This window comes from Pseudomonas sp. BN411 (assembly GCF_029871235.1).
Lineage (GTDB): Bacteria > Pseudomonadota > Gammaproteobacteria > Pseudomonadales > Pseudomonadaceae > Metapseudomonas.
On sequence record NZ_SSOM01000083.1, the window covers coordinates 1 to 57671 of the forward strand.

A 57671-nucleotide genomic window follows, 5' to 3' on the forward strand; every position below is an offset into this window, starting at 1 on the left:
CGTTCACGCAGTTGCCGGGCTTCGGCTTTTCCGTCGATCAGGAATGCGGACATTGTTTCTCCGGGTCTTACAGATGAAGCAGGCCCTGAGACCCAGGGCCTTGCCGACTCAGCTGCGGCGGTTGTCGGTTTTGTACGGTGCGGGCTGGACAGTGGCGCGGATGGGCAGTTGCGGCTCGCCCGGATTGCCCCAGATAACCGTGACTTCAGTACCTACTTCTGCCTGGGCGATGTCCAGGGTGCACAGCGAGAGCATCTCGCGGAAGAAGTAGCTGTAGCCACGAGAGGTGGAAACGCCGACCTCACGGCCGTTCACCAGCACCTTGTCGGCATACATGAAACCGCGCTGATCCCGGGGCATCTCCATGAAGGCGTAGTGCTCGCCCTTCTGGAACAGGGATGCGAATACCTTGAGCACATCATCGGGATTCCACACCAGGGTGCGAATCACCCGGCGTGGGTTGGCCACTTCCTTTTCCAGGGCCTCGCGGCCGATGAAGTCGTGATCGAACTTGATGTTGCGCCCCCAACCGAGCTCGACAGGGCTGCGGTACCAGGCGCTGACATCATCAGCCTCGAAGCTGCCGGCAACGTTGAAGGTCGAGGCGAACGCCGGCAGAGACGCTTCGAATTCGGCGCGATACTCAGCCATGTCCTCGCTGAAGATCGCCGGCAGGTAGTCGGTCACGATAGTGGGGAAACAGGCTTCCAGGTGGTTGATGAAGGCAGCTCGACCACCCAGCTTGCGAATCCCGAACGCTTCGCCGGCTCGCACCACTGCCTCATACACCTCGGCAGCATGTTCGGCAGGACCTTGCAGCTCCACACCAGGCTCCCCGGACATGCCCTGTCGCAGCGCGTAGACCTCATGCCCGGCAATCTTCACCACTTGCGAGTGCATGAACTTGATGTCCGCCAGGGCCACGCCTGTCAGCTTCTCGATCAATGCGGCAGCCTTGGGCCCAGCAACCTGGAATTTGAACCCTTCGACAACCTCCGAGCTGACGTTGTAATCACCCTTGCGTAGGTGGAAGTCCATGAGGAAGCCGCCGCGACCGAAGAGCATGAAGTCATCCTCCCCCCAGCGGCTGAGGATACCCTCATGGATCACCTTGCCATCACGATTGCAGTGGGTGACATGCTTGGACTGCATGATGTCGAACTTGGCGAAGCTGTTGATGGAGGTATCGGAGAAAAGCTTCAACACGTCCGGTCCACGGTAACGCCGCTGCCAAAGGAACGACCAATCACCGATGTAGCAGTGGTCCTTCCAGGACATGCTCTCGTCGAGCCAGTCCGTGTACTCAGGCTGCCCCCAACGGGACGTGAAATAGCCCTCTGGAGTCTTTCTGAAATTCTTGGGGAGCATGTCTTTACCTCGGTTACTTCAACGAATTGTTGTTATGCGTGGCCAGGCGTCAGCCTTCGAACACGATGGTTTTGCGACCGTTCGGAATGACGCGGTCTTCCAGATAGGCGCGCACTGCCCTGGCCAGGACGCGTCGTTCGATGTCACGCCCCTTACGTACGAGATCTTCCGCGCTATCGCGGTGGGAAATGCGCTCGACGTCTTGCTCGATGATCGGGCCCTCGTCCAGGTCGGCGGTGACGAAGTGCGAGGTCGCGCCAATCAGCTTCACGCCACGCTCATGGGCCTGGTGATAGGGACGCGCGCCCTTGAATCCCGGCAGGAAGCTGTGATGGATGTTGATGCAGCGCCCATCCAGCTTGCGCGAGAGGTCATCGGAGAGGATCTGCATGTAGCGAGCGAGCACAACTAGGTCGGTCCTGGTGGACTCGATCAAGGCAAGCAGTTTCTCTTCCTGCTGGGACTTGTTATCCCGGGTCACTGGCAGGTAGTGAAACGCTATGCCCTGCAGATCAACCGCGGCGTATCGCTCCTGGGGATGGTTGGCGACAACGGCCGATATCTCCATCGGCAGCTCGCCGATTCGGCTGCGGTAAAGCAGGTCGCGCAGGCAATGGTCATAGCCGGACACGAGCAGCATTACGCGCTTGCGCTGGTCCTGCGGACGCAGCGACCACTCCATGCCGTACCGATGGGCAACATCGGCGAATCCAGCCTTGATGTCCTCGAGTACCAGTTGCGTCGCGCTGTCTATCGCGTCGAACACCACCCGCATGAAGAACTGCTGAGTATCCAGATCATCGAATTGCTGCGCATCGAGGATGTTGCATCCCTGCTCAAAGAGGTAGCTGGAAACATCCTTCACGATTCCGGCGGTATTGCGGCACGACAACAGCAGAATGAATTTGGGGTTGGACACGGCGGTCTCCAATCATCGTTTTTATTGAAGTGGGCTTCAGCGCCGTGGCGCTGAAGTGCGGGCCACTATAAAAACGCGACAAAATGAAAGCCACGAATGGCATCGATTAATCGCATGCGCCATATGCATAACTATGAAGTGACCGACTCAGCGTCCCCTCTCATCTGCGGAGAGCGCAGCGCACGTAGCAGAATCGCCGCCAGCAGCACAGGCAGGGCCAACACGAGGAAGTACTGTTCGCGGCTCCATCCCATGTCGATCAGGACGCCCGCCAGGTAGGGGCCAAACACTGCCCCCAAGCGCCCTACTCCCATGGCGATACCCGTGCCACTACCGCGCAGGGTTGCCGGGAATGCCACCGGTACCACCACGTAGAGAGTGGTGACCGCCGAGTAGAGGAAGAAGCCGAGAGTCACAGCGACCACCACCAACAGAGTCGGGTGGTAACCCATGTTGCTGAACAGCAGCATCATGGCGAACAGGGCGACCATGGTGATGGCAGTGAGTCGATGAGCCCCGACTTTCGCCGCTAGCAGGCCGAAGCTCATGCAGCCGAGCATGCCGCCGAAGCTGAGCAGCATTGCACCGGAGATCCCCCCTGTAACGCTCAACCCCGCGTCGGTGAGGATCTTCGGTGTCCAGCTGGAAACGAAGTAGAACGTCATCATGATGCAGAAGTACATGATGCAACTGGCAACGAACGGTCCCTTCAGCGACGCGCTCAGCAAGTCCTTGAGGCGACCATCAGTGATGTTCGGATCACGTGCAGCAGGCAGTGCTGACAGTTCCTGCAGACCAAGGCGCGGCAGTATTCGATTGACCCGATCCAGCGCGCGGGTAGGACGTTTCTCGATGAGAAAGTCCAGAGACTCAGGGAACAGCCACCAGGCGAAAGGCAGCAGGACGATAGCCGCCACACCGCCAAACACGAAGGGCGCCTGCCAACCGTAATGGTTGATCAGCAGCACCGACACCAGGCCACCCAGGGTCGCCCCGAGCGGAACGCCTACCGACATCCCTGCATTGCACAGACTGCGACGACGATCATTGGCGTATTCGGTTATCACGATGTTGATGGTTGCCAACATGGCACCGACACCAATTCCGGTGAACAGCCGGGCGGCAAACATCTCGCTGAAATTGCGCGTGGCAGCCGACATCAGCATCGACACTGCCAGAAGCATGAGACATCCCAATGCGATAGGGCGCCGTCCGATCCGATCGCCCAGGGGCGCCAGGAAGAACGCGCCAATCGCGGTTCCAATCATCCCGGCACTGAACAGCGCGCCTAGCATCGATCCGTTCAGCCCCCAACTCGCCGATAGCGTGGGAGCCACGAAGGCCATGACCAGAACGTCGAAACCGTCGAGAGCCGCCAGGACGACGCAGAAGATGACAAGGCTGATTCTGAATCCGCTCATGTGACCATGCTTGATATGGTCACGTGGGTCTTTGACCGACATATTTGTTACCTTTGTAGTTGTTGTTGGAGGGCTCACCACAGCTTCCAGCTGTAATCGATGTTCAGCCGGAGGTGGTTCTCATCACGCATCGAAGCGGCATCCGCAAAATCATTGCGGTACACGGAATACCTCGCCCTCAGGTACAGGCCGGCAAGCAGACCGGACTGGACGACGTAGGAGAGCTCAGCGTGCTTCTCGCTTTCTGTGAGCCCATTGCCGCCAAGGCGCTCGGGCAAGTTGATGTCATGGCCACGCATGTAGCGCAGGGTGGTCTTCAGGCCGGGAATGCCGGATGCGGCGAAGTCGTAGACATACTTGGCCTGCCAGGCCTTCTCGTTGGCGCCGACGAAATCGGAGCTCATCAGGAACTCGCTCAGCACAAGAATCTCGGTGCCTGAGAGATAAGGCATGGCGGTGTCGCCAGTGGCGTGCTGATAGCCGAGGTTGAACAGGTGGGCGCCAGTCTGGTAGCTGAAAGTCGCCGTCATGTTCTTGTAGTCGACCTCTCCCGCCCGGGCGCTGCCATCTTCGGTGCCATAAAATCCCCGCAAGTCGGCGGTGAAGGTGTCGTTGCCGATGGGCCAACTGCGTTTGAAGTCCAGGTACTCCATGCGATAGAGATCCTTGACGTCACCGTGATAGGCCCGTGCCAGATAACGGTTCTGCGGGTGATATTCGGCTGCTAGGAAGGTGGCCTGGTTACTCTGCGCACCACCGTTGAAACGCTGGTTTGGCGCCGCCAGGGATAGCGATTCGAAATCAGTGGAGTTGCGCTTGGTGGTCTGATCGAACCAGGTACCTCGCAGCGTCAGGTCGTCGAACTCGTTCGAGACCACCGACGCCCCCCTGAAGGTCTGTGGGAACAACCTCGATTGGCTGGCATAGACGAAGGGGATGAACACGTCATCCAGACTGCCTGCCTTCAGTTCGGTGCGGGAGTACTTGGCCTTCGCCGTCAATCCGAGCTTGGAGTACTCATCAGCAGCACGACGGTCACTGGTCGATACCGGTAGCAAGTCGGTACCGGTCCTGGAAGGTGAGGAGTCGAGTTTGAAACCGGCCATACCCAACGCGTCCAGGCCCAGTCCCTGGTCACCGTGGGTGAGTCCCGACTTGAATCTGAGAATGAATCCCTGCGCCCACTCCTCAGCCTTGTCTGGATCCCGGGAGCCTTGGTAGTCACGTTCGAGGTAATAGTTTCGGGCAGTTAATGTGGCCTGGCTGTCATCGATCAGGCCGGCGGCGAGGAGGCTTTGGCTGCACAGAGCTGATAGCGCGAATGCGCTGCACGTTTTGGGGTTCATAGGATGACTCTTGTTCTTGTTATCTACTGCGGGAATCGGCGCCGCCGATTCCCATGCGGTGTTTCAAGAATCGATCCTATTGAAATATCCTACTGCACCATAATCACGACAACGATCACCTCTATGCACAGCATTCATAATGAAAAGAAGCTCGACCTCAATCTGCTGACTGTTTTCGATGCCCTGCTTCGCGAAGGCAGTGTCACTCGGGCCGCCGATAGCCTGGATCTCTCGCAGAGTGCGGTCAGTCATGCGCTCAAGCGATTGCGGGACTTCTTTAGCGATCCGTTGTTCGTGAAAGTCGGCGACGGCATGAAGCCGACGCCCAAAGCCGAACAGCTGGCTGTGTCGATCCTCGGGATCATCAGCACAGTGCAAGATTCGCTGCTCACCCAGACACGCTTCGATCCAAGCACAGCAGTCCGCACGTTCAAGTTCTGCATGACCGATATGGGCGAACTGGTGTTTCTGCCCAGGATGATCCAGGAGTTCAAGCGCAGGGCCCCCCACTGCACCATCCAGACCCTGCAAGTCCGCCCCGAAGACATTGCTGCCACCTTGGAGTCAGGCGAGGCCGACCTGGCGATGGGCTCGCAGCTCGCGGTCAACGATGAGTTGTTTCAGCAAAATCTGTTCGTCCACAAGTTCGTGACGATTGTCAGCAGAGAGAACAGCCAGGTCGGGGACTCGATCAGCCTTGAGCAGTTCACGCGCATGAAGCACATCGTGATCAATCTGGGCGGCAAGACCACTCACTACGATAGGGCGTTAGACGAACACGGAATCAAACGTGAGGTGTTCCTGCTGACTCCCCACTATCTGGTCATTCCCATGCTGATCAGAAATGATCCGGAGCTGATTGCAACCGTACCTGGAGAGATCGGCCGCATCTTCGATGAGTACGGTTGGGTTAGACGATTGAAACCACCGGTTGATCTAGCACCATTCCCCATCTGCCAGTACTGGCACCCGCGCTTTCATCACGACGAAGCGAATCGCTGGCTCAGGCAGTTGATGAAGGAAATCTACAATGATTTCCTCCCGGAGTCAGGGAATGACTGGTGAGTGAACTGCCGGACGGACTCAACCGACGAAGGCCAACTTACTGACAAAAAAATGTGCCACCTAAGGCGAGCCAGGCATGGGCCAGGTTCAGCGGTAAAAGCGGGGATAGTCCCAAAGAGTTACTGGCTAATGCACTAAATCTCTGAAATGGTCGTTTCAGCCTGAGTGGACACTGACTAAAGATGGATTAGCCGGCCCTATCGCCGCCTAGGAATGTATCGCACCGGGTTTCGTATAAGAGGCGTGTGCCCTGACGTGATGGCATTTACTTTTCTATTTTCCAAACTGAAGACACCAACCAATCCTTGAACTCATCAATAGGCATCGGCGCACTTACAAAGTAGCCTTGAATCACATCACACCCCAGCATCGTCAAGTAGTCTTTTTCCGCCTCATTTTCCACCCCCTCCGCGACCACTTCTAGGTTCAGGTGATGAGCCATCTCAATCGTAGACCCAACAATAGCCGCGACCTCAGGCTCACTCAAGATGCTCCTGACAAAAGACTGATCAATCTTGATTTCATCAACCGGAAGATTCCTCAGGTAACTCAGGCTAGAATAACCAACCCCAAAATCATCAATAGAAAAACCAACACCCATCGACTTAACTTTATTAATAGCCTCGAGCGCCAACAGCGGGTCTTTCATCATCCCACTTTCAGTTACTTCAAACTTAATCCAACTCCCCTCCCCTCCCCACGTAGCCATCAGGCCCTCAATTTTTCCGACCAAATGTGGATCACATAGATCCTGAGCGGACAAATTAACGGAAAGTGGAAGGTCTATACCTACTTCGCGCCAAGCAAAGCGCTGTCTAAATGCAGTTTCAAGCACCCAATGTGTAAGCGGAGTGATTAAACCAGAAAATTCCGCAAGCGGCACGAATTCACTTGGGGGAATCATTTCCCCTTCTTGACATCGCCACCGAACAAGAGCCTCTGCCCCGCAAAGCGTTGAGTTTTTCAGCCTAAGCTTGGGTTGACAATAAAGCAACAACTGCCCCTTGTTAATAGAATCTCTGAGCTTCGCTGTCAGCCCTAGCCGGCGACTGCATCCTTCATCAAGTTTGCTCGAGAAAACTGCATAATCTCGCCCAGTGCGTCTAGCTTCACTCATAGCAGAGCGGGCGCGCCTGATCAGCAATTCTGGATCAGAACCATGCCCTGGATATACCGCGATACCTATAGAAAAACTAGCATACTGTTCATGCTCCGGAATTCCGCCTTGATCCTTAAACAAGGAAACCACTCGCTGAGATTGCCGAGTGGCAACTTCTAAATCCGCAGAAGGCAAAATAACAGCAAACTCGGCGTCTCCCGCCTTAAACACATCACCAGACATTCCTAACGTTTCACATAAATGCCGCGCCGCCCCCACAAGCACCTTATCACCCTGCTGAAACCCAAACGTTTCATTGACCTCATTAAGTTGAATCACCTTTATAATTAGCAAAACAAAAGATTGATACCTCCCCTCAAGGCCATCAATTAGCGCCCGCGCCCTTTTAAACAAAAGTTGCCGATTGGGTAGTTCTGTCAGAGGGTCGTAGAATGCCATGCGCTGAATTATCTCTTCAGCTTCACGTCTACGAGCCCTCTCGCGGATATGCTCTACGCCGTAAGCAAGGTCCTCCGCCAACTCCCCCAGCAGAGCCACTTCGGAATCGTTGAACGCATCAGGCTCAGTAGCAGCGATGCTCAAGGCCCCAATCACTGTTGAATCGACACGAATGGGAAAAGAAGTGAGCGAACCATATCCAAGCCGAATCGCGTCCTCCCTCCATGCCCTATGGTCAGGATCGCTCAACAGATTGCGACCAATGCAAGGAGTGCCAGTCAGCACAGCGATCGCTGTGGCCCCTCCTTGCTCAGGGAAAGCCCATGACAACCGTAGCGATTCAAAGAACTCTACTTCGTTTTTCTCGTGTGGGAGACCAAGGGAGTAAGCCTGGTTAACGAGCGGCTGGCCTTCGTCATTGCTGGCGTACCAGACACTGGCGTAGCGATATCCGCCTTGCGTTACCACTACGTCACACATTCCTTTCAGAAGCTGCAGCTCATCACTCGAGCGCAAAAGCATACGGTTACCAGCGCTGAGGGTCCTCAGAACGCGATATAGGCGCTCCAATTCAGTCAGCTTATCGCCCGTTATCTTCAAGGCGGAGCGCTTCACAGCGTGTCGGTGTTTCGATGTCTGCGTCATCGCCTTCGCCCGGAGTGGTAGCTCTGTAAGCGTAGTCCCAAGGCTGGATTTATCTGACAGTCGTACTCGATCTCTACCCGGGGCCGTCATCGCTTGGGCGATTCAACGCCGCCTCCAGCCACCGGTCCAGGCGATGCCGTTATGGTCCTTGCGCGCCGGCTGCGAGCGCCCCCAACGGGCGAACAGGCACAGCGAAGGTTCTCGCCCGGCGTCGCAAAGCCTCCCCAGGTACCATCACGCACTAGACTGGGAAGGGTATCTACCAACTATGTAGAGTAATCAGCGGCAGGGTACGTACCTTGGCCATTCCGCCATTTACCGCTGGTGCTCGCCGAATAGAACGATAACGATCAAGCGAGAACAGTCTAATGAACGCCAAGGCAGCTCTTCGTTTTGCACAATGCCTGCCAATGATCGCCATATTCCATACAGCAAATGCAACTGATGTGATGCGCCTTGAGGGCTTCGGACCCATTTCCCGATCCATGGGAGGGACAGCCATGGCGTTTGATATCGGAACAGCAGGCATGATGAGCAACCCAGCCACTCTCTCCTTGGGCGAGGAAGGCAGCCGATTGAGCATTGGCGTCGACCTGCTTCAACCGGATATCAGCACTCGCAATCTCGATTCTGGTGAAACTGCCGAAAGCAAAAATAAGTCAAAGAATCGTGGACCTTATTATGCGCCGCAGATTGCATACACCTATCGCGGAGAACGCTGGGCGCTTGGTATCGGTACCTTTGCTCAAGGCGGAGTCGGTACCGAGTATGGCAATGATAGTTTCCTTTCAGACGATGGAAATAGTCAGCCCACAGGGCTAGATAGTAGTAGTCGACTGCTCGTCCTCAATATTCCATTCGCTTTCAGCTTCGATGTAACCGATGAGTTGACTGTAGGCGCCAGTCTGGATGCCATGTGGATGGGCATGAACTTGAACATGATGTTTGCGAGGAACCAAGTTGGCGCCCTCATCGGAGACGGTCGCGTTAGCGGTTCATTATTACCAGTTTTAGGTGCATTGCCAGCGCTTGATGGTGCTCATATTAGCTTCAGCCGAGCGGAACCCATTGCCAGCGGCGCCGACGCGTGGGGATACGGTGGGCGTATTGGCGTGCTGTGGAGAGCTACCACGTCCACTAATGTCGGACTTGCTTATAACTTCGCCAGCGAAATGGGCGACTTGGAAGGCGACGCGACGGTCACTGCGATCGATAGTGTCGTAGGGAAAATTTCTCTCCCTGGAAAGATCAAGATTAAAGACTTCCAGATGCCGGCATCATTGAGCCTAGGAGTCGCACACGAAGTGAACGACAGGTGGTTAATCGCCGTCGACGTTTCTCGCGTGTTCTGGAAAGACGTAATGAAAGACATTAACGTCGCCTTCAACAGCGATAGTGGTGGTGACCTCAATCTGAAATTTCCGCAGAACTATCATAATCAGACCATTGTCGGGCTGGGAACTAGCTATCGAATCAACAACTGGACCCTACGATTAGGGTATAGGCAGGCAACAGAAGCTGCCCCTAGCAACCTACTATTTGCAAGCTTACCGGTAACACCTACCCGACATGCATCGGCAGGTATTTCGTATGACCTGGGATACGGCTCCATCGACCTCGCGTACTCTCATGCATTCACAGCAACCACTACCAATCGTTCCCTACCCAATGCCCCAGTGCCGATTCGCAATAGCCATGGCCAAGATAATTTAGTTTTTTCGTATACCCATCGTTTCTGAAGCATACGTTGTTCGGCTTCTTTTTTGCGTAGCGCCGCCACCACAAACCGACAGCTCGCTGAAGCATATCGTGATCAATCTGGGCGGCAAGAACACCCACTACGCTAGAACGCAGGGCGAACACTGAATTAAGCGTGACGGGCGAATGCACCAAGCTCCGAAGAGGTTCGGCTATGTGGGCAGAACGTCAAAATCGGAGGACACGCGGCCAATCGACTTGATCCTGTCCACGAGTGCCTCTGCAGAATGGACTGCCGAGCTCACCATGATCTCTTCGTCTGCGAAACCGACGGGCAAAGTATTCCCCCCCTCACTGCTTGAAACACCAAAAGTAATCAGGTTTCCTTCGAAATATGGGCCACTGATCAGACGGTACCCCGGCACATATCGCCGCACCTTTCCAATCATGCGTTGTACCGATTCAACAATATCGTCTCGCCTCGGTTCGCTTTCGACGATGCAGCTGATGACAGCGCTAGATCCCAGATTGGGTTTGACTATCGCGTGCACCTTCCCGTGTTTGGCCCCCCCGACACGAATCAAGGCCCCGACGGTTGCGTTAGCAAGTGTCTCAGTGCTTTCGCATGTCATGGATGCTGGAGTGACGTTTATAACGACCTCCGCGTAATCCACATCCTGTACCAGGGAGATCGCATTGACGATGGGAACAGCTGCCTGGCTGGTGGCGGTGGCCAATTGAAGGTGCTGCAGACCGTTCGCGATCAACTTCGGAAGATTCAATGCAGGAATACAATGCACCCCATCGCCGGTGGATGCCAAACCAACTGTGGTCACTCCCAAGGCATTGAGGCTACGAGAGGCCTCATCATGCCCAGCACCTTGGGCAGCGTTGAATGCGATCTGCACACCATCTTCGACGACGTGAGGCAGAAAACCACGCACGCCTTGATGGGTGACCTTGAGCCCCAAGCCTTTAGCTTCAGAAAGGTACTGGGATTGAGGATCCGTCCCTATCAACCAGACGGGGTCCAGCAGGGGGCTAAGCCGCAACCTGTGGACCAGGTCCATTCCAATGCTGCTGGAGCCGATCACCGCGCATTTCACTTTCTCATTCATGATCCAAGTCCCACTTGAGTAGCCACCTGGCCATTTGCCTGGCTATAGCTTTGGTGCCGGCAAGCCTGCGAAGGGTCAGAAGCTGGTAGAGAATCGATAAATTCGCTCGACCTGCTTCGCGCGCTCAACGTCGTTTGTGATCCCTTCGTTTGTGGTCCCGTAGGCTCACCCCGTAGTCCGTGCTCCGGTAACAGTTGGAAAAGTGGTCTCTCGCTCACGCACGCGAACCACTGCTTTTCTGATTTTCCCCACGACGGTGAGGCGTAGATCGCTCTCCGCCACGATGCAACACGCCAGGGCAACTCCATCGAGCTGTTCCTCCGCGCTGACATGTTGTCGGCTCATCTGTCGAGCCTGGTACTGACCTTGAATGACTCGGACCTTACACACCCCGCAGCCACCACCACGACAACCCGCGGGAATCCCCTTGCGTCCCAGGCGCGTCATTCCACTAAGAACGCTTTCCCGATCGGTGCAGGAGAAGCGGTCTCCCGTATCCACGATCAAAACCTCATGGCCCATGAGCAGGCTCTCCGGCCGCGCGAACTGCCAATTCATCAGCCCTCTGCAGACTTGCCGGAACACCTGCAATCGACCAATCCTCGGGGGCAATACGTTGGCATCGACCCCGCACAACATCGCGTCGTACCGCCAGATGCTTGACCAACAACTCAGTGAAGCCTTCCGCCAACTGATGGCGCTGCTCGACGGAGCGGCCATCGAGAACGAAGAAGTCAAAGAATGGTGCGTGCATACCAGTTGCCGCGCATAAAGACCCCGCCGCGGCGAAATGGCGCGAGTCGTGCCATGTGATGAATGCACGTACACGTTCGATGGGAGATTGCAGAACCTTCGCGTAGAGCTGCGAGGCTTCAACGAGCAAGAGCTCGCATTGTTCGCCGGTACTTTCGCCGGCTAGTAGATGGAAATTCACGATGGGCATGACTGTTCTCCTTGTTGTTATCGATGCCAGGCGGCGCAACCGATGTGGAGAAGGAAACTAGGGCAGTCCTCGTCGGCGACCGGAGTCAAGCATCACGGCAGATCCCGACATTGCAGTAGCTTCAGGAGCCAGCAGCATGCTGATAGCCCAGGCCACCTGCTCGGGCGTGGTCAAAGCACCAAGGGACGATTCCGCACGTATTTCCTCCAGCACAGCATCAACACTCACGCCTCGCTGCGCCGCACGGTCTGCCGCGACACGATGCAGTCGCTCGGTATCCGCGGGACCCGGGGCAACCAGATGGGAGGTAATGCCACGCGGGCCGTAAGCCAGACTGAGCTGCCGGTTGAGATTGGCAAGGGCTGCATTGGCGACTCCTGCCGCCGCCGCATAGGCACTAGGCTCGAAGCCATAGTGCCCACCAATGGCGACCAGGCGTGAACCTGGTTGCAGAAAGTCGTCTACTGCTCGCACCAGGCGCAACATGCCGCCAACCTTGATGTTAACTGCGGAGTTCAACGCGCTTACCGAGGCATCCAGCACCCCTCCAGCAACTGCTACGCCAGGTCCATGGACGACCATGCGGACGGGGCAGTTCAGGGAAGTTCGAATGACTTCGATTGCACTGTCGTCTCCGATATCAGCTTCACAAGGTCTGACCTGTGAATATCGATCCGCTAGCGAATTGAGGCTTTCGCTGCTGCGAGCCACGGCGATGATATCGAGGCCACTGGCACATAGCCTTGAGACGATGGCTTGTCCGAAAGCACCTGTGGCGCCGACGATTACCGCGACTTCATTGGTCGAATTCATGAGCACTCCGCTACTCGAGAAAACGCCGAGCAGATACTTCTGCTCGGCGGACGCATCAGGCGCTCTTGAGCAAGCCACGCTCCTTGGCCATCGTCATCGCAGTATCGAGGATCATGTCTTCCTGACCACCGATCATCTTCTTGCGGCCAAGCTCAACCAGAATGTCGCGCGCCGAAACGCCGAAGCGTTCTGCCGCTCGTTTCGCATGCAGCAGGAAGGTCGAATACACGCCGGCGTAACCCAGCGTCAGAGACTCGCGATCAACACGCACCAGGTGATCCATCATGGGAACGATGATGTCCTCGGCCACATCCATCAGCTTGAACAGGTCCACGCCGGTGTCGATGCCCATGCGCTCGCAAACAGCGGCGAATACCTCAAGAGGAGTGTTGCCAGCCCCCGCTCCCAGCCCAGCTACCGAACCGTCGATCCGGGTGGCGCCAGCTTCAATGGCTGCAATGGAATTCGCGACGCCCATGCCCAGGTTGTGGTGCCCGTGGAACCCGATCTCGGTTTCGGGATTGAGCACATCACGAAGAGCCTCGACCCGTGCCTTGACGTCCTCCGGCAGCATGTATCCGGCCGAGTCAGTGACGTAAACGGTCTGCGCCCCATAGGACTCCATCAATTTCCCCTGCTGGGCGATGCCTGCAGGATCGTTGAGGTGGGCCATCATCAGGAATCCGGTAGTGTCCATTCCCAGCTTTCGAGCGAAGGCGATGTGTTGCGGAGAGGTGTCTGCCTCGGTGCAATGAGTGGCCACGTGAACGCTGCGTGCGCCGCAATCGTAGGCGGACTCGAGTTCCTTCATCGTGCCGAGACCTGGGATCAGCAGTACCGAGACTTTCGCCTGGGTCATCCGAGATGCGACAGCGCTGATGTATTCCTCATTGCTGTGCAGGGCGAAGCCATGCTGCAGCGAGTTCCCACCGAGACCGCCGCCGTGGGTCACCTGGATGTACGGAATGCCGGAGTCATCCATTGCAGTGGCAACCTTGATCATCTGATCGACGCTGATCTGCTCGCGCTTGGCGTGCATGCCGTCACGCAGGCACATGTCGTGGAGAATGACCTTGCGGCCTTTGAGGCTGATGGGCTGACTCATTATGCGACCTCCACAGTGGGCAACTGGAGCTTTCCGGCAAGGATTTCTTCGGCGAACATTTCCGCTGTGCGCGTCGCGGCCGCGGTCATGATGTCGAGGTTTCCAGCGTAAGTCGGCAGGTAGTCACCAAGCCCTGCAACCTCGAGGAACACTGAGACCTTGTTGCCATCGAAGAGCGGGCCATTGACCAGCCGGTAGCCCGGAACATACTTCTGCACCTCGCCGATCATCTGCAGAATCGACGCGGTCACGCGCTCTTGGTCAGGCTCATCGTCGGTCAGGCAGTAGATCGTGTTGCGCATGATCAACGGCGGCTCAGCCGGGTTGATGATGGCCAGGGCCTTACCCTTGCGCGCACCACCGACTGCCTCGATAGCGCTGGAGGTCGTGTAGGTGAACTCATCCAGATTCGCGCGGGTACCTGGCCCTACGGACTTGGACGACAGGCTAGCGACGATCTCCGCATAACCCACGCTTTGGATACGTGAAACGGCATTGACGATGGGAATGGTTGCCTGGCCGGCACACGAAATCATGTTGACGTTCGCTACCTGTTTCTGGGTGTGCTCGCTCAGGTTCACCGGGGGCACGCACAGCGGACCGATAGCAGCCGGCGTCAGGTCGATCATCAGAACACCCAGCGCATTGAGCTTGCGGCTGTTCTCGGCGTGCACATAGGCACTGGTAGCGTCGAAGGCGATCTGGATATTGTCCTCCAGAACGTGGGGCAGCAGACCGTCGACACCTTCCGAGGTCGTCTTCAAGCCCATGTCTCGAGCTCGTTTAAGACCTTCTGACTCCGGGTCGATACCTACCATCCAGACCGGCTCAAGCACCGGGCTGCGCATGATCTTGTAGATCAAATCGGTACCGATGTTGCCCGAGCCGATCAACGCACAACGGATCTTCTTCATTTCGCCTGCCCCTGCAGCGCATCGCGCTGCATCTTGTTCAAACCAGCGACATAGAACTCGTCGTGGCGGTGTTCGGTAATCAGGATCCGGACCGTGTCCGGGTTGCATGGAAGGCTCTCGCTAACAGCCTTGGTCACAGCTGCAGCGACGCGGCTTTTCTGCTCGGCGGTGCGCCCCTCGACGAGGTGCATTTCGATAATGGGCATGACTTCTCCTGGAGGCCTTACTCGATAAAACGCATGGAAACGCTGCCCAGTTCCTGGAAGCGTGCAATGACGTTGTCGCCGGGTTTCACTGCGACGGCTTCGGTGATTCCACCACTCATCACAAAGCTGCCGGCTGGCAGCGTCTCTCCCAGTTCGGAAAGAATGTTGACCAGCATCGCCACAGCCTCTGCCGGATGCCCGAGCACTGCTGCACTCGCTCCCATGCCGACGATTTCGCCGTTCTTCTCCATCACCACGCCCAGTGTGCGCAGGTCCAGTTCATCGACCTTGCGGGCACGACCGCCGCCGACAAATCGGGCGGAGGAACCGTTGTCAGCGATCACGCTGGGAAGATCGAATTTGAAGCCGGAGAAGCGTGAATCAATGATTTCCACTGCAGGCAACACATAGTCGGTGGCGGCCAGCACATCGGCGACAGTGCAATTCGGGCCTTCAAGTCCTTCCTTGAGGACAAAGGCAACCTCGCACTCCACACGGGGATGGACCAAGTCGGAGGTCTTGATCTGCGAGTTCTCCGGACGCGCCATGCGGTCGGTCAGAAAACCGATGGAGGGCACGTTAACGCCCATCTGCTGCATCTTGGCCCTGGAGGTCAGTCCTGCCTTCCAGCCGACGAGACGATGCCCCTTCGCCTTGAAGCGGCGCAGCAACTCCAACTGCACGGCGTAGCCGTCAGCAATCGACATCTGGGGGTATTCATCGGTCAATTTGCGAATCGAATAGGCGTGCGTCTGAGCCCCCTCGACACGCTCACAAAGACGCACGATGTCCTCGCGGGACAGTGTCAGTTGTGCGCTCATACTGCACTCCTCCCGGTAAACTTCGCCCTGCAGCTGCCAAGACCACCCACGGTACATACCAGTTCGTCACCGTCGGCGATGGGTACCAGGGCAGATTGCGAGCCCGAAAGAATCACCTCTCCCGCTTTGAACGGAATCCCCAGCTCTCCCAAGGTGTTGGCCAACCAGGCGACCGCATTGGCTGGAGACCCTTGCACGGCAGCACCAACGCCGGTGGAGAACAGCTCGCCGTTCTTCTCCAGCACCATGCCGGCCAATGTCAGGTCGAGCTCTCGCGGATCACCTCTGTCATTCCCCAGCACATACACGCCACAGGAAGCGTTGTCCGCGACGGTGTCCTGGATCTTGATCTGCCAATCCGTGATGCGCGAATCGACAATCTCGAAGCACGGCACTACGTAATCAGTTGCCCGGATCACATCCATTGCGGTGATCCCCGGCCCAACCAGGTCATGCTTAAGAACGAAAGCGAGTTCGGCCTCGGCCTTCGGTTGGATGAGGGTACCAAGGTCAATCTCATCACCCTCCTGGTACACCATGCCGGAGGTGAGAATGCCGAAGTCCGGTTGAAAAACCCCGAGGAAGTCCTGAACAGGCTTGCTGGTGACGCCGATTTTCTTACCCACCACGGTCTCGCCGGCGGCAAGTCGACGCGCAACGTAACGCTGCTGAATGCGGTAAGCATCCTCGATGGTTATCTCGGGCTCACGCTGCAGTAACGGGGGAACTGTGCGACGAGAGACGAACGCTTCGTAGAGCTCGTCGCCGTATTGCTCGATCTTGTTGTCGTTCATGGTTTTCTCACAGGACGGCGGAAGTCGGACGCCGCATGAAGCGGCGCCCTAAAAGGCGATTTACAGCTTCACGCACACGTTGCGTGTCTCGGTGTAAAACTCCAGGGAGTGAACGCCACCTTCGCGACCGATTCCCGACTGCTTGGAACCGCCGAACGCAGTGCGCAGATCGCGGAGGAACCAGCTATTGATCCAGGTAATCCCTACATCGATACGCGCAGCCATGCGATGGGCGCGGGATAGGTCGCTCGTCCAGATGGTGGTAGACAGGCCGTATTCATTGTCATTGGCCAGCGACACCACCTCGTTCTCACTGTCGAACGGGCGAATGTGGCAGCAGGGGCCGAAGATCTCCTCGCGCACTACCGCAGCGTTGTCCGGCAGCCCCGTCCAGATAGTGGGCTGAACCCACGAGCCCTCGGCCAACTCACCGGGCATATCAGGCACACCACCGCCAGTTACCACCGTGGCCCCCTCCTCCACCGCCTTGCGGTAGTAGGAAAGCACCTTGCTGCGGTGCTCCTGGCTGATCAACGGACCATAGGTCGTGGCGTGATCTTCAGGCCGACCGTATTTCACGCCCTCTGCCTTAACCTTCAGTGCCTGAACGAAGCGCTCAAAAATCGGACGTTCGACGTAAACGCGCTCGGTACCCAGGCAGACCTGTCCGGAATTGAGGAAGGACGAACGGAAAATCCCATCCACTGCCGCATCGAAATCGGCATCGGCGAATACGATTCCTGCGTTCTTCCCACCCAACTCGAATGACACATCTCGCATGCCTTCGGCAGCGGCCTTCATGATTGCTGTGCCTGTGCGCGTTTCACCGGTAAAGGTGATGGCGTCGATGCCAGGATGCTGAGTAATGAACTCGCCCGCGGAATCCGGACCGAAACCGTGCAATACGTTGTACACCCCCTTGGGGATGCCTACGGTGTTCATCACTTCACCGAGAAGAGTTGCTGTGAGCGGAGATTCTTCGGAAGGCTTGACCAGTACGGTATTACCGCATGCCAGCGCCGGGCCGACCTTCCAGGTCATCAGCAGGAAGGGCGCGTTCCATGGGCAAATCACTCCAATTACGCCCTTCGGCACACGCATGGAGTAGTTGAGCGCGCCGCGACCATCCGGGGTATCCATCCGGAAAGACTCACTGGCGACATTCTTGATTACATCGGCGAAAACCTTGAAGTTGGCCGCGCCACGAGGAATGAAGGCATGCCGCATGACATGTGCCGGCTGCCCGGTGTCGGCCATTTCAGCTTCGACAAAGTCATCGAAGCGGCGGGTGATCTCGTTAGCCACGGCATGCAGCATGTCGACACGCTGCTCGGTGGTCAGGCCACCCCATTCGCCATGCAAGGCACTGCGTGCAGACTTTACGGCGCTATCCACTTCCGCACGGCCCGCTTCGGAAATCGAAGCGATCACACGGTTGTCTACCGGCGAACGCTTGTCGAAGCGTTTGCCGCTGGCAGCGGCGACGAATTCGCCCGCGATGAAGTTATCGATATTGCGCATGATCGCTCCGCACTCTTGTCCTTAGGTGGTCCGCCGGAAGGGCGAACCAGACTGTTTACTGAGTCTAGGGAGCGGATTCGATACCGACTAATACTTTATTCGTTCCTCGCCAATACCAATCGGGTATCTCTTTGGACAGCGAACAACCTTGCGGCAAGGCGCCTTAAAGCAGCAATAGAAATGGGTCAGAGTTGCTGCGCGTATATCGCGAAAAGGACCGCAGCGGAGTCGATTGTCCTGGGCTCCTCGCCACGCGACTCCCGAAGACATCGCGGAGCGCAGTTCTCCGCGACGGTTCACACTTAGTTGAGTACTGGCCGCCCTTCACTCCAAGAAACTTCTCTCAAAGCTCGAACAGCGGAGAATCTAGACGGCCAATAATGAGGAGAAACGCTGCGTCAGGTATCGAGCGGTATCGCCCCCCTGCCCGATACCCGAGAGGTCAGACGCGCTCGAAAATCACCGCGATGCCCTGACCTCCCCCGATACACATGGTCGCCAAGCCATAGCGCCCCTGAGTACGGTGCAATTCATGAATCAACTTCGTGGCGATAATCGCCCCGGTCGCCCCTATGGGATGACCAAGAGCGATTCCAGAACCGTTGGGATTTACCTTGGCGGGGTCCATCTGCAGCTCCTTCATCACCGCACAGGCCTGCGCCGCAAAGGCCACGTTGGCTTCGATCACATCCAGATCATCGATAGCGAGGCCAGCACGCTTGAGCGCTAGGCGTGTTGCCGGAACAGGCCCGAGCCCCATAAGTTCGGGCTCCACACCGGCGTGAGCGTACGCAACGATGCGAGCCAGCGGCTTAAGCCCCTGATCGCCGACAGCTTGAGCACTAGCCAACAGCAATGCCGCAGCGCCGTCATTGAGCCCCGACGCATTACCGGCGGTGACGGTGCCGTCAGACTTGAACGCGGCTTTCATTTTCGCCAGTTGCTCCGCAGTGGATTCACGCGGGTGTTCATCCACGCTGAAAAGCTCCACACCTTTGCGAGTGCGCAGTTCAACCGGGATGATCTGGCTTACAAATCGCCCCTCCATGATGGCCAGCGAAGCACGGCGCTGTTCTTCCACCGCGAACTCATCCTGAGTCTCGCGACTGATACCGCTGTGTGCAGCAACGTTCTCCGCAGTGATGCCCATATGAACACTGTGGAAGGGGTCATGCAGAACACCGAGCACGTAGTCCAGGGCCTGCATATTGCCCATTCGACCGCCCCATCTGGCCGCCGGCATCATGTATGGCCCCCGGCTCATGGCTTCTGCGCCAGCGCCAATGGCCAACTGCACATCCCCCAGCATCACGGCCTGTGCGGCAGAGACAATGGCCTGCAGGCCCGAGCCACACAGACGGTTGACGTTGAAGGCCGAAGCGTCCTTAGGAATTCCTGCATTCATCGCAGCAACTCGGGACAGGTAGGCGTCGCGCGGCACCGTAGGGATGACGTTTCCCATAACGACATGACCAATAGCTGCCGGATCAATCCCGGAACGCTCGATCACTCCTTTGATGGGTGTGGTAGCCAAGTCGGCCAGCTCCACATCCTTGAGGGCGCCACCGAAGGTACCAATAGCTGTACGTGCCGCTTCGATGACGAAGACATCCTGGGAACTCATGGGAACTCCTGCTGAGCAAATAGTAGGGAGGGTTTCGGGCTCGCTCGCGCTAGCGAACACGCCGTTCAAAATTCGTGTCGTATTCGTCGGTGAAGGGCATCGGCATCACCGGTCGCTGATCGATTTCAGCCAGAAGCTCGCACCACTGGGAGAGAATTTCTCCGCGCGCGGCGTCATCCAGATAGGGCACGTGATAGGCAAAGAATGGATCGAACACTTCGAAGCCGGTATAGCCCAGTGTCCCTTTCAGCAGAGGCCGAAACAGAGCATGCAGGTCGTCGTGTATGCCTTCAGCGGAGAACATGCCCTCGCGCCCTCCGAGGGTCGCGCAAACCAACGCACGCTTTCCGCGCATACCCCCTAGGTCGAAGATGCGTCGACCACCGTAGAACACCCCGGAGACAAACACCCTGTCGATCCAACCTTTGAGGATGGCTGGCATCGCATACCAATAGACGGGGAAGCAGAGAACCAACAAGTCGCAATGCTTGATCTTGTCGATTTCCCTCTGGATATCATCACGAAGGGTTTCGCTCTTGACTCCGTTGCGTTGCTCCAGGGCGTACACCAGGTAGTCCGGATTGGCGCGCTCGTTAAAGTCCGCACCGCTGGCAACAGGATCGAACCCCATCGCGTAAAGGTCAGAAACCTCGACCGCTGCTCCGAGGTTGCGGAAATGCTCGACTGCGGCCTGGAAGAGCGCTGAGGTAAAGGAGGCAGGCTCCGGATGGGCATGCACGATCAAGACATTCATGGAGGCACCTCACTTGGCAGGGCGCCAGAGTAAGGGCGTGCATATTGCTCGCACAGTGGCAAAAATGACTCCAACTATGCGAGTTCCGACAAGCGAGCAATTTAACCGCCCAGCCTGAATTTCCGCCGATAGGCTGCCGGGGTGAGTCCAATGCGCTCGCGAAACAGCCTGACGAACGAGCTGCTGTCCAGATACCCGACTGCCTGCGCAATGCTCTCGATGCGCTGATTACCGGTCTCCAACATGGTTCGCGCTGCCTCGATGCGCAAGCTCTGTAGGTAGGCCAGAGGAGTCTGCTCAAGCGCCAGATGGAATCTACGAATCAGCGTGCGCTCGCTTACCGCCAGACGCTTCGCAAGATCTGTCAGGCGAATGGGGTCGGCGAGGTGGCGCTCGAGATAATCCTGCGCCTGCTGCACCACGGCATCGCTGTGCGAACGATGCGCCAACAACGGAAGGTATGGCGTTTGAAGCGTCTGGCTGACATCGATCAGCAAGCTCTTGGCGCACTGCGCTGCCAGTGCTGCACCTGAATGGCGCTCAATGGTCTGGATCGACTGCAAGTGATAGGAGGACAGTGCTCCGGCGCAGAACAGTCGGTCCGACTGAGTCAGTATCGGCGCCATCTGGAGATCCACGGCGGGAAACCAGGCGCGGAACTGCTCCTCCAGCCACCAGGTGGTTGTTGCGACGCGACCATCAAGCAGTCCGGTATTGGCCAGGACGAATGTTCCAGTGCAGGTGGCAATGAGCTCAGCCCCCACCTCCCACTGCCGGCAGAGCCATTCGCAATGCAGCGACTGTTGATCAAGGAATTGCCTGAAGGAGTGATAGCCCAGATAGTGACAGGCAGGAATGTAGACAATATCGAAGTGTTCACCCGGCTCAGGCTGCCGAGCCTGGAGCGGTAATCCGTTACTCGTCGTGATACCACCAGCCTTCGGCGCGAGGAATGACCAGGTGTAACGCTGCGCTGAGTTCTGAGCGGCAAGATGCGCGTTGGCGACTTGCAACACATCGGCAAAGCCGCCCACGCTGGAGGCGTAGCAGTTGTCGTATAGGAAAATCGCCGCGACAGGCATACCGTCTGTTTCCGCATATAAAGTGGCTTTTTTTACACTACTGCCATTCAGTCGAGCTTCATAGACTGCGCCTTTGTCCGACAAAACGGATCCACAACCAGAGGTGCGCACCATGCAACACGTCCCCCTTACCGACCTCAAGTCCCTGCTGACAGGTCAGCTCGGCTGCATCGAGCATGAGGCAGGGTTGCAGCCAGTTCGCTTCGATCCGGCTACTGGCTTCATGCTCGACCCGCTCAACGGCTTTACCGCAGCGATGACATCGGGCGTGCGCCTTCGCCTTAACACCAATAGCCGCAACGTGCGACTGAGGACCTTGCAGACCCAGGCTTACTTGAGCGAACCGGAACAGTGGAAACGCAACTTCGAGGTTCGCGTTAACAACGAGGTGTTTGCGCAAGCGGCAGCTGCAGGTGGTGCGTTTCTCACTCCAGGCCAGGCCCCGCAGGGTGATCCGCACGCCGTGCTGAGTGTTGAGCATCTGCCCGCAGGCGAGAAAACCGTGGAAATCTGGTTCCCACAATCCACCGTGCAAATCATCCAATCGCTTGAGGTGGATGCCGGCGCAAGCTGGAGCGCAGCGCCTGACGTCCGCCCACAGGTACTGTTCCATGGCAGCTCAATTACCCATGGCATGGAAGCTGATAGCGGCACCGGCAGTTGGCCGGCAGTCGCCTCGGCCCTCGCCGATGTCAGCATGCTCAACATGGGCTGGGCGGGCTCCTGCCTGATCAGCAGCCTGGCAGCTCGGACCATCGCCAAGCAGGACATCAATGCCCTGGTCTTGGAACTAGGTATCAATATCTGGGACGGCGGCGCCATGAATCCGCGCACCCTGGCAGACTCCACCCATTCCATGCTGGTCTTGATTCGGGACGCGAAGCCCGAACTCCCAATCGTTCTCGTATCTCCCATCGCATCGCCGTCCCGCGAAGCAGCTGGCGAGAACGGAGGCATGACTCTGGAGGAGATTCGCCAGGTCCTGGAAGGCGTAGTCGAATCTCATCGCAGCCAGAACGACCAGCAACTGCACTACATCAATGGATTGGACCTGTTCGGCACTGCCGATAACGCGCTACTGGTAGACGGCCTGCACCCGAATGCAGATGGCTACCGCCTGATTGGCGAACGCTTCAATCGTTTGGCAATGGGCTTTCTGCTCTAACGCTGAATCGTGTAAACCGGCCTGAGGTAACGCCTCGGGCTGGTTACTGCCCCCCGCATGCTGCCCCACTCCCCACGCCACGATGCCTCGCCCCACCATCCCAAAAGGTTGGTGCGTCACCATTCCCACGCTCGCTACCTTGGCCACAGGTGCTCTTACGACACCACAAGCCAGACCAAACAAAAACAACGCTGCTCTACAGCGCCCTGGTAGGAGATAGCCATGTTTCTCAAAAACTGCTGGTACTGCGCAGGCTGGGATTACCAGATATCGCAAGGGAAGACTTCCATCGTCGCCCGGAAAATCGCCGGAGAGCGCGTCGTTCTGTACCGCAAGCTAAATGGCGATGTCGTTGCTCTCGAAGACCGCTGCCCACATCGCCAGGCGGCCCTTTCGATGGGCGCCAAAGAAGGTGACGACCTGCGGTGCATGTACCACGGCATCAAGTTCGGCGCCGATGGCAAGTGCAACGAAATCCCCGGCCAGGACAACATCCCCGAACGCGCCTGCGTGCGAGCCTTCCCTGTAGTGGAGAAGGACAACTGGATCTGGGTATGGATGGGTGACCCGGAAAAGGCTGATCCCGCATTGATCTGCAGTTCCGTCGGCCCAGGCAACCCGGACTACATAGTACGCCCGAGCTACATCCAGGTTGATGCGGACTATCGCATGGAGAACGCCAACCTGGCGGACCTGTCGCATAGCTCATTCACGCACGACAACACCATTGCCATGGGTTGGGCACAGGCTCTTGCCAGACCCGAGCACAAGATCCTGCCTCGCGGGATCAAGACCGACTACTGGGTACGTAACGTACCGGTTCCAAAGTTCGTCGCTCACCTGTTCCCGCCGGGATTCACATGCGATGCGCACTTCGACATCACTCAGACCGTCCCCTGCAACTGGATCCTGCACTTCCGCGTATTTACTGCAGGCACCGCCACTGAAGGCGAGTCCGATGGCGAGTTGGTACTGGACTCCTGGAGCTGCCAAGCCATTACGCCTCGTGACGCAGACTCGGTGGATTACTACTTCTCCTGGGGTGTGAGCAAGGCTACCGAACGCCCGGGGCTAGCCGATCTACTCAAGGAAGGCATCGACGCCGCCTTCTTTGAAGACAAGGTGATGCTCGAAGGCCAGCGCATTCGCATGCAGGAAAAGCCTGACTTCAAGACCTTCGACATCGCAGCCGATGCTGGCCCCGGCAAAATGCTCTGGGTGCTGGACAAGCTGATCAGAGAAGAACGCATGCAAGAAGAAGCACTTATTGCATCGTCCCTCTGACGTCCGTGGCCGCGAGCGCTGTGCCCGCGACGACACCTTATGGAAAGGCTGCCGAAATGAGCGAAAAAATCTCCCTGAAAGTCACCGACGTACGCTGCGAAGCACGTGACGTCATGCTCCTGGAACTACGTAATCCCGCTGGCAAGGATCTGCCCCCCTTCGAGGCTGGTTCGCACCTTGAGGTCTATCTGCCGGGCAACCTGATTCGCCACTACTCACTCTGCAATGATCCAACTGAGCGGGATCGCTACTGCATTGGCGTAGGTTTGGCCAAAGACAGCCGCGGCGGCTCCCGCCTGATCCACCAGTCGATCCGCGTTGGTGTAACGCTGCAGACCAGCGCGCCTCGAAACAACTTCCCCTTCAAGGAAGAGGCAGACGAGTTTGTCTTCATTGCTGGCGGTATTGGTATTACGCCAATCATGGCGATGATCCATACCTGTATTCGCCTGGGCAAGAAATGGCAGCTGTTCTACTGCGCGAGGAATCGCCAGCGCATGGCGTTCTATGAAGACCTCATGTCGCTGGCACCGGAGCGCTGCCACCTGCATTTTGATGACGAACAGCAAGACTTCTTCAATCCATCACAGGCGCTGGTCGGCATCAGCCCAACAGCCCACATCTACTGCTGCGGCCCTGACCCACTTATGAAATCGGTCGAGGCCTCGGCGACCGGACGCGACCCAGCAACCCTGCACTTCGAGTGGTTTACGGCAACGGAGATCGATACCACCGGGGACAAGCCATTCACCGTTGTATTGCGCTCGGGGAAATCTCTCGAAGTACCAGCCGGACGCAGCATTCTCGAAGAGCTCGAGGCATGTGGTGAAGGCGTGCCTTATTCGTGCCGCGAGGGCCTGTGCGCCACATGCAAGACGGGCCTGCTGGATGGTATTCCCGAGCACCGTGACAACGTGCTCTCAGCTGCCGAACGCGCGGCGAACAAGCACATCATCATCTGTGTATCCCGCGCAATGTCAGACACGTTGTATCTCGATCTTTGAACACGCTGTGCCGCATGCGGACAAGGCCACGGCACAAGGAAAACCGCCAAGAGCAGCCCCTTGGGGCGACTAAAGAGGGCGAGCCATAGACATACCAAATAGGTATGAGGCAGACGAAAACAAGGTATTAGACGGTATTTACAACGGTAGTTAGGGTATCTACTGACTGCCAAATGGAGCTAGCCGACATACAGACTGGAGCAGCATCGCCGCGCTCCATGACCTCTGTAAGTGGTACCTCCGGTACATGACCCAGACGTGTTTAGCCACCGTCGGGTCGAACAGCTAGGCCAGAAGACGGGCCCACGCCCGGGGGCAACAGCCAGCCCTCTCTAGAACAAACACAATCAGGAGCGAAACATGGCAATGACAGGCGTTCTGCGCCCCGGGCACGTTCAACTACGTGTCATGGACCTTGAGGCGGGCGTACACCACTACCGCGATGTTCTCGGCATGCTAGAGACCGGGCGGGATTCCCAGGGTCGCATCTATCTCAAATGCCGCGACGAGTTTGATCATCACAGCGTGATACTGCGTGAGGCCGATCGCGCAGGTATGGATTTCGTCGGCTTCAAGGTGCTGAATGTCGCTACCCTGAATGACCTTGAAGGCAAGCTGCAGGCCTACGGGGTAGACACGCATCGCATCGCCGCCGGCGACCTGCTAGAGACCGGTGAACGCGTACGCTTCACCACCCCCAGTGGTCACGAAGTCGAGTTGTATGCCGAGAAGACTTTCGTCGGCAACGGGTGCGGTGAGGTCAATCCGACTCCGTGGGACCCTACGGCTACTCACGGCATCTCACCACTGCGGATGGACCATCTGCTGCTGTACGGACCGAACGTACCAGAGACGCTCAAGCTGTTCATCGATGTGCTCGGGTTCACGCTGGTCGAGCGCGTACTTGGCCCAGATGGCGAGACCAACATCATTGGGTTCCTCAGCTGCTCGATCAAATCCCATGACATCGCCTTCGGTCATTACGAGGAGCCAGGGAAGCTCCACCATGTGTCTTTCCTGATGGAAAGCTGGGAACAGGTATTGCGCGCCGGCGACATCATGGCGATGAACAACGTGCCTGTGGACATCGGACCAACCCGACATGGCGTGACTCGTGGCAGGACCATTTATGCATGGGATCCGTCCGGCAATCGCTTCGAGACTTTCAAGGAAGATCGCCAGCCCTATCCGGACCATCCACCGCTGACTTGGACTTTCGACGGTATCGGTGATGGCGGCGGTCTCGACTACGTGCAGCGCAAGCTTCACGAAACTTTTCTCACTGTGGTGACCTGATTGTTGCCTCTCCGCAACCGCCAACAAGGTCTCGGAGAGAAAACCAGCAGTGCTCCTTTCACGGGCGTCTACCTTATCGAGCGTGAAAAACCGAGACGCCCTTTTTTTTCAGTGTGGCCGGTGGGCGGAGTGCCGATCAGCCAGTTTCATCAATGCCCAGGGGAATTGAGCCTTGCATGTTTACAGGCACCGAGCCCCTGGCTAGCTCCGCTGGCGCACATCGCCCCGAGCGCAACAAAAGCAGGACCGAATTCGTTCGGTCTCGGAGTCAACGATGGTCGTCAATCCGAAGTCCACTGATCCCCTGTACATCTCTCACCCCCTCATCACCCATCGAGCTGCGCTACAGGCCATAGAGGCCGCGATCCACCACGCGGAACTACTGGCGATAAAGGTAGTGGTCGCCGTTGTCGACTCCCAAGGCGCGCTTACCGGCTTCGCCAGGATGCCAGGGGCGTTTCTGATTTCCCATGAAATGGCCATCAAAAAAGCGCGCAGCGTAGCAGGCTGCGGCATCACAGCAGCTGAGCTCGAACAAGTCCTGGAAGCCTCCGGCCAACGCGTACGTGATGGTCTGCTATCGCACCGCGACCTGACCTTGGTGAGAGGTGGTCTGCCGATACGTATCGACGGTCAATTGATAGGTGCTGTCGCTGTTTCCGGTGGTAGTGAATCCGAAGACGAAGCCTGCGCCCGGGCTGCGCTCATCGCCCTGGGTGCGTGTTGAGTGTGTTCAGGCCCGACCAGGGCGGATATCCGGACAAAGTGCACCTCCCATCCCGACCAACACGAGAATTGCCAGAAATGACAATGACAAACGAGATTCATCCACCTCGCCAGGAACCACGTCTGTACCACGACCTGATGAGCCCAGAGGAGGTACTTGCGATTCGGGCAGAAGTGCGTGCGTTCTGCGAAAAGCATGTGGCACCTGTTGCCTGGCAAATCGGCCACCGTGAAGAAGCTGTCGAGGCTTTCCCTTTCGACCTCTTCGAGACAATGGCAGATGCCGGCCTTTTTCGAATTCCCTTCTCCGCTGAAGTCGGTGGGCGCGGCCTGGCATGTCCAGCAGCAGCAACCGCGGTCGTTATCGAGGAGCTGAGCTATTTCAGCAATAGCGTCGCGGCGATCTACGATGTGCACTGCATCCTCGCCGGCCACGCTCTCGAATGGGCCAACCCCGCACTCCAAAAGCGTTACCTGACGCCGCTACTGGAAGGTCGAAAGATCGGCAGCTTTGCCACCAGCGAACCGGAGGCTAGCACTGACCTGTCGGTAGAGGCCCTGGTGACCCATGCGACCTTCCACGACGACCACATTGAGATCAATGGGCACAAGCGCTGGATCACGAACTCGCCAGTAGCTAGCTTCGTCGTGCTGCTGTGCCGCGATGGTGAGCGAATGACCGAAGTGGTTGTCGACCTCGACCTACCAGGCGTCACTGTCGGTGCGCCTGACAAAAAACTCGGAAACCATGGGCAACTGACCGCCGATATACGGTTCGACAAGGTCCGAGTCCCGCTAGACAACGTTGTGGGCAAGCGTGGCGACGGACTGAAGATCGCGCTGCAAGTACTGACTTACGGACGCATTGGCATCGCCGCCAGTGGTGTAGGCATGGCGCAGAGCGTTTTCGACCATAGCGTTGCCCGCCTGCAGAAAAGACGAGCCTTCGGCAAGGCTTTGGCCCAGTTCCAGCACTGGCAATTCCGCCTGGCCGAACGAGCTACCGAAATCGAAAACGCACGCAACCTGTACCTCAAAGCCGCATTGCGAATGGATGGGGGGGAGCAGTTCCCCGAGCCTGAAGCAGCCATGGCCAAATGGTACGGGACCAACCTGGCCAGCGAATTCGCCCGCGAAGGTGTTCAGATTTTCGGCGGCTACGGTTTCACCAAGGAGCTGGCCTTCGATGGGTCGCACTATCATGTTGAAGAGGTGTATCGCGACAGCAAGATCGCGGAGATCTACGAAGGCACCAACGAGGTACAGAAGTGGGTGATCGCTCGGAACATCTTCGGCAAAGACTTCACCGGTTGATACCTGACTCGAATAGCTAAGGGACTACCGGCTGGGCACTCCACTGTGCATTGGCCGGTATTCTCATCCCAGCAGCAACGCCCCCACCCTCCCTTTCGGGCATTGCCATCGTTCGTCCTTCCGGGGCCGCACGCTCAAGGGCCTTGAGCATCACAGACGGCTATGTGATAAACGACGCACTCGCTGCCGATTTCGGCAGTTTCTAACAACAAGGGTTTCCGTGATGGGTATTCCACTCAACGCTGGAGCCTGAGCAGCGTTCAGTTTGATCATGCCCGGTGAACAGTCGATGAACGGCCCAGCCTCATGGCCGATTCTGCCAACAAAATTCGCACCGCCAACGCAGGCCGGCGGGCTGATTGAGCGAGAGGACTTGCTGGATCGGATTGAACGAAGTCTCGACAAGTCGCTGCTACTGATCTGCGCGCCGGCAGGATATGGCAAAAGCAGTCTTATGGCCGCGCTGCTCCGTCGCCTGCAGCAACGGCACCTGCAAGCCACCTGGCTGGGCCTCGACAGCTACGATAACGACGTAGTGCGCTTCTCGTCCCTGCTCCTATCAGCGCTTGATGGCCACAGTGCAATCAATGCCTCCGGCTCGCACCATGGCCTAGGATCCGGCCCCAGCACTCCCTACCTGGCAGCAGAGATTCTCGAACGTGTCATGCAGTTGCCAGACCGCGTGTATCTGTTCCTGGATGACTTCCATCTGATCACCGACACTCGAGTGCTGGAGTTGATCAGCCTGCTTCTTACCAGCCCAGTGCATAACCTGCATCTGGTGATTTCCTCGCGCGAGTTACCGCGGCTGCCTCTTTCCCGGCTACGCGCCCTCGGTCAATTGCATGAGATCGATAGCGCAGCGATTTCATTTTCCGAGAAAGAAGCCCGCCAGTTCATGGCCGGATTCCATATACCGGAATTGTCCGAAACGCAGCTGATTACCTTACTGGGGAAAACAGAAGGCTGGCCGGCAAGCCTACGCATGGCCTCGATTGCCTTGGAGTCTGGAGTAGATGTCGATACTTTTCTCCAGCGGTTCTCCGGCGCAGATAGAGACATTGCCGCCTTCCTGGTGGAAGAGGTACTTGCCAAGCAATCTCAAGAGATCGAGCAATTTCTCCTTGCGACCTCGCTACTCAAATCGTTCAACGCCGAGCTCGCAAACGAGGTACTCGGAGTGAGCAACGCAAGGGACTTGATCGATCAGATAGAGGTGAAGCACCTATTCCTTCTCGGGCTGGATCGGGAGCGCAACTGGTACCGTTATCACCATCTGTTCGCCGACCTGCTGCGCCGTATTCTGATGGACCGATCTCCGCGCTCGGCGCAGCAGTACCATCGTCGTGCCGGTCAATGGCTGGCTGGACACGGGCGGGAGCTTGAAGCCATCGAGCATGCGTTCATCCTGGACGAACAGGAATGGGCCGGCACGTTACTGGACCGTATAAGCCCAGCGCTCTTCAGCAGCGGACAAACCACCACGCTACAGGCGCTGGCCGATCAGCTCGATGCCAACGTGATGCAACGCCTTCCTCGGCTACAGCTTGAGCTGGTATGGGACAACATCATTCGCTGGCGATTTTTCGAGGCTCGCCGCCTGCTCTTCGAGACCCAACAACTTCTTGACCCAGATGTTGTTGAGGGCAGCAGCGCCGCCAGGGAGCAGGAGCTGCTCCGTGTAACCCTGGAGCATCGCGACTGCATGCTGCAAACCTTTACCGACCAGTTACGCCCAGCCGAACGCGCCATCACAAATTGGCTGCAGGCCTATCAGCACAGCGATAGTTTCATGCTCGCCTCGGCAAAAGTTGCCTTGATAATGTGCCGGCGTGATAGCTATCAGAGTCTCGTTTCCGAGCTGGAGGTGGACGAGCTACGTCGGCTATTCCTCAACGTAGGGGCCGGCTATGGAACAGTCTTCCTGGACGTTGTCGCCGGCTGCGTCTTTGCATCGCGCGGCCAGGTTGCCACCGCGGAGCGTCTGCTCCTGTCCGCTCACGCAACGGCAATCCGTATCCAGGGACGGGACTCTTCACTCGCGTCCATGGCTGCAGCTCCATTGGTTCAGCTTTGGTATGAAACGGATCGCCTAGACGAAGCCCGCAGGCTGTTGACCGAGATTTCCATCAGTAGCTTGGACTTCGGCATCGTCGACTCCATCATTTCCCGAGTGATTACCGGCGCGCTTCTGACAAGGCTAGATGCGGGTTACACCGTGGCGCACGAGCAACTCGACGCAGCCCATCAATTTGCCATGCGATTCCAGCTGCCGCGTTTGCGCGCCCGGGTGCTGGCGGCCCAAGTGCAACTTTACGTTGAACAGGGTCAGTTGGTGCAGGCCGAGCGATTGCTTGAACGCAGCCCGGATTTCACTGCTCTCAAATCCTTATCCCCTGAGAAAGGGGCAGACAGCAGCCGAGAGAGTTTCGCAATGGCATTCGCCCGCGTTAGCCTTGAGAACGGCCAATATGCCAATGCCATACGCGTACTACGACGCTGGGCAAATCTGTTGCAGGAGCGCCAGTACAATCGGTCCTTTGTACGCGTGTCCGTATTGCTGACACGTCTGCTGTCTCGCTCTGGCGACAACCTAGCTGCGCGCCGCACATTGATCGAAGCTTTAAGCCGCTCCGAAGGACTATTTGTGCGCATCTTTGTCGACGAGGGCGAAGAGCTGTGTGGGCTACTGCTTCAGCTGAAACAATCAACAGCAGCTGATATCCCTCTGGCATGGACCAGCTATCTAGACAAACTGCTTGCGGCCTTCGGCCAACGCCCTGAAGTACCCCGAGTAACTGAGCTGGTATCCACCGATGCCAGCGCCGAGCTCCTGTCCGAACGCGAATTGGCGATCATTCGTCTAACGGCCCAAAACCTCGCCGCCAAGGAAGTAGCTCAAGCGTTGGGGCTGACGGAGAACACTGTTAAATGGTACTGGCAGCGCATCTTTGAAAAGCTTGGAGTACGAAAGCGAAAACTGGCGGTACGTGCCGCCAGAGAGCGTGGATTGATTCATTAATAAGCGAGGGGCTGGGTTATGCAGCAGCCGATACCGAATGGCAGATAACAGCCAAGTTGAGGTCGTCTACTAATCGAAGCTCCAGCAGCGCCCTCTTCCCTGCCCTCCGTTCAGTTTCATTACTGAACGATGGCACATCACTTGCTGACACCAGCACTCCGAACTCCCTCCAACGGCGGAGACAGTTCATAGACGATGGCGTCGTACCCGGTCACCAATCCCATGGCGACTGGGACGGCGCCTTTTTCGTTCAGTGGTGGGACAAACAACATGACCGACAAGAGTTGCACCCGTAACGACAACCTCGCCTGGGTCGCGGGCAGCGATGCCCCGGAAAAGCGCACAGTGAACCTGGGCTTCATGGCCCTTTCCGACTCCGCCTCGCTGATCGTCGCGGCCACCCAGGGTTTCGCCCAGCCCTACGGGCTGACCCTGGAGCTGAAGCGGCAGACCTCCTGGGCTGGCTTACGTGACAGATTATTGAGCAGCGAGCTGGACGCCGCGCACTCGCTCTATGGCCAGGTCTACGGCACCCACCTGGGACTGGGTGGCTCGCCCACCGAAATGGCGATCCTCATGGGGCTGTGTCAGAACGGCCAGGCGATCAATCTCTCCGAACCACTGCGTCAGGCAGGTGTGACCCGAGCCGACACTCTCGCCGCCCGGGTGCGTCAGCACGGTGCGAAACTGACCTTCGCCCAGACCTTTCCCACCGGCACCCATGCCATGTGGCTGCACTACTGGTTGGCGGCCCAGGGTATCCACCCGCTGGAAGATGTGAACACAGTCGTGCTTCCGCCCGCGCAGATGGTCCAGCACCTCAAGACCGGGCACATCGACGGTTTCTGTGCTGGCGGCCCCTGGGGCGCATTAGCGGTGGATGAGAAACAGGGCTTCACCCTGGCCACCAGCCAGATGATCTGGCCCGACCACCCGGAAAAGGTGCTCGCCTGCACGCGCGCCTTCGTGGAGCAGTACCCCAACACCGCCCGCGCCCTAACCATGGCGGTGCTCGAGGCCAGCCGCTTCATCGACGCCAGCGACGAGAACAAGCGCAGCACTGCCCGGCTAATCAGCGGTGTCGAGTACCTCGATGCACCACTGTCGGCCATCGAACCGCGTTTTCTCGGCGACTACGAGGACGGCCTCGGCTACGCCTGGCGCGATGCTCACCCACTGCGCTTCTTTGCCGGCGGAGAGGCGTCTATGCCCTGGCTGTCCGATGGCATGTGGTTCATGACCCAGTTCCGTCGCTGGGGGCTGCTCAGGGACGACCCGGATTACCTCGGCGTGGCCCGTCGAGTCCACCAGCTAGCACTCTACCGCGAAGCGGCCGAAGCGCTGGGCATAGCGGTCCCCGCGCACCCCATGCGCAGCTCCAGGCTGTTCGACGGCCAGATCTGGGACGGCACCGACCCGGCCGGCTACGCCCGCAGCTTCGCTATTCACGCCCACAGCGCCGCCACTGCGGCCGCTGCCCTCTGACGCCTAGAGTTGACCACTGCATGCTCCGCATTCTCCTGATCGATGACACCCCGAAGAAAGTCGGCCGTCTGCGTAATGCCCTGGTGGAGGCCGGTTTCGAGGTCATGGACGAAACCAGCCTGAGCATCAACCTGCCCGAGCGCATCGAAGCGGCGCGCCCCGATGTCGTACTGATCGACACCGAGTCCGCCGGCCGCGACATGATGGAACAGGTGGTGATGGTCAGCCGCGACCGGCCCCACCCCATCGTCATGTTCACCGACGATCACGATCCCGAGCTGATGCGCCAGGCGATCCGGGCCGGTGTCAGCGCCTACGTGATCGAAGGCATTCACACTGAGCGATTGAGACCAATCCTGGACGTGGCCATGGCGCGCTTCGAGAGTGATCAGGCCCTGCGCGCCCAACTGCTGGAGCGAGACAGCCAATTGGCCGAACGCAAACGCATCGAGTTGGCCAAGGGCCTGCTGATGAAGATGAAAAGCTGTGACGAAGAGGCCGCCTACACCTTGATGCGTCGCCAGGCCATGGGACGCCAACAACGATTGATCCAGGTAGCCGAGCAGATCATCGCCACGCACGAGATGCTTGGCGTCTGAGCGTCAACCAGAAATCGGTCAAGTCCATGAGGAGGCGAACTTGTTCGCTCCCCATGGACAGGGCCAACGCTCGCAACAATCTCTAGCCACACACAGTACGCAGGCGCACTGTGGTGCTGTCCTCCGTTGCCCCGAATACTGCACCCCGTTCCTGGCATCCGCCCCTCGCTGCCCTCTCCTGCTCCAAGCGAACCAAAACCGTTCAGGCCGCATCGGCGCCGCACGAACATGGCTCATTGCCGCCAGCTAGCCCGAAGCATTACCGCAATAGCCAAGCTACTGATTTAAAAGACAATAACGACCGAAAGTAACCTGCCAAGACCATGGCTTCGGGCTGCAGGCCAAGCTGGCAAGGCGTTTGCAATCTCACCTGCAGATTCTTGCGTAGCGCGCCAACGGCGGTGGGCCGCGGATCACGGACAACGGCGTCCGTCAGAGTTCCTTCCCCTATTAGGAGCTCTGGCGTACGCCGTTTTTGTTTTGCCCTCCATTCAGGACAACACCATGAGCGAACGTGATTCCAAAGACCCGGTGAACAGCAGTCGCCGTAACTTCCTCAAGCAATCGATCGCCATTGCCGGCACGGTCGGTGGCGTGACCGCCCTCGGCCTCTCCGCCCCCGGTTTCTTGCGCAGCGCGGCCTGGGCCGCCGGCTCGGATGCACCGGAAAAGGCCGCTCTGAAGGTCGGCTTCATTCCCCTCACCGATTGCGCCTCGGTGGTCGTGGCCGCCACCCAGGGCTTCGCTGCCAAGTACGGCCTGTCCATCACACCCAGCAAGGAAGCTTCCTGGGCGGGCGTGCGCGACAAGCTGAACACCGGCGAGCTGGATGCCTCCCACGTGCTCTACGGCATGATGTACAGCTCCCAGCTCGGCGTGGCCGGTCCGCAGAAGAACATGGCCGTACTCATGGGGCTGAACCAGAACGGCCAAGCCATCACCCTCTCTCGCCAGCTGAAGGAAGCCGGCGTGACCAATGGCGAGCAGCTCGCCGCCCATATCAAGAAAGGCGGCAACCCGCTGACCTTCGCCCAGACCTTCCCCACCGGAACCCACGCCATGTGGCTCTACTACTGGCTGGCCAGCCACGGCATCAACCCGCTGACCGATGTGAAAACCATCACCGTGCCGCCGCCGCAGATGGTCGCCAACATGCGCGTCGGCAACATGGACGGCTTCTGCGTCGGCGAGCCCTGGGGCGCGCGGGCGATCTTCGACAAGATCGGCTTCACCGCCACCACCACCCAGCAGATCTGGGCGGACCATCCGGAGAAGGTGCTGGGCTGCTCGCGCGACTTCGTCGAGCAGAACCCCAATACCGCACGCGCCCTGGTGATGGCCCTGCTCGACGCCAGCCGCTTCATCGAGGCCAGCGACGAGAACAAGAAGGCCACCGCCAAACTCATCGCCGGCAAGGCCTACGTCAACGCCCCGGTGGACGTCATCGAACAGCGCTTCCTCGGCCACTACGAGGACGGTCTGGGCAACAAATGGGAAGACAAGCACGCCATGGCCTTCTGCAAGGACTGCAACGTGAACTTCCCCTGGCTCTCCGACGGCATGTGGTTCATGACCCAGTTCAAGCGCTGGGGCCTGATCAAACAGGATCCGGACTACGCCGCCGTCGCCGCCCAGGTCAACCAGACCAAGCTGTTCAGTGAGGCGGCCAGCGCCCTCGGCCTGCCGGTTCCGGCCAGCCAGATGCGCGGCAGCACCCTGATGGACGGCAAGTTGTGGGACGGCTCGAACCCTGCCGCCTACGCCCAGTCCTTCGCCATCAAAGCCTGACCCGGGAGGTAACGATGAACGCTCCGGTAAATCCTCCGCTGCCACTGCCGGCCAAGGCCGCACCCAGCTCGCATCCACGCTTGGCCAGACCAGGCGCGGAGCTATTCAGCAACCTGGCGAGGGCGCTGGTCCCACCACTGCTCGGCCTGCTGCTGTTCATTGGCCTCTGGGCCCTGGTGGCGGCGCGCAGCGAAGGGTTGCCGGGGCCACTGTCGACCTGGCATTCGGCGCTGGAACTCTTTGCCGATCCCTTCTACGACAACGGCCCCAACGACATGGGCATCGGCTGGAACATCCTGCACTCGCTGGGCCGCGTCGGCCTGGGCTTCGGTATGGCGGCGCTGGTGGGCATACCCCTGGGCTTCGCCATCGGCCGCTTCACCTTCCTGGCCGGGATGCTCTCTCCCATCATCAGCTTGCTGCGCCCGGTGTCGCCGTTGGCCTGGCTGCCCATCGGCCTGCTGGTGTTCGAGGCCGCTGGCCCCGCGTCGATCTGGGTGATCTTCATCAGCTCGATCTGGCCGATCATCCTCAACACCGCCGCCGGGGTGGCCAGCGTGCCGCAGGACTACCTCAACGTGGCGAGGGTGCTGAAGCTCTCCGAGTTCAAGGTCCTCACCCGCATCCTGTTCCCGGCCGTATTGCCTCACCTGATGACTGGCATCCGTCTGGCCATCGGTGTCGCCTGGCTGGTGATCGTGGCGGCGGAAATGCTCACCGGCGGCACCGGCCTGGGCTTCTGGGTGTGGGACGAATGGAACAACCTCAACGTCGAGCACATCCTCATCGCCATCATCATCGTCGGCCTGGTGGGCCTGGCCCTGGAACAGAGCCTGCTGTGGCTGGCCAAGCGCTTCGATTACAACAACTGACCATTCCTGTAGGAGCGAGCTCTGCTCGCGAACCGCATTCGCGAGCAAGCTCGCTCCTACCAAGAGCAGGAGAACCCTGATGGACAAGTTCGTCGAGCTGACCGGCGTCAGCAAACACTTCGATACGCGCAAGGGTCGTTTCCAGGCCCTCAGCGACGTCAACCTCTGCATCGCCCGTGGCGAGTTCGTCTCGCTGATCGGCCACTCCGGCTGCGGCAAGTCCACCGTCCTCAACCTGATCGCTGGCCTGCTGGATGCCAGCGACGGCGGGCTGATCTGCAATGGCCGGGAAATCGACGGCCCTGGCCCTGAGCGCGCCGTGGTGTTCCAGAACCACAGCCTGCTGCCCTGGATGACCTGCTTCGGCAACGTCCATCTCGCCGTAGAGCGGGTCTTCGGCGCCCGTGAAAGCAAGGCCCGCCTCAAGGAACGTACCGCCGCGGCGTTGCAGATGGTCGGCCTGGATCATGCGGCGCACAAGCACCCCAATGAAATCTCCGGCGGCATGAAGCAGCGCGTGGGCATCGCCCGTGCGCTGGCGATGGAACCCAAGGTGTTGCTGATGGACGAGCCCTTCGGCGCCCTGGACGCCCTCACCCGCGCGCACCTGCAGGACGAGTTGCTGCGCATCGTCGGCGAGACCCACAGTACCGTGGTGATGGTCACCCATGACGTGGACGAGGCCGTATTGCTCTCCGACCGCATCATGATGATGACCAACGGCCCGGCGGCCACCGTCGGCGATATCGTCCAGGTCGAGCTGGCGCGCCCACGCGACCGCCTGGCCCTGGCCAACGATGCCCGCTACCACGAGTACCGCACCGCAGTGCTGGAGTTCCTCTACCAACGTCAGCAGCGCCCCGCCGCCTAGGTATCCGCCCTGCCCTTCGCGAAAGCCCGGCCCCGTGCCGGGCTTTCGCGTTTTGACTTGCCCGCATGCCCCATGCAGGGGCCCCCGTACCCGGCTTCGCACCCCGCCAATGCAACCTTGCCCGCGCAGGTGCATGACGTAATCGCCAAATGTTCTTGTCGCTAAACAAACATCATGTAAATCAAGTAGTTGAACAAACTGGCACAGTGCCTGCTAAGACCTTCCCCGGTCAGCACAACGGCGTGTCTGCCACTCAACCGACAACGACGTCGCGGAATCCCCTCTCCACCCGGAGCGCGGACACCGTGACGTTTTTTTTGCGCTTTTCAGACCTAGGAAGTCCGCTATGCACATGCTGAAACCCGCTCTGCTGTCGCTGGCCGTTGCCGGCACCAGTCACGCCGCCCTGGCCACAGAGGACGTTAGCAACCTGTTCACTGGGGGCAAAGCCATCCTCGATGCCCGCTACCGCTTTGAGAACGTCGACCAGAACAACAACTTGCGCGACGCCAATGCCCAGACCCTGCGCACCCGCGTCGGCTTCCAGACCGGCAAGTGGTACGGCCTCTCGGGCCTAGTGGAAGTGGACAACGTCAGCCGCCTCGGCGATGCCGCCTACAACAGCACCCGCAACGGCCAGACCAACTACGCCATGGTGGTCGACCCCGACGGCACCGAAGTCAACCAGGCCCTGCTGCGCTATGACCAGGCCTTCGGCAGCGCCGTGCTGGGCCGCCAACGCATCAACCTGGACAACCAACGCTTTGTCGGCGGCTCGGCCTGGCGGCAGAACGAGCAGACCTACGACGCTGCACTGGCCCAGCTCAAGCCCCTTGATGGCCTGACCCTGACCTACAGCTACCTGGACAACATCAACACCATTTTCGGCCCGGAAAACGGCCGCTTCGATAACCGTACCAACCCCGCCAACATCGAAGGCCACAGTCACCTGTTCAATGCCCAGTACCTGGTGCGGCCGGAACTCGCAGTGACCGCCTACAGCTACCTGCTCGGCCTGGACAACATTGCGACCACTGCGACCTCCCCACTGGGCAGCCTGTCCAGCCGGACCAGCGGCCTGCGCCTGAACGGTGCGCTGGCCGGTTTCAGCTATGCGCTGGAGTACGCACGCCAGCAGGACTACGCCGACAACCCGCTGGACCTGGACAGTGAGTACTACCTGGCGGAGCTGGGGTATGTCTTCAACGGCGTACAGCTCAAGGGCGGCTACGAGGTACTGGGCGGCGACAGCGGCCCCGGCAACCGAGCGTTCCAGACGCCGCTGGCAACCAAGCACATCTTCCAGGGCTGGGCCGACCAGTTCCTCACCACGCCGGCTGACGGCATCGAGGACGCCTACCTGGGGTTCACCGCGCCATTGGCCGGCGGCAGCCTGCAAGCCTGGTACCACGACTTCGACACCGAGCAGGGCAGCGACAGCTACGGCAGCGAGATCGACCTGTCCTACGCCCATCCGATACCAGGCGTGAAAGGTCTGGTCGGACTGCTCAAGTACGCCAGCTACGACTCGGATGATCGAGCCCGCACGGTCGATACCGACAAGCTCTGGGTGCAGGTGCAATACACCTACTGACCGTAACGGCTGGGTACATCGGTGTGCGGGCGTCTTGCCCCCACACCGATCCTGCTGGACGTCTCGCGAGGACGCAGCACAACCATGAACAACGGACAGTCTTCACTTCACGTGGGAATCCAACCATGAGCAATCTCGCTGACTCCCGTGTAACTGGAATCGAAGGAGCGACCAGACTCGTTCAGGACCTCCAGCGAACGCCTCGGCAATGGACAACCTATCCGCCATTCGAGCCAGGTATCGCCCTCGTCGCCAGCATTCAGCATGGTGCATGGGTCCCCATCGGTACCGCGCTTGGCGCGGCGGCCTGCGCGCATGCAGGTCAGCCGACAATGGCATTTGGGCTTGTTCTGGGAACACTCTACCTGGGCATTTCCCTACATCTGCACCAATTGCGCCAGCGCTACAGCGAGGCCTTCTGGTTCGACGAACTGGCACGCCTGCTCCGTACCCAATCCGCCAACGATCAAGCCACCCTGCTGGTCGAGTGCAGTGAACGTCTGCGCGGCAATGATCGCCTGAACAGTGAGGTGCGCTTCGCCAGCCAGGCACTGGAGCAGTTGGCGCAGAAGGCCAATGTCCAGGGCGGCGAGCAAAGCCAGCGAGTGAACATGATCGCAGCCGCGAGCGAACAGATTGAACGCAGCCTGGCCAGCGTGGACGAAATGGCCAGCAGCGCCCGCTCGGATTTTGCGGCCGCCCATGCCCAGGGCGAGGACGGCTGCCGGGCGGCGCGGGAACTGGGGACCGGGATGGCTGACATCCGCAGCAGCCTGGGCGACACCGCCCGAGCGGTGACGCAATTGCTGCAAAGTACCGCGCTCGTCGAACAGTCGGTGCAAGGCATCCAGGACCTGGCGAAGCAAACCCAGCTACTGGCCCTGAACGCCTCGATCGAGGCTGCCCGTGCTGGCGAGCAAGGGCGTGGTTTCGCGGTGGTGGCAGACGAAGTCCGGCAGATGGCGACCGCTACCGACAGGACCACGCGCGACATCATCGCCGCCGCCACATCCATCGCCGGGGCCGTGAACCAGGTAAGCAAGGAAGTCGAACACCATCGCGAGCTGCTGGAGCGTGGCAGCGGCCAGAGCAATAGCCTCGCCGAGAGCCTTGACCGGCTGGCCCGCAAAAGCCAGGAAAACCTGCAGCGTTTCGACGGCATGCAACAGGCGCTGGTCGAACATCACCAGGCGAACCAGGACCTCGGCGAACAGCTCCAGCAGATCAGCACCAGCCTTCAGGTGCAAAGCCGGCAGACCCATGAGCTGCATGACCTCACCCGCTACCTCACCCGACTCACAGGCGACGCAACGCCATGATCATAGAGAGCCTGCCCGCACTGGCCGTACTGGCCGCCCTGGCCGCGTCCTGCGTTGTCCTGTGGCTGGCCGATCGACGCCGGCAGTTCCGCCAGCAAGAAGAATTGCGCGATATGTTGCAGTTGGGCCTGGTACTCATGCAGGGCGTCCAGCGCCATCGTGCGCTAGGTGCTCAGACCAGTGCTGACGCCGTGCACCACCGCCGGAAGCTTGAAGCCGAACTGGAACGTTCCTGGCGGGCCTGGACCGATGCTGGAAACTACCGAGCCTGGCAACGCCTGCTGCTCACGCCGGAGGACTTCGACGGACATTGCCGTCTGCTGGAGCAATTACTCGCCCACATCCAGCACCTGGACTTGCAACGCTGCCACCTGCTGGCACTCACACCGGAGGTCGCCGAGCGGTGCTGGCAAGTCGAAGAGCTCGGCCGACTGCGCGGCCTTTCGATACGGGCGGCAGCCCAGGAACACTGCCCGCTGGAGCTTCGCATCCAACTGCAGTACCTGCATGATCGCCTTCTCAAGGATGCGGACATGCCTCTTCGCACGGCCCTGGGGCGACTGTCCATTGAACTGCTGGGCAAACAACGATCCACTCTCCGGCCTACCGAACTCTATGCCTTGCTCACTCCACTGATCGACGCGCGAATCGAAGCGATTCAAAGCGGTATCCGACCTGCTGGACACCTCCGCGCCTCATGACCTGGTTCCTCATTGGGAGCCAGGAGCCAGGAACGCTCCCGTGACGTACTGGTGTCCACAACCAACTGTGGATTCAACCGCTAGCTGCCATTCGCTACCGACTGCGTTCGACTGCCGATTGCTGCCCTTCATGACAGGTAGCTACCGGCCAAGAGCGGACGATTACCCAGCAAGAGCCTGACCAGCTTCGAGAAAGCCGGCCCGCTCCAGCTGAGGTCTCAAGGCAACCAAGGCGGTCGCAGGAACCGCCAACCAAAGCAGATCGCGGGCGCGAGTCACCGCAACATAGCCAATACGGCCTACCTCAGTATTCATTCCTGCCAGCATGGCTTCGATGTTGGCCCGATTGGCCACATATAAGACGGCATCAATACTTTCACCCTTAACTTGGTGAACGGTTCTCACGCGGGCCTTGGGCTCCTGCTCAACCGCCACCTCAAGCCCCACACTAAGTGGCCCAGCAGGCAGCGAGGCGCGCGTTAGCCGGCGTGTCAGCCCATCCAGTGCGATCAACTCAAAATCACGCTGAATGTCACGAAGCAGCTGAGCAACTCGCCCCTGCAGCAGGGGAAGCCATTGGCCTGAGGCAGGCAGACTTGAAGCCGGCAAACCCTGAGCAGCATCTCTAGTGAACAACCACAGCCGACGTCGCAGCTCGCGCAAATCACGATCATGAGTGACGCCACTCAGCCTATTGAGAAGCCCTGGGGGTGGGCCATTCAAGAGACTGACAATGCCTCGAGCGACCATTCTGAATGCCCCCAGGAAGTCGGAGTTCTGATCTCGAAGTACCGCGGCTTCGGCAAACAGCTTCACTACTCCCCGTCCTTCAGGATCTCTTTCTCCCGACAGCCTGGAGGCCATTGCAGCCGCACGACATACGACAGCCGATCTATCAGGGTTGATTGCTTGCCGCCTCAGTTCTGCATGGAAAGCATCCAACAGAGGTGGAAGCGCCTGCTCGTTATAGCCAATGAAGTAGGCTCCGAGAGGTGGGGGTTCGTCAGCACGATCAGGATCATCCGCCCTTCCCGAAAGGTAATTTGCAACACTCAGGATCGAGGGCACGGAGCGATAGTTGCGAGTCAGGTTGTAAGGAACAACTCTTTCCCGCTCGTGGTAGTTCCGCAAAAAATGACCGTCGGCATCAGCGAACTCATAGATAGCCTGATTTGGATCACCAATCAGCGACACCTGCACGCCAGCACCAATCAGAAGCTCCAAAAGCTCTTGATGCAGGACTCCAATATCCTGGGCCTCATCGACGATGATATGAGGGTAGCGTCGAGCCAAAGCTCTAAGCACCACAGGCTGCTCACTTAGGACGCGGTAGCACCAATAGCGTCCCAGATCGTGCGTATAGCCCCCCACGCGTCCCAATCTAGCAACCACTCGACTAGCATCCAGCTGGTTAAGCGGCATCTCGTTACCATGTACCGTGTAGTAGAAGAGCGGCTGACCAGCGCTAAATCGAACCTTGATGTCGCTTACAGGTATCGGGTGATCCCGCGTTGGGCAATTGAACCCAGCCAGGAAAGGCTCTCCGCCGGTTACTAGAAAAGCTGTCTGGTTTGCTCCCATAGTGCGGTGACCATGGGCCTTCATGACGTGGGTCGTCATGAAGCTATCCAGCGTATCGATATCAACCCTGCTTCGACCGGAGCTATTCGGCAGTGTTTGCGAAAGTTCCTGGTAACCCTGCCGAAATGTCTCCACGGCCACATTAGAGAATGACAGCAGTGCTATGCGTCCCCTCGCTCCACCAAGGCGTCGGCGCATCTCAACTAGACGCTGAATGGCAGTAGCCGTCTTGCCACTTCCCGCACATGCCGTAACGGCTAGGGGTACCAGGGGAGCATCGATGACGAGCTGCTGTTCGGGGGATGGCTCAATCATTCTGCCTCCGCTCCTGCGTCCGGTACCTGGCACACATGAACGATCGCATCGAGGATGTAAGGTGGGACCTCACAGGCGGCTCCCTCTCCGATTACATAGGCCAGGGATTGACCAAAGCGGCCCTTCTGCACGTTCTTCTGGGTAGATGGACGTTCAAACATTCCACAGAACAGTGCTTTTGCCTTAGCTGCATCGTCAGGGGCCAAATTAACGACCACCTCAAGGTCTTGAGCAATCTGAGGATGGATTTCAGCCAAGGCAACCAACATGGCTGCGCGATTGTTCGGATGCAGAGCCAAGTCGTACTCCAGCGTTTTAACGCCATGGAAAACTTGGACGTATCTGTCCTCAAGCTCAAGCATATTGGCCGTGTTGTCAGAAACCTGAACATCAGCCCCCAAGGCAGGATACAAGGGCTGGGCCGGTTGACCGGGAACCACGACCCCTGATGGGTCAGCGTCAGTGATCAACGCGACAGGAATCTTTAGTGCGTTCTCGCCAAACAGTGGAAGGAAGGAATCGAAATTGAGTCCCTCGACGCTGATGAGGCTCACTCCATGCCCATGTAAGTCGAAGCCAGCCGCGGTGGCCAAAGCATCGACGAGCATCATCTCTGCTGCCCCTTCAACAAAAATGACCCGCCGTGCAAAGAACAGCTCCGCACGAGTGACATCGAGATATCGCTCCAGCTTTTCCCGCTTGCCCCTCTCAAACCTTACTTCGCGCGGAAAGAACGTCTCGACTCGTCCCGCCGACTCCACCAAGCAAACGAGGCAATCGAGATTTGCATTGCTGGCGAAGTTGGGTGAATGGCTCGTCACGAAGAGTTGAACAGGCTGTTCTCCATCCACCTCCTGCAAGCTCGCCAGATATCTCAACAGCACTGCCTGCAGTTGAGGATGTAGGTGCGCTTCCGGCTCCTCCACGATTAGGCCGCGGTATGCCGCGTCAGAGTTACGAGCCAGCTCACTGAGTACCACAGCCATGAAAATCAAGTTGTTGAAGCCCAGGCCGTTCTGCTCAAGCTCGAAGTCATCTACAGAGAGTGTCAATCGTGTGGAAAGGCGTTGAAAGTCGGAGGCACTCAGTCCCACAGTGAGGGCTTGACGTAGCTGCTCTCCAAGCATCGCGTTATGACGATCAGTAATTGCAGTCTGCGTACTCCGGATAGGAGCATGCTCCCGAAGCTCGTTATCCAAACGCTGCAACGCGTCATTGATGCCCTCGCGACCTGCTCCATCGGTGAGCAAATGAAGCAAGCGCGAAAGCTGACTGTTTCGGCCGGGGCGAAGCCCTTGTGTTGCATCACGTAGGGGCTGCAAATAGACCCCACGTAGGTTCTCGATCATGTCCGCCGTCAGCGACACCTCCTGATGATCGCCACACCAGCGGCGCACCCTAAAGCGCCCCCCTTGGTCCGCATCTGAATAACGGACATGAAAGTGCGCCTCCACTTGACCGACGGCGCCGAGTTTGAGTGCGGCCAAAAAGTCGGCTTCGTCGTCGGGTCCTAGCCCTCGAAAGACATAGTGGAACTCGATGTCTCCAGTTGGCTCTTCCCGCGGAGGACGATGGCGGTCTTCGATTCCGAAGCGCGGATAGGACTCTTCATACCCGACCAGCAATGCCCGTAGTGCGTCGACTACAGCGCTCTTGCCTACGTTGTTAGCCCCAACCAGGACGTTCAGGCCGGACTGAAAGCGCAGCTGGACATCCCTTAGCTTCCTGAAATTACAGATATTCAGTTCGGCCAGATACATGCTGGGTTGCCTCCATCCTTGAGTTTCTGATCAGAGTCGAAGCTCGTTCCAGCGAGCCCCCCTCAGCAGCATTGTAATGGTGGCTGGTCCTGAAGATCGATAGTCCATATCTCCAACCTCTGACGCGCATTGCTCAACGTGAACAATTTATCCTCTGGCCAGCCATGCTGGTCAGCGACAAAAGATGATAGGCTGTCAAGAGTGTCAATTATTTGAATAACTCAAGATTAAGTTTTTTATTTACAAGGAATTAGTATGACCGTACGTTTAGATGAAGCTGAAAAACAAATTCTTGGCACGCTTCTAGCAGATTTTTCAGATCGAAACCTGAATGCTGATCACCTGAACTCCGGATATGAAGGCCCTAAAGTATCTGATCTCGCCAAGGCTATTTGTGCAGGGGACGATATCACACAAGTTGATTTCGATATTGCCCTTTCAGATCTTGAAAAAAAGAATCTAATTAATACCGGGCCTTATGAGGCATACAAGAATGAGCCTGGTGATAGGCTCATTATTATTGGCGGCTATAGCAAGCGAGAATACGCAGGCCTCACAGAACTAGGATACAAGACTGCTAGGCAGTCAACTAATCGCCCAAGCAAGGTTCAGCGAATCATAAACAATGTACACATTTCTGGCGGCCAATTTTCCAATTTACAACTCGCCACAGGCGGTAGCGTAGTGCAAAGGATGGACTCCGTTTCCGGTACGGATAGTGACATTCTAGTGAGATTGGTTGCGATACTGGAGAAACAGGGGGAAGTGGTTTCAATAGAGCAGCGCGAAATTTTAGTTTCCGCCATAGCGGAGGCGAGCGAAGGTAACGGAAAAGAAGCTAAGAGATTACTTGAAAAAGTCTGCGGGCCAGCATGGACGGCTGTTCAGCCTGTAATTTGGCCAATTTTCGGTGACCTTCTCAAGAAAAGCCTGGGTCTGTAGCTTCGATTGTGGCTTACAGAGTAGTGAACACTGACCCTATAGATTTAGCTGTCACTGTCTGCATTGGAGAAACGTAGCGATCCTCTCGCTAGCCATTAAGCATGCGAGTTCACGGCCACAGTCGTACTTCAATCAGTCGGCTGCCGACAGAGATTGCGAAGCAGCCACACAGATTGATCGAGCTAAAAACCACAAGAGATACAGGGGCGACGACCATGAATTTGCTGCTACACGAAGTTTTGCGAAAGGTGAAGTCCGGAGCGACATCATTCTCCCCCCAAAAAGATGCAAGTGGCGACCCAGATAAATTCCAAGCCATTGCGAAAGCGGTTATTTATGCTCACAAACAAGGGTATATATCGAGAATTATTCCGCAAATAGACTCCATGTCCGGTCATATGTCTTACAGCCTTATTCTAGTTGATGGCGGACTTACATTTGAAGGCGAATGCCATTTAAATGAGCTTTCCGGCCAACCAACACCCGCTGACGACGTTTTGACCGACCTCTTAATTCGGATTCCAAGCTACAATATACGAGATAAGTGGGAAAAAGCTCTGCATCGCCGCGTGACAGACCCAAGCGGAGCGATTACGGCGGCAAGAAGCCTTCTTGAAACAACACTTAAATGGATTATTGAGGAGCGCGGAGGAAAACCCACTGAAAATAACAGAGAGCTATTTAGCAGAGCGATTGACGCCCTTGGGATTGTTGTTAAAGGACAGCCCGTTGAGAAAACTATCGAAGGGCTTAATTCGATCATCTGGGGCATAGGCGAAATGAGGAATAGACTTGGTGACGCTCATGGCGCAGCCTCAAGCAGCACACCCCCAACAGTTAGCGAGGCGGGTTTCTGTGTGAATCTTGCCGGAGCAGCTGCCCTGTACCTGCTTGAGGAGTTTGAGGCTAGTCAAGTCTAAATGCTTCTAGCTTCGTAGGTGCTCTATGGCTGCTTTTGGCCGTTCGCAACCCTTCGCAGCGCCTCCTTTCACCACTTGCTATATCCATTGGCTACCGGCGCTAGGCAAATCGAGCTTGAGGCCGGACGATGATTATTCGTGGCGAACTGGAATGACCGAGGGAGTAACACTAACATCTTACCAAGTCAAAAATGGGCGAGCAGCAATGTGTTTACAGGTAAGATTTATCACAGGAAATTCTTTTACCATTCCACTCAAAATTCACTTTCTGTATTAATGGCAAATCATGCCCATATAGCAGCCACAAATCCTCATACGTCTTTGATGAGCCTTGATGCACCAGATTAGGACTCAGTTCCGCCATTGGAGCCAAAACATATGCGCTCTCAACCATCCCCGGACGAGGCAAATGCACATGACCGAATAATCCACACAAGTCATCAAATAGCAAAATATCAATATCAAGGCGCCGAGAGCACTTAAGAAGATCATTATTAGCACGACCAAAGTCACTTTCTATAGCACGGACACTCGAAACGACTTGAGCGAGAGATAACTCCGTCAAGACTTTGACCACCATATTCAAAAAAGGAGGACCGTCGAATCCTACAGCCTCGCTAAAATAGACTGATGAACTCTCGAGAATATTAAAAACCCCCTCAAGACGGTCCAATCCTGCAGAGAGAGACTCCCATGGCAGGACGTTAGATCCAAGACCTAAATAAACGGTATGCAATTCATCCGTCATTATATAGATCAATCACCAAGAGGCTTGGCAAGTCTCTTTGCTGCGGTAAGCGTGTTATACATAAGGCAAGCAATTGTCATCGGGCCAACCCCACCAGGAACCGGTGTAAGCGCACCCGCAACTTCTGCCACGCCGTCATAGTCAACATCACCGCACAACAAGCTTTTACCACCCTCTTCGATGCGATTTATACCGACATCAATGACCGTAGCTCCCGGTTTCACCCAGTCAGCCTTGATCAACTTCGGGCGACCAACGGCAGCAACTAAAATATCCGCCTGACGGCAAACCTCTGCCAAGTCTTTGGACTTTGAATGAGCGATGGTAACTGTGCAATTTTTTTTCAGCAGCAGGCTAGCCATCGGTTTTCCGACGATATTAGAACGCCCTACAATTACTGCACGTAAACCATCCAGCGACCCAAGGGTGTCCTCAAGTAGCATCAAAGACCCGAGAGGAGTGCATGGTATCATCCCCTCCTTGCCGACAGAGAGTGCACCTACGTTCTCAATATGGAAGCCATCGACATCCTTGGCTGGATCGATCGCTGCAATCACCGCTTCTTCATCAATTTGACGAGGAAGTGGCAACTGAACCAGAACACCATGAACGTCTCTGTCCTTATTGAGGCTATCAATCAACTCCAGTAGCTCAGCCTGTCCAGTAGTAACAGGCAATCGGTATTCTAGGGAGCGGATGCCAACCTCTTCACAGCGCCTCACTTTATTACGCACATAAACATGACTCGCAGGATCATCTCCTACCAATACAACTGCAATGCTTGGATAGAGCCCAGTCGATACTTTTAGCGCCGCAATCTCAACCTGGAGTGAAGCGCATAATTTATCGGCAAACAGCTTGCCATCAATGACTTTCATTTGCGCCTCAAAACTTAACTGCCAAGGAAAATAACAGTTTTATTGTCGTCCAAGAAGACACGGCGCTCGATATGCCACTTGACCGCCGAAGCCAATGCATAACACTCGTTCTCTCGACCCACACGTGCCAGTTGCTCAGGCTTATAGTTATGATCAACTCGAGCCACGACTTGCTCGATAATTGGACCCTCGTCCAGATCGGAAGTCACATAATGAGCAGTTGCGCCAATTAGCTTAACTCCGCGCTCGAAAGCCTGATGGTATGGGCGGGCACCTTTGAATCCAGGCAGGAACGAGTGGTGAATATTAATGCACTTACCTGACAATTCGCGACTTAGATTGTCGGAAAGAATTTGCATGTAACGCGCAAGAATTACCAACTCAGCATCAGTTTCGCTAACGATGTCGAGCAAGCGAGCTTCTTGAGCAGGTTTATTATCCTTATCAACAGGCAGATGAACAAATCGAATACCTTCGCGCTCAACCATACCTCGCAGATCTTGATGATTGGAGATGACGGCAACAATCTCCAAGTTAAGCTCACCTTTTTTGTAGCGATAGAGCAGATCATTCAGGCAGTGATCAAACTTCGAAACCATGATTACCGTTTTAACAGGCTCAACGGCATCATAGAACCGCCATGTCATGCCATATTTTTCAGAAACCTCAACAAATTCTTCGCGCATCTGGCCAATGGAAATATCTTGGCTTTCCATCCTGAACACGGCGCGCATGAAGAACTTTTCAGTTGTTTCATCATCAAACTGTTCAACCGCACAAATATAGCAACCTCTGTCTGCAAGGAATGTAGAAATTGCCGCCAAAATTCCTGTCCCGGCCTTGCAACTAACATTCAATATAAAAGTTGATTCTTGAGATTTATAAGTCATGCAATCACCTAAATTTTATGTTTTATCAGAACCACAGCCATCCTACCCACACATAGCTGCGATTACATTCAAGAGCCAAAAGAAAAAGCTGAACTCCGCAAACCGGAGAAGAATTCACGCAAATCCTCAGCCACCAAGACCGGCTCCTCCCACTCCAGGAAATGTCCACCAGATTCGCATACGGAATAACTGACAACGTTATAAAACCGGTCAGCCCACTCTCGCGGTGCATTCGGAAACATATCTTTGGAGCCATGATAGAAAGCGACTGGGACAGCTCTACAATCCTGACTGGAATAGTCTTCCCTACAGAATTCGTAATAGATTCGTATAGATGAAGCTATCGTCTGCGTGACCCAGTAGAGAGTGATATTGGTCAGGAGCTCATCTTTGGTAAATCGCCTAGACAAATCCCCATCCACTCCGGCCCAACGTTGAAATTTCTCTAGAATCCATGCCAGCAAACCCACTGGCGAGTCATTAAGCCCATAAGCAAGAGTTTGAGGCTTTGTCATATGCTGGAGGCAGTAGGACATCTCTTCTTGCCATACCAAGTTATTTTTCTTGATATATTCCGCCTCTGCTTCCGACGCATTAGCTGGCACTTCACACGGTCCAGGCATGATAATTTCTGCCAGATGCGCGCCTATTACTCTCTCTGCATAATCACTGCACAACCAGTCTGTAATCAGCTTCCCTATGTCCCCCCCGCGAACCCCATATCGTTGATAACCAAGAACGCTAGTCATCAACAGATTCAAAGCACGAGCTGCGCGCCTGGTTCCATATCCACTTACTGCCGGCTTTCCTGAGAAGCCATACCCTGGCAACGATGGAATCACAATATCGAAAGAGAGGCTTTCGCTATTTGTATTAATGATTTGCTGTGCCAGTTGGAGGAGCTGTACAAAACTACTCGGCCAACCATGCAGCAGCAGCAAAGGAACAGCATTAGGAAATTGGCTTTTGTGGTGTATGAAGTGCACCTCAACACCATCGATCTCTGACGTATAGTGATTCCAGCTATTCAGAATAGCTTCTTGCTTACGCCAATCAAAATCGTCACGCCAGTAGCTTATATACTCTCTAACAACATCAATATCGGCACCATATAACCATTGCGACTCCTCAATCGCATCTATCCATCTAGTGCCAATTAGCCGTTGCTTCAAGTCATTTAGTACTACTTGAGGCACGCAAATTTCATAGGGCGTCGGATTCATGAAGAACTCCCCCCACAGCTTCCAATATGCAAGCAGACATAATTGGAATGAAATACAACCCGCAGCTGGAAAAACGGTGGCATAAATGCCACCGTCTTGGATTTCATATAAAGATCTTCTGACCCTAGAATTCAACTCGACCTAGAACCAGAGTATCTCTATCAATCCATCGTACCAACGGGGATCAGGCTGGTATCTACCTTCTGGTTCCGGCATTCATTGAAGTAGGGATACCGAGCTACTTTAGCGCGCACTTTCTTCTGCCGAGTACCGGGCTCCCCCCAGAGAACCCAGACCTCGGTGCCTTCGCTCAGGTACTCTTCATCAATGGAGCAGAGCGAAATCATTTCCCGATAGAACCAGGACACCATCCGACCGCTACTGACACCTACTTGCTCGCCCTTATCATTCAAAACCCAATCGGCTGGATAGATACCGCCAAATGCCAGATCTTCGGGACTAGAAATATCTTTATAAGGGACTGGATCGGCCAATTGCGAGCGGTGGATATCAAGGATATCCTCTTTATTCCACTCAAGAGTTACCATCTGGCGCGATGACTTTGCCTTTAGCTCTTCAATAGCCTTCTTTCCAACAAACTCATGATCCATATTAATGGTCTTACCCCAACCCAACTCAATCGGGTTTCGGTAACGAGCTGCGAAATCTTGACCGACGCTGCCAGACAAAGAATCTTTAACAATTTCGGGATCGCAGAGGAACCCAATTTCGCGCTCACGGAGCCATGCAGCAAATTCTTTGTGCTCAAACCAAGGAAGGGGGAAATCGAGATAGGCTTGTGGGAATCCATTCTCCCAATGGGTCATATTGTAAGCGGGGGTACCCAATCGCTTCAAACCGTACTTTACGCCAGCCTTGAGAATCTGTTCATAAACAGGAATGGCATCCTCTACATTCCCATGAACCTCATAAGCCAGGGAGCCAGCCATACCGACGCGCAGGATCATTACATCTCGACCTGCAATCTTACTCATTCGATGGTGAATGAATTTGATGTCGTGCAAGTTCTCACCACTAGCTGCATCTAGTACCTGCAAGCAGGTCGGACCACCCAACTGGAACATGAACACTTTGCCGGTAACATCCTCACCCTGGACGTCAAGGTCGCTATTTTCTACGCAATATTGCAACCAAGGATTCATCCAGTAAGTGATGTAATCCTCTTCGCGGCGAACCAGCAAACCATCGACCATGATCCGCCCTTGCTCGTCCAGCATAATGCCGTGCTTAGCGAATCCAACTGGGAACTTTTCAAAAGAATTCCCGCAGTATTTCTTGAGAAACTCAATAGAGTCCGGCCCCCAGAAGCGGTAAGTCGGGGAGGGATTGAGATTTGCGTGAATGTAACTAGAGTCATGCCAAGAAAGAGATTCATCTCTCCATCCGGTGTATTCAAGCGGCTGCAAGCCAGCAAGAATAGGATTGGAAGCATAGGATACGAAATGCACCATATGACTAGTGACAGACCGTTCATCGACAGGAATTACAGGGCTGGGACCGAATGTCTTTGTATGCTTAGTCATAAAATTTCTCTTATTTTTTGCCAATAACTAAAGAAAGCCGCAGAACCTACGGGCCGTACGTCTATGTGGTATGGTCTATAACTCAGCACCAATCTATGGGCCGCTTAGAAGTACGATATCCAGCGATGCTCGATATCTCCAATACCTTATTTCCCGCCGCCTCATACCAAAAAGGTATCGGAATCTCTGCATGTTCATACGAAGATAAGAGCAGTGGCCTATTAACTCTGAGGGCCATCCAGTGATAGATGTGCGGAAAGTTTCCGAGTTAGATCCGAGACTTGGCTAAGAACTCTGCTCACTTAGCCTCGCTGTCGAATCTTCGGATAGCACAAAGCATTTGCAGGCCAATACGGGAAAGGAAGTGCCTTTGACCGGAGCCCCTCAGGCGTTGGATGAATCAGCCGGCTGTCGCCTCATTAAGGAGATCGAGCAGACTATCGCCGGATGAGCGCGAGCTTGCGCGGAACGTCCATAGGCCTGGTCGGCTGAAGAACGCTCCGCTGGTTGATGCTCGATCATCTGCCTCGCTCTAGCTAGGCTGCGCGAAGCTACGCAAGAGACACTGATCGAGACCGGTCGCCGAAAGGTCACTGCGCTACCCCTCGGTCACGGCTAATGGTTCAGTGGCATTCGGGCGATATAAAACGATGCCCGCCGATCAGATCAGACACGAAATGCGCTTATAAGCTCCTTCAGCCGCGCCACCTGACCAGATAGATAGCGGCTAGCCTGCTCAGTCTGCATGGCACCTTCAGCAGTAAGTTCGCCGGCCTGATTGATCTCGACGATGTTCATGTCGATATCGTGAGCCACGGCGGTCTGCTGCTCTACGGCGGCGGCGATCTGCTGGTTCTGATCAACGATCACGCCAACCGCGCTGAGTATGTTATCCAGCGCTTGCTGCACCTGACTCGACTGGCTGACCGTGCTTTCGACCATTTGATGGCTGCCGTTCATGGCGATCACGGTAGCGCCCACACCACCCTGCAGACGGACGATCATCTGCTCAATCTCCTCGGTGGACTGATGGGTGCGCTTAGCCAGGTTACGCACTTCATCGGCCACGACGGCGAAACCACGGCCCTGCTCGCCGGCCCGCGCTGCCTCGATGGCAGCGTTGAGCGCCAGCAGATTGGTCTGCCCAGCGATCTCCTTGATCACGTCCAGCACCTGGCTGATCGAGGCGCTGTCGGCGGCCAGTTGGTTGATCACACCCACCGACTGGTCGATCTCACTGGCCAGACGCTGGATACTGTCGACCTGCGACCTGACCATGGCACGGCCGCTCACGGTCTCCTCGTTGACGCTCTGTGCGCTACCCACTGCCGCGGCGGCGCTGCGCGCCACCTCCTGAGCGGTGGCGGACATCTCGTTCATTGCGGTGGCCACCTGCTCGATCTGCCCGCGTTGGGCACTCACTGCCTGGCTGCTCTCACCGGACACCAGTTCGACGCGGTCGGCCTGGCGCTCTACCTCAATGACGGTCTGGCCGACCAACTCGATCAGGTCGCGGATCTTCGCCACGGTGCTATTGAACACCGCGCCCAGCTCGCCCAGCTCGTCGCTGCTTTGCACGTTAACCTGCACCGTCATGTCGCCGCCAGCGACCTGGCCGAGAGTCACAGCAAACCCCTTGAGCGTGGCGAGAGTGGAAACGTAAAAGCCGCCGTAGAGGTAAACGATGGACAGGAACAGCACCATCAGGGCAACTACGAGTAGGATCATCTGCAGACGCTTCTGCTCCAGGCGGTGGCTCAGCTCCTGCTCTAGGAAACCAAGCACGCCATCGTTCAGCGCATAGGTCTTGTCGATGGCAGCGCTGGTCTCGTCGTAGAAGCCCATCCAGGGAGTATTCAGGCTGTCAGCAGTAAGCAACTGCCCCTCAAGCACCTTGGCGATATCGGTCAAGCTACGGTGGCTGGCTTCGGCAACTCCGCCCAGGGCGCTTTTGGCCTGGACATTGCCCTCGAGTACGCCCTGCAGCTTGAAACCATATTCAGCATGCAGCTTTTCTAGCTCCAGTAGCAGATCGTCGAGCTTGGTGATGTCGGAAGCGCCGAGGATGCCCTGGCCCAGGGAGTAGGAGCCGAGGGCACGCCCCTTGCTGATGGCACGCGTTACCGGCTGGCTTGTGCTGGTTAATAGCTCGCTGATCTGGCGTACGCTCAGATCACCGTCCTGACTGAGTCCGGACTCACTGGCAATGAGCTTGATGAACAACTCGGAGTTATCCAGCGCCTTGGTCACCAAGCTGGCCTTGCTGCGCAGGGATGATTCTGCTGCTACCGCGTCCAGAGTGGTCTTGATTACCTCACGCTGGTCATTGAACTCCTCGGTTTCCTGAGCATCGCTGCTAGGGGGTTCGAGCGCGCCCAAGGTCTCAGCGATGCCCTTCTCCAATGGAGTGATCAAGGCGATGATCGTCGGCGCGTGATCTGACTCGGCGAGCACAGCATTGATCTCGTAGAGGTCGCTGAGACGCTCCAGCTGTTGGCGCAGCTGCTGGCCCTGCTTGAGCAGCGCCAGGCTCTGCAGCTCGGTACGCGTATCGACGAAAGCGTCATAGGACTCGCGCACCAGTAGATAGTTGGTGACCAGCATGGGCAGGAAGAACAGCACACTGATCAGACTGAACTTCATGCCGAAGCTCATGCGGTTCATCAGGTTGATGGCAGGGTACAACACGCTATTCACTAGACGTCTCCTGTTGCCGTGATTGTTGTACGCCAAGCGGCAGTCGACTGACCTGTGGATACGGCAAGGCAGCGGTATTTTGCTTCTAGGGATCGGCTGAAAGGCCGCGTCTTTCTGGCGGACTTCAGCATCCATTAGCCGGGAGAAATGTCGATGCTATGGCAACTCAAGGAGCGGTTTGTCCGGCCAACTCATCGAGCTTTGCGATGACCGATCCTAGGTAAAACGCCGCGCTCCCGGACACCGCCTTGTAGTTGTTACCGAGCAGATGACCACGGGCGAAACGGAACACACGATGCTGGTCAGTCAGAACCTTGGCATGCTCAGGCAGCTGCACTTTCAGCGCCTCGAACAGTTCATTGATTCGCTGGTCCTTGGCCTCGGCATCTTGAGCCTCATAGGCCACCGAGTACTCACCGACCACTCGCGTGATGCGAGCCTGATTAGAGATCAACAAATCGCCAATGCGCTCGCTCAACTCCCGCAGCATCAAGCGAGCTTGGGAGAGCTCGGGGCTCGCGTCTGCATAAGCACTGGCAACAGCTTTCTTCATCTCGGCATCTGCATCCATCAGGCCTATGAGAAGGTCCGGATAGCTGACCGAATGATCCGTGGCTCCAGATTCCAGTTGGGGAAGGAGCGCGCTCATCTCCGCGACGGGGCGCTGCAGCGATTGCGGATAACCCAACGCCTCCACCAATTGTTGTAGGTCCTGGTAGCTCTTCTGATAGGCATCAAGACTACGCGGATCGCTCAAACGATTTTCGGCCCCGTAGTAGATCAGGGCATGGGTGGCGATTAGCAGTGACGACGAACGGACCTTTTGGTACAGGGCCTGCGTATTCGCCTGCGCGCATGCAATGGCAGGCACGATGAGAATCAGAAGAACAGCAATGCAAATCCGCATAGGGTGAATACCACCCCGTTTTGGAGGGGGCAGAGTATTGGTGCGATCCATGTCAGGCGGGCCTTTCTTGTTTTTTATTGTGGGCGACGTGTCGTCAGAACGAGAGGATGACGCGGTTTGAAAAGCCCGCAGCGCGCGTCCATCCACCTCACTCGCGCTGCGGGAAACGTTTAGCTCCTTGCCTTGCTGACCTCGTCAGGCGCTTTATCGAAGAGCTTCCTGGGGAGTAGGAAATGAGCTAAGGCTGGCAACAGAATCAAGGCTCCAAGCATGTTCACCACGAACATGAAAGCCAGCAATATGCCCATGTCTGCCTGGAACTTGATGGGCGAGAAGACCCAAGTTGCCACTGCAGCCGCGAGTGTGACACCTGTGAGCATCACCACCTTCCCGGTGAACAGCAGGGATCGGTAATAGGCCAGTGAAAGCGAGTCCCCAGCACGCAGCCTTGTCAGGGTTACGCTCAGTACATACAGGGCATAGTCGATCCCGATCCCTACGCCCAGTGCGATCACTGGAAGCGTCGCAACCTTCACCCCCATGCCAAGGCCAACCATAAGCGCCTCACATAGAATCGAGGTGAGTACCAAAGGCAGCACCGCGGTTAGTACCGCACGCCAAGAGCGGAAGGTCACCCAGCAAAGAATGATCACTGCCCCATAGACCCAGAAGAGCATTTCTCGCATCGCCTTTTTCACGACGATATTGGTTGCGGCCTCGATACCCGCGCTCCCAGCCGCCAGCATGAACTTCGCATTGCCGAGATCGTTTTCAGCGATGAAGGACTCAGTGGCATCTACGACCCGAGTCAAGGTGTCCGCCTTGTGGTCGGTCAGGTAGACGTACAGCGACAACAGCGAGCAGTCCTGGTTGAAGAGCTCACGAGACGCACGCCCCTGAACCGTCCCCAAAGCGCTGTCATTGGGAATCAGTTCGTACCATTTGTAGCTGCCTTCGTTGTAGCCGGAGGTGGCAATCTTGCTGAACGATGCCATGGAGTTGGTGGACTCAACGCCCGGGAGCTGCTCCAGTTTCCAGGCCAGTGCATCGACAGCGGACAGTGTCGAGTAATGAGTGCATTGGTCCTCGCCCGTCTTGATCATCACCACAAAGATGTCCGTACTGGCAGCATAATTTTGGGTCATGAACGCTGCATCACGGTTGTAGCGTGAATCGGAACGAAGCTCCGGTGCACCCGGGTCCAAGTCCCCCACTTTCAGATTGAGACTGACGACGAAGCCGAATACCGCCAAACAGAAACCCAGTATGCACACTGGAGTAGCCCAGGACCGACGAGTGAACAGATCCAGGAAAGCCCAGACCGGATGCTTGCTCTTCGAAGTCAGTTCCTCGCTCTCGGCCGCAAGGCTGCGTGCGGCAGCCTTCTTGCTCACTCCGATGTAGCTGAGCAGCACTGGCAGCAGGATGAGGTTGGTGAAAATAAGGACCGCGACACCGATGCTTGCGGTAATGGCCAGATCCTGAATTACCTGAATCTGGATGACGATGAGCACTGCAAATCCAACGGCATCACAAAGCAATGCGGTAAGACCCGCGGCAAACAACCGGCGGAAGGTGTAGCGCGCTGCGATGATGCGATGTAGGCCGCGGCCAATATCCTGCATGATGCCATTCATTTTCTGCGCGCCATGGCTCATGCCAATGGCGAACACCAGGAACGGCACCAGAATCGAGTAAGGATCCAGTTCATAGCCTAGGATGGTGAGCAGCCCCAACTGCCACAGCACCGCAATCAATGAGCACGACACGACAATCAGCGTGCTGCGCACGCAGCGGGTGTACCAGTAAAGGATAACGATGGTGATGGCCACAGCGACGACGAAGAACATCATCACCTGCGTAAGACCTTCGATCAGGTCACCAAGAATCTTGGTGAACCCGGTGATGTGAATCTGGATATCGTCGGTCTGATATTTTGCGCGGATCTCCTCTAGCTGCCGAGAGAACTGGCCGTAATCAAGGGGCTTTCCGGTTTCCGGATTGATGTCCAAGAGCGGTACATAGATCACGCTGGACTTGAAGTTGCCAGCCACCAACTGACCGATTTCCCCCGACCGCGCTACGTTCTGACGGATCTGTTCCAGACTCTCGGGCGAACCATCGTAAGTCGCAGGAATAACAGTATCGCCGTCAAGCCCGTCTTCGGTCACCGCCAGCCAACGAGTGCTAGGCGTCCACAGCGACTTCATGTAGGGCTTCTCGACGCCCGGCAGCAGATAGATTTCGTCGTTGATCTTGGCCAACGTATCGAGATAGGTCTTGTCGAAGATGCTGTCTTTCTTTGTGGAGATCGCGACTCGAATAGAGTTGCCAATCCCACTCAGGTCCTTGCGGTTCTCCAGGAAATTGACCACATAGGGATGGTTGGTCGGAATGGCCTTTTCGAAGCTGGCATTCAGCCGGATACCCAATGCCTGGTACGCCAAGAGAGCAGTTGCCAGCGCGCACAGCAGGATCACCAGCAGTCGATGATTGAAAATGGCTCGCTCA

General features: G+C 56.9%; 47 protein-coding genes (1 of these 47 running past the window's edge). 19 read left to right on the plus strand and 28 right to left on the minus strand.

Annotation, left to right across the window (positions count from 1 at the left end; genetic code table 11):
- Positions 1-108 precede the first annotated feature (108 nt).
- The 4 genes from E8F06_RS25705 to E8F06_RS25720 form a co-directional block, all read right to left on the minus strand.
- Positions 109-1368, minus strand: a complete 1260-nt coding sequence (locus E8F06_RS25705) for an aminomethyl transferase family protein (protein WP_179057973.1) — start codon at positions 1366-1368, stop codon at positions 109-111.
- A 49-nt stretch (positions 1369-1417) separates the two neighbouring features.
- Entirely contained in the window at positions 1418-2287 is an 870-nt protein-coding gene (gene purU / locus E8F06_RS25710; protein ID WP_179057972.1) for a formyltetrahydrofolate deformylase, read from the minus strand.
- 131 nt (positions 2288-2418) lie between these two features.
- Positions 2419-3750, minus strand: a complete 1332-nt coding sequence (locus E8F06_RS25715; RefSeq protein WP_179057971.1) for an MFS transporter — start codon at positions 3748-3750, stop codon at positions 2419-2421.
- Between the two features lie 32 nt (positions 3751-3782).
- A complete protein-coding gene (locus E8F06_RS25720) occupies positions 3783-5054 on the minus strand; it encodes an OprD family outer membrane porin (RefSeq protein ID WP_179057970.1) in 1272 nt (423 codons plus the stop codon).
- A 123-nt stretch (positions 5055-5177) separates the two neighbouring features.
- On the opposite strand from E8F06_RS25720, the gene E8F06_RS25725 reads away from it, so the two are divergent.
- Positions 5178-6119 carry a LysR family transcriptional regulator gene (locus tag E8F06_RS25725; protein WP_179057969.1) on the plus strand — a complete coding sequence of 314 codons (942 nt, stop codon included), beginning with the start codon at positions 5178-5180 and terminating at the stop codon, positions 6117-6119.
- Between the two features lie 265 nt (positions 6120-6384).
- On the opposite strand, the gene E8F06_RS25730 is transcribed toward E8F06_RS25725, so the two are convergent.
- On the minus strand, positions 6385-8199 hold the full coding sequence (locus E8F06_RS25730) for a GGDEF domain-containing protein (protein WP_218648994.1): 1815 nt from the start codon (positions 8197-8199) through the stop codon (positions 6385-6387).
- A gap of 491 nt (positions 8200-8690) precedes the next feature.
- Between E8F06_RS25730 and styE the strand changes: the two genes are divergently transcribed.
- Complete coding sequence (gene styE, locus E8F06_RS25735; protein WP_179057967.1) at positions 8691-10061, plus strand: styrene transporter StyE; 1371 nt, start codon at positions 8691-8693, stop codon at positions 10059-10061.
- A 171-nt stretch (positions 10062-10232) separates the two neighbouring features.
- On the opposite strand, the gene E8F06_RS25740 is transcribed toward styE, so the two are convergent.
- The 13 genes from E8F06_RS25740 to E8F06_RS25800 form a co-directional block, all read right to left on the minus strand.
- On the minus strand, positions 10233-11138 hold the full coding sequence (locus tag E8F06_RS25740) for an acetaldehyde dehydrogenase (acetylating) (RefSeq protein WP_179057966.1): 906 nt from the start codon (positions 11136-11138) through the stop codon (positions 10233-10235).
- A 165-nt stretch (positions 11139-11303) separates the two neighbouring features.
- Positions 11304-11696 (minus strand): 2Fe-2S iron-sulfur cluster-binding protein, encoded by a 393-nt coding sequence (locus E8F06_RS25745; protein ID WP_348530018.1) that lies wholly within the window; start codon positions 11694-11696, stop codon positions 11304-11306.
- Positions 11650-12081, minus strand: a complete 432-nt coding sequence (locus E8F06_RS25750) for a tautomerase family protein (RefSeq protein WP_179057964.1) — start codon at positions 12079-12081, stop codon at positions 11650-11652. The genes E8F06_RS25745 and E8F06_RS25750 overlap by 47 nt, the downstream gene beginning before the upstream one ends.
- Before the next feature lie 57 nt (positions 12082-12138).
- A complete protein-coding gene (locus E8F06_RS25755) occupies positions 12139-12894 on the minus strand; it encodes an SDR family oxidoreductase (protein WP_179057963.1) in 756 nt (251 codons plus the stop codon).
- 55 nt (positions 12895-12949) lie between these two features.
- Positions 12950-14002, minus strand: coding sequence for a 4-hydroxy-2-oxovalerate aldolase (gene dmpG / locus E8F06_RS25760; protein WP_179058010.1), 1053 nt, complete (start codon positions 14000-14002; stop codon positions 12950-12952).
- Positions 13999-14913, minus strand: coding sequence for an acetaldehyde dehydrogenase (acetylating) (locus E8F06_RS25765; RefSeq protein ID WP_179057962.1), 915 nt, complete (start codon positions 14911-14913; stop codon positions 13999-14001). Before E8F06_RS25765 ends, dmpG begins: the two co-directional genes overlap by 4 nt.
- Positions 14910-15119, minus strand: a complete 210-nt coding sequence (locus E8F06_RS25770; protein ID WP_179057961.1) for a tautomerase family protein — start codon at positions 15117-15119, stop codon at positions 14910-14912. The genes E8F06_RS25765 and E8F06_RS25770 overlap by 4 nt, the downstream gene beginning before the upstream one ends.
- Before the next feature lie 17 nt (positions 15120-15136).
- Entirely contained in the window at positions 15137-15940 is an 804-nt protein-coding gene (gene dmpH, locus E8F06_RS25775; protein ID WP_179057960.1) for a 2-oxo-3-hexenedioate decarboxylase, read from the minus strand.
- A complete protein-coding gene (gene dmpE / locus E8F06_RS25780) occupies positions 15937-16734 on the minus strand; it encodes a 2-oxopent-4-enoate hydratase (protein WP_179057959.1) in 798 nt (265 codons plus the stop codon). The genes dmpH and dmpE overlap by 4 nt, the downstream gene beginning before the upstream one ends.
- 60 nt (positions 16735-16794) lie before the next feature.
- Entirely contained in the window at positions 16795-18255 is a 1461-nt protein-coding gene (locus E8F06_RS25785) for a 2-hydroxymuconic semialdehyde dehydrogenase (RefSeq protein WP_179057958.1), read from the minus strand.
- A 442-nt stretch (positions 18256-18697) separates the two neighbouring features.
- Positions 18698-19879 (minus strand): acetyl-CoA C-acyltransferase family protein, encoded by a 1182-nt coding sequence (locus tag E8F06_RS25790; RefSeq protein ID WP_179057957.1) that lies wholly within the window; start codon positions 19877-19879, stop codon positions 18698-18700.
- A 49-nt stretch (positions 19880-19928) separates the two neighbouring features.
- Entirely contained in the window at positions 19929-20633 is a 705-nt protein-coding gene (locus E8F06_RS25795) for an NAD(P)H-dependent oxidoreductase (protein ID WP_179057956.1), read from the minus strand.
- Positions 20634-20734: 101 nt separating this feature from the next.
- On the minus strand, positions 20735-21829 hold the full coding sequence (locus E8F06_RS25800) for a helix-turn-helix domain-containing protein (RefSeq protein ID WP_280358976.1): 1095 nt from the start codon (positions 21827-21829) through the stop codon (positions 20735-20737).
- On the opposite strand from E8F06_RS25800, the gene E8F06_RS25805 reads away from it, so the two are divergent.
- The 15 genes from E8F06_RS25805 (at position 21828) to E8F06_RS25875 (ending at position 40755) form a co-directional block, all read left to right on the plus strand.
- Positions 21828-22880: an SGNH/GDSL hydrolase family protein gene (locus tag E8F06_RS25805; protein ID WP_280358978.1), complete on the plus strand. Its 1053-nt coding sequence runs from the start codon at positions 21828-21830 to the stop codon at positions 22878-22880. The two genes, E8F06_RS25800 and E8F06_RS25805, sit on opposite strands and share 2 nt — an antisense overlap.
- 222 nt (positions 22881-23102) lie before the next feature.
- Positions 23103-24164, plus strand: a complete 1062-nt coding sequence (locus E8F06_RS25810) for an aromatic ring-hydroxylating dioxygenase subunit alpha (RefSeq protein WP_179057953.1) — start codon at positions 23103-23105, stop codon at positions 24162-24164.
- A 56-nt stretch (positions 24165-24220) separates the two neighbouring features.
- Positions 24221-25168, plus strand: a complete 948-nt coding sequence (locus tag E8F06_RS25815; RefSeq protein WP_179057952.1) for a PDR/VanB family oxidoreductase — start codon at positions 24221-24223, stop codon at positions 25166-25168.
- Positions 25169-25528: 360 nt separating this feature from the next.
- Positions 25529-26464 carry a catechol 2,3-dioxygenase gene (locus E8F06_RS25820; protein ID WP_179057951.1) on the plus strand — a complete coding sequence of 312 codons (936 nt, stop codon included), beginning with the start codon at positions 25529-25531 and terminating at the stop codon, positions 26462-26464.
- A gap of 274 nt (positions 26465-26738) precedes the next feature.
- Complete coding sequence (locus E8F06_RS25825) at positions 26739-27191, plus strand: heme-binding protein (RefSeq protein ID WP_179057950.1); 453 nt, start codon at positions 26739-26741, stop codon at positions 27189-27191.
- An 83-nt stretch (positions 27192-27274) separates the two neighbouring features.
- Positions 27275-28504 carry an acyl-CoA dehydrogenase family protein gene (locus E8F06_RS25830; RefSeq protein WP_179057949.1) on the plus strand — a complete coding sequence of 410 codons (1230 nt, stop codon included), beginning with the start codon at positions 27275-27277 and terminating at the stop codon, positions 28502-28504.
- A gap of 289 nt (positions 28505-28793) precedes the next feature.
- The gene (locus E8F06_RS25835) at positions 28794-31526 is read left to right on the plus strand and encodes a LuxR C-terminal-related transcriptional regulator (RefSeq protein WP_179057948.1); all 2733 of its coding nucleotides are present in this window, start codon (positions 28794-28796) and stop codon (positions 31524-31526) included.
- Positions 31527-31796: 270 nt separating this feature from the next.
- Complete coding sequence (locus E8F06_RS25840; protein ID WP_179057947.1) at positions 31797-33011, plus strand: CmpA/NrtA family ABC transporter substrate-binding protein; 1215 nt, start codon at positions 31797-31799, stop codon at positions 33009-33011.
- Positions 33012-33031: 20 nt separating this feature from the next.
- The gene (locus E8F06_RS25845; RefSeq protein WP_179057946.1) at positions 33032-33610 is read left to right on the plus strand and encodes an ANTAR domain-containing protein; all 579 of its coding nucleotides are present in this window, start codon (positions 33032-33034) and stop codon (positions 33608-33610) included.
- Between the two features lie 504 nt (positions 33611-34114).
- Positions 34115-35398: a CmpA/NrtA family ABC transporter substrate-binding protein gene (locus tag E8F06_RS25850; RefSeq protein ID WP_179057945.1), complete on the plus strand. Its 1284-nt coding sequence runs from the start codon at positions 34115-34117 to the stop codon at positions 35396-35398.
- 14 nt (positions 35399-35412) lie between these two features.
- The gene (gene ntrB, locus E8F06_RS25855) at positions 35413-36270 is read left to right on the plus strand and encodes a nitrate ABC transporter permease (protein ID WP_179057944.1); all 858 of its coding nucleotides are present in this window, start codon (positions 35413-35415) and stop codon (positions 36268-36270) included.
- A gap of 79 nt (positions 36271-36349) precedes the next feature.
- The gene (locus E8F06_RS25860; RefSeq protein ID WP_179057943.1) at positions 36350-37141 is read left to right on the plus strand and encodes an ABC transporter ATP-binding protein; all 792 of its coding nucleotides are present in this window, start codon (positions 36350-36352) and stop codon (positions 37139-37141) included.
- Positions 37142-37487: 346 nt separating this feature from the next.
- Positions 37488-38735, plus strand: coding sequence for an alginate export family protein (locus E8F06_RS25865; RefSeq protein WP_179057942.1), 1248 nt, complete (start codon positions 37488-37490; stop codon positions 38733-38735).
- Between the two features lie 332 nt (positions 38736-39067).
- On the plus strand, positions 39068-40054 hold the full coding sequence (locus tag E8F06_RS25870; protein WP_280359983.1) for a methyl-accepting chemotaxis protein: 987 nt from the start codon (positions 39068-39070) through the stop codon (positions 40052-40054).
- Complete coding sequence (locus E8F06_RS25875; RefSeq protein ID WP_256873271.1) at positions 40051-40755, plus strand: hypothetical protein; 705 nt, start codon at positions 40051-40053, stop codon at positions 40753-40755. Before E8F06_RS25870 ends, E8F06_RS25875 begins: the two co-directional genes overlap by 4 nt.
- 162 nt (positions 40756-40917) lie before the next feature.
- Here the strand turns inward: E8F06_RS25875 and E8F06_RS25880 are convergent, their stop codons facing one another.
- Positions 40918-42651, minus strand: coding sequence for an ATP-dependent helicase (locus tag E8F06_RS25880; protein ID WP_179057940.1), 1734 nt, complete (start codon positions 42649-42651; stop codon positions 40918-40920).
- Entirely contained in the window at positions 42648-44411 is a 1764-nt protein-coding gene (locus E8F06_RS25885; RefSeq protein WP_179057939.1) for an AAA family ATPase, read from the minus strand. Before E8F06_RS25885 ends, E8F06_RS25880 begins: the two co-directional genes overlap by 4 nt.
- A gap of 255 nt (positions 44412-44666) precedes the next feature.
- Between E8F06_RS25885 and E8F06_RS25890 the strand changes: the two genes are divergently transcribed.
- Together E8F06_RS25890 and E8F06_RS25895 are read left to right on the plus strand one after the other, a co-directional pair.
- Positions 44667-45353: a hypothetical protein gene (locus tag E8F06_RS25890; protein ID WP_179057938.1), complete on the plus strand. Its 687-nt coding sequence runs from the start codon at positions 44667-44669 to the stop codon at positions 45351-45353.
- Positions 45354-45568: 215 nt separating this feature from the next.
- Positions 45569-46273: an abortive infection family protein gene (locus E8F06_RS25895; RefSeq protein ID WP_179057937.1), complete on the plus strand. Its 705-nt coding sequence runs from the start codon at positions 45569-45571 to the stop codon at positions 46271-46273.
- Positions 46274-46484: 211 nt separating this feature from the next.
- On the opposite strand, the gene folK is transcribed toward E8F06_RS25895, so the two are convergent.
- The 8 genes from folK to E8F06_RS25935 all read right to left on the minus strand — a co-directional run.
- Positions 46485-47021 carry a 2-amino-4-hydroxy-6-hydroxymethyldihydropteridine diphosphokinase gene (gene folK / locus E8F06_RS25900; RefSeq protein ID WP_179057936.1) on the minus strand — a complete coding sequence of 179 codons (537 nt, stop codon included), beginning with the start codon at positions 47019-47021 and terminating at the stop codon, positions 46485-46487.
- An 8-nt stretch (positions 47022-47029) separates the two neighbouring features.
- Positions 47030-47899 (minus strand): bifunctional methylenetetrahydrofolate dehydrogenase/methenyltetrahydrofolate cyclohydrolase FolD, encoded by an 870-nt coding sequence (gene folD / locus E8F06_RS25905; protein ID WP_179057935.1) that lies wholly within the window; start codon positions 47897-47899, stop codon positions 47030-47032.
- Between the two features lie 14 nt (positions 47900-47913).
- Positions 47914-48789: a formyltetrahydrofolate deformylase gene (gene purU, locus E8F06_RS25910; protein ID WP_179057934.1), complete on the minus strand. Its 876-nt coding sequence runs from the start codon at positions 48787-48789 to the stop codon at positions 47914-47916.
- A 68-nt stretch (positions 48790-48857) separates the two neighbouring features.
- Positions 48858-50012: an epoxide hydrolase family protein gene (locus tag E8F06_RS25915; RefSeq protein WP_179057933.1), complete on the minus strand. Its 1155-nt coding sequence runs from the start codon at positions 50010-50012 to the stop codon at positions 48858-48860.
- 161 nt (positions 50013-50173) lie between these two features.
- Positions 50174-51556 carry an aminomethyl transferase family protein gene (locus E8F06_RS25920; RefSeq protein ID WP_179057932.1) on the minus strand — a complete coding sequence of 461 codons (1383 nt, stop codon included), beginning with the start codon at positions 51554-51556 and terminating at the stop codon, positions 50174-50176.
- Positions 51557-52222: 666 nt separating this feature from the next.
- A complete protein-coding gene (locus E8F06_RS25925) occupies positions 52223-54253 on the minus strand; it encodes a methyl-accepting chemotaxis protein (protein WP_179057931.1) in 2031 nt (676 codons plus the stop codon).
- A gap of 166 nt (positions 54254-54419) precedes the next feature.
- Entirely contained in the window at positions 54420-55211 is a 792-nt protein-coding gene (locus E8F06_RS25930; RefSeq protein WP_179057930.1) for a hypothetical protein, read from the minus strand.
- 119 nt (positions 55212-55330) lie between these two features.
- Positions 55331-57671, minus strand: partial view of an MMPL family transporter gene (locus E8F06_RS25935; RefSeq protein WP_280359978.1) — the 3' portion only. It continues 80 nt past the right edge of the window; the window shows 2341 of its 2421 coding nt (coding positions 81-2421); its start codon lies off the right edge, out of view; its stop codon occupies positions 55331-55333.

Coding starts and splice junctions, on each gene's coding strand:
- E8F06_RS25705 (WP_179057973.1), bottom strand. CDS start 1,368: ATGCTCCCCAAGAATTTCAGAAAGACTCCAGAGGGCTATTTCACGTCC.
- E8F06_RS25715 (WP_179057971.1), bottom strand. CDS start 3,750: ATGTCGGTCAAAGACCCACGTGACCATATCAAGCATGGTCACATGAGC.
- E8F06_RS25720 (WP_179057970.1), bottom strand. CDS start 5,054: ATGAACCCCAAAACGTGCAGCGCATTCGCGCTATCAGCTCTGTGCAGC.
- E8F06_RS25725 (WP_179057969.1), top strand. CDS start 5,178: ATGCACAGCATTCATAATGAAAAGAAGCTCGACCTCAATCTGCTGACT.
- E8F06_RS25730 (WP_218648994.1), bottom strand. CDS start 8,199: ATGCTTTTGCGCTCGAGTGATGAGCTGCAGCTTCTGAAAGGAATGTGT.
- styE (WP_179057967.1), top strand. CDS start 8,691: ATGAACGCCAAGGCAGCTCTTCGTTTTGCACAATGCCTGCCAATGATC.
- E8F06_RS25740 (WP_179057966.1), bottom strand. CDS start 11,138: ATGAATGAGAAAGTGAAATGCGCGGTGATCGGCTCCAGCAGCATTGGA.
- E8F06_RS25745 (WP_348530018.1), bottom strand. CDS start 11,696: ATGAATTGGCAGTTCGCGCGGCCGGAGAGCCTGCTCATGGGCCATGAG.
- E8F06_RS25750 (WP_179057964.1), bottom strand. CDS start 12,081: ATGCCCATCGTGAATTTCCATCTACTAGCCGGCGAAAGTACCGGCGAA.
- E8F06_RS25755 (WP_179057963.1), bottom strand. CDS start 12,894: ATGAATTCGACCAATGAAGTCGCGGTAATCGTCGGCGCCACAGGTGCT.
- E8F06_RS25765 (WP_179057962.1), bottom strand. CDS start 14,913: ATGAAGAAGATCCGTTGTGCGTTGATCGGCTCGGGCAACATCGGTACC.
- E8F06_RS25770 (WP_179057961.1), bottom strand. CDS start 15,119: ATGCCCATTATCGAAATGCACCTCGTCGAGGGGCGCACCGCCGAGCAG.
- dmpH (WP_179057960.1), bottom strand. CDS start 15,940: ATGAGCGCACAACTGACACTGTCCCGCGAGGACATCGTGCGTCTTTGT.
- dmpE (WP_179057959.1), bottom strand. CDS start 16,734: ATGAACGACAACAAGATCGAGCAATACGGCGACGAGCTCTACGAAGCG.
- E8F06_RS25785 (WP_179057958.1), bottom strand. CDS start 18,255: ATGCGCAATATCGATAACTTCATCGCGGGCGAATTCGTCGCCGCTGCC.
- E8F06_RS25790 (WP_179057957.1), bottom strand. CDS start 19,879: ATGAGTTCCCAGGATGTCTTCGTCATCGAAGCGGCACGTACAGCTATT.
- E8F06_RS25795 (WP_179057956.1), bottom strand. CDS start 20,633: ATGAATGTCTTGATCGTGCATGCCCATCCGGAGCCTGCCTCCTTTACC.
- E8F06_RS25805 (WP_280358978.1), top strand. CDS start 21,828: ATGCAACACGTCCCCCTTACCGACCTCAAGTCCCTGCTGACAGGTCAG.
- E8F06_RS25800 (WP_280358976.1), bottom strand. CDS start 21,829: ATGGTGCGCACCTCTGGTTGTGGATCCGTTTTGTCGGACAAAGGCGCA.
- E8F06_RS25810 (WP_179057953.1), top strand. CDS start 23,103: ATGTTTCTCAAAAACTGCTGGTACTGCGCAGGCTGGGATTACCAGATA.
- E8F06_RS25815 (WP_179057952.1), top strand. CDS start 24,221: ATGAGCGAAAAAATCTCCCTGAAAGTCACCGACGTACGCTGCGAAGCA.
- E8F06_RS25820 (WP_179057951.1), top strand. CDS start 25,529: ATGGCAATGACAGGCGTTCTGCGCCCCGGGCACGTTCAACTACGTGTC.
- E8F06_RS25825 (WP_179057950.1), top strand. CDS start 26,739: ATGGTCGTCAATCCGAAGTCCACTGATCCCCTGTACATCTCTCACCCC.
- E8F06_RS25830 (WP_179057949.1), top strand. CDS start 27,275: ATGACAAACGAGATTCATCCACCTCGCCAGGAACCACGTCTGTACCAC.
- E8F06_RS25835 (WP_179057948.1), top strand. CDS start 28,794: ATGAACGGCCCAGCCTCATGGCCGATTCTGCCAACAAAATTCGCACCG.
- E8F06_RS25840 (WP_179057947.1), top strand. CDS start 31,797: ATGACCGACAAGAGTTGCACCCGTAACGACAACCTCGCCTGGGTCGCG.
- E8F06_RS25845 (WP_179057946.1), top strand. CDS start 33,032: ATGCTCCGCATTCTCCTGATCGATGACACCCCGAAGAAAGTCGGCCGT.
- E8F06_RS25850 (WP_179057945.1), top strand. CDS start 34,115: ATGAGCGAACGTGATTCCAAAGACCCGGTGAACAGCAGTCGCCGTAAC.
- ntrB (WP_179057944.1), top strand. CDS start 35,413: ATGAACGCTCCGGTAAATCCTCCGCTGCCACTGCCGGCCAAGGCCGCA.
- E8F06_RS25860 (WP_179057943.1), top strand. CDS start 36,350: ATGGACAAGTTCGTCGAGCTGACCGGCGTCAGCAAACACTTCGATACG.
- E8F06_RS25865 (WP_179057942.1), top strand. CDS start 37,488: ATGCACATGCTGAAACCCGCTCTGCTGTCGCTGGCCGTTGCCGGCACC.
- E8F06_RS25870 (WP_280359983.1), top strand. CDS start 39,068: ATGGCATTTGGGCTTGTTCTGGGAACACTCTACCTGGGCATTTCCCTA.
- E8F06_RS25875 (WP_256873271.1), top strand. CDS start 40,051: ATGATCATAGAGAGCCTGCCCGCACTGGCCGTACTGGCCGCCCTGGCC.
- E8F06_RS25880 (WP_179057940.1), bottom strand. CDS start 42,651: ATGATTGAGCCATCCCCCGAACAGCAGCTCGTCATCGATGCTCCCCTG.
- E8F06_RS25885 (WP_179057939.1), bottom strand. CDS start 44,411: ATGTATCTGGCCGAACTGAATATCTGTAATTTCAGGAAGCTAAGGGAT.
- E8F06_RS25890 (WP_179057938.1), top strand. CDS start 44,667: ATGACCGTACGTTTAGATGAAGCTGAAAAACAAATTCTTGGCACGCTT.
- E8F06_RS25895 (WP_179057937.1), top strand. CDS start 45,569: ATGAATTTGCTGCTACACGAAGTTTTGCGAAAGGTGAAGTCCGGAGCG.
- folK (WP_179057936.1), bottom strand. CDS start 47,021: ATGACGGATGAATTGCATACCGTTTATTTAGGTCTTGGATCTAACGTC.
- folD (WP_179057935.1), bottom strand. CDS start 47,899: ATGAAAGTCATTGATGGCAAGCTGTTTGCCGATAAATTATGCGCTTCA.
- purU (WP_179057934.1), bottom strand. CDS start 48,789: ATGACTTATAAATCTCAAGAATCAACTTTTATATTGAATGTTAGTTGC.
- E8F06_RS25915 (WP_179057933.1), bottom strand. CDS start 50,012: ATGAATCCGACGCCCTATGAAATTTGCGTGCCTCAAGTAGTACTAAAT.
- E8F06_RS25920 (WP_179057932.1), bottom strand. CDS start 51,556: ATGACTAAGCATACAAAGACATTCGGTCCCAGCCCTGTAATTCCTGTC.
- E8F06_RS25930 (WP_179057930.1), bottom strand. CDS start 55,211: ATGGATCGCACCAATACTCTGCCCCCTCCAAAACGGGGTGGTATTCAC.